Source organism: Mesorhizobium sp. Root102, assembly GCF_001425625.1.
In the GTDB taxonomy this organism is placed as follows: Bacteria; Pseudomonadota; Alphaproteobacteria; order Rhizobiales; family Rhizobiaceae; genus Mesorhizobium.
The window spans coordinates 1-56,320 of record NZ_LMCP01000021.1; the positions used below are offsets into that span (position 1 = coordinate 1).

The 56,320-nt window shown below is 64.3% G+C and carries 54 protein-coding genes and 1 pseudogene (1 of these 55 cut by a window edge); 23 read left to right on the forward strand and 32 right to left on the reverse strand.

From position 1 onward, the window contains the following. Nucleotides 1-97 precede the first annotated feature (97 nt). From hisG to hisS, 3 genes are all read right to left on the reverse strand, one after another. Nucleotides 98-799: an ATP phosphoribosyltransferase gene (gene hisG / locus ASD12_RS17990; protein WP_056588831.1), complete on the reverse strand. Its 702-nt coding sequence runs from the start codon at nt 797-799 to the stop codon at nt 98-100. Next, complete coding sequence (locus ASD12_RS17995) at nt 796-1,917, reverse strand: ATP phosphoribosyltransferase regulatory subunit (RefSeq protein WP_056588834.1); 1,122 nt, start codon at nt 1,915-1,917, stop codon at nt 796-798. Before ASD12_RS17995 ends, hisG begins: the two co-directional genes overlap by 4 nt. A gap of 243 nt (nt 1,918-2,160) precedes the next feature. Then, nucleotides 2,161-3,663: a histidine--tRNA ligase gene (gene hisS, locus ASD12_RS18000; RefSeq protein ID WP_056588838.1), complete on the reverse strand. Its 1,503-nt coding sequence runs from the start codon at nt 3,661-3,663 to the stop codon at nt 2,161-2,163. A 255-nt stretch (nt 3,664-3,918) separates the two neighbouring features. Between hisS and ASD12_RS18005 the strand changes: the two genes are divergently transcribed. Then, nucleotides 3,919-4,173 (forward strand): hypothetical protein, encoded by a 255-nt coding sequence (locus ASD12_RS18005; RefSeq protein ID WP_056588841.1) that lies wholly within the window; start codon nt 3,919-3,921, stop codon nt 4,171-4,173. 29 nt (nt 4,174-4,202) lie between these two features. Here ASD12_RS18005 and ASD12_RS18010 read toward each other — a convergent pair whose 3' ends face one another. After that, complete coding sequence (locus ASD12_RS18010) at nt 4,203-4,841, reverse strand: DNA-3-methyladenine glycosylase I (protein ID WP_056588843.1); 639 nt, start codon at nt 4,839-4,841, stop codon at nt 4,203-4,205. A 215-nt stretch (nt 4,842-5,056) separates the two neighbouring features. Here ASD12_RS18010 and ASD12_RS18015 point away from each other — a divergent pair, with 215 nt between their 5' ends. Together ASD12_RS18015 and ASD12_RS18020 are read left to right on the forward strand one after the other, a co-directional pair. Next, nucleotides 5,057-5,791 carry a L,D-transpeptidase gene (locus ASD12_RS18015; protein WP_056588846.1) on the forward strand — a complete coding sequence of 245 codons (735 nt, stop codon included), beginning with the start codon at nt 5,057-5,059 and terminating at the stop codon, nt 5,789-5,791. A gap of 269 nt (nt 5,792-6,060) precedes the next feature. After that, complete coding sequence (locus ASD12_RS18020) at nt 6,061-6,981, forward strand: bifunctional 5,10-methylenetetrahydrofolate dehydrogenase/5,10-methenyltetrahydrofolate cyclohydrolase (protein WP_056588849.1); 921 nt, start codon at nt 6,061-6,063, stop codon at nt 6,979-6,981. A gap of 15 nt (nt 6,982-6,996) precedes the next feature. Here ASD12_RS18020 and glcF read toward each other — a convergent pair whose 3' ends face one another. The 5 genes from glcF to ASD12_RS18045 form a co-directional block, all read right to left on the reverse strand. Continuing rightward, nucleotides 6,997-8,322, reverse strand: coding sequence for a glycolate oxidase subunit GlcF (gene glcF, locus ASD12_RS18025; protein WP_056588853.1), 1,326 nt, complete (start codon nt 8,320-8,322; stop codon nt 6,997-6,999). 11 nt (nt 8,323-8,333) lie between these two features. Continuing rightward, the gene (locus ASD12_RS18030; protein WP_056588856.1) at nt 8,334-9,539 is read right to left on the reverse strand and encodes an FAD-binding protein; all 1,206 of its coding nucleotides are present in this window, start codon (nt 9,537-9,539) and stop codon (nt 8,334-8,336) included. 105 nt (nt 9,540-9,644) lie between these two features. After that, a complete protein-coding gene (locus ASD12_RS18035) occupies nt 9,645-9,947 on the reverse strand; it encodes a DUF559 domain-containing protein (RefSeq protein ID WP_348271726.1) in 303 nt (100 codons plus the stop codon). Nucleotides 9,948-10,117: 170 nt separating this feature from the next. After that, a complete protein-coding gene (locus ASD12_RS18040) occupies nt 10,118-11,614 on the reverse strand; it encodes an FAD-linked oxidase C-terminal domain-containing protein (RefSeq protein WP_056588859.1) in 1,497 nt (498 codons plus the stop codon). A 146-nt stretch (nt 11,615-11,760) separates the two neighbouring features. Further along, a complete protein-coding gene (locus tag ASD12_RS18045; RefSeq protein ID WP_056588863.1) occupies nt 11,761-13,083 on the reverse strand; it encodes a DUF3422 family protein in 1,323 nt (440 codons plus the stop codon). 209 nt (nt 13,084-13,292) lie between these two features. On the opposite strand from ASD12_RS18045, the gene ASD12_RS18050 reads away from it, so the two are divergent. The 3 genes from ASD12_RS18050 to ASD12_RS18060 are packed head-to-tail and all read left to right on the forward strand — an operon-like array spanning nt 13,293 to nt 16,099. Beyond that, on the forward strand, nt 13,293-14,096 hold the full coding sequence (locus tag ASD12_RS18050; RefSeq protein WP_056588866.1) for an FCD domain-containing protein: 804 nt from the start codon (nt 13,293-13,295) through the stop codon (nt 14,094-14,096). Nucleotides 14,097-14,115: 19 nt separating this feature from the next. Further along, on the forward strand, nt 14,116-15,252 hold the full coding sequence (locus tag ASD12_RS18055) for an alpha-hydroxy acid oxidase (protein ID WP_056588869.1): 1,137 nt from the start codon (nt 14,116-14,118) through the stop codon (nt 15,250-15,252). 37 nt (nt 15,253-15,289) lie between these two features. Next, the gene (locus tag ASD12_RS18060; RefSeq protein WP_056588872.1) at nt 15,290-16,099 is read left to right on the forward strand and encodes a metallophosphoesterase; all 810 of its coding nucleotides are present in this window, start codon (nt 15,290-15,292) and stop codon (nt 16,097-16,099) included. Between the two features lie 53 nt (nt 16,100-16,152). On the opposite strand, the gene ASD12_RS35760 is transcribed toward ASD12_RS18060, so the two are convergent. Continuing rightward, nucleotides 16,153-16,284, reverse strand: coding sequence for a hypothetical protein (locus ASD12_RS35760; RefSeq protein ID WP_274533732.1), 132 nt, complete (start codon nt 16,282-16,284; stop codon nt 16,153-16,155). 293 nt (nt 16,285-16,577) lie between these two features. Continuing rightward, nucleotides 16,578-17,276 carry a type 1 glutamine amidotransferase gene (locus ASD12_RS18065; protein ID WP_056588875.1) on the reverse strand — a complete coding sequence of 233 codons (699 nt, stop codon included), beginning with the start codon at nt 17,274-17,276 and terminating at the stop codon, nt 16,578-16,580. Nucleotides 17,277-17,363: 87 nt separating this feature from the next. Here ASD12_RS18065 and ASD12_RS18070 point away from each other — a divergent pair, with 87 nt between their 5' ends. The 4 genes from ASD12_RS18070 (at nt 17,364) to ASD12_RS18085 (ending at nt 21,534) form a co-directional block, all read left to right on the forward strand. After that, the gene (locus tag ASD12_RS18070; protein ID WP_056588879.1) at nt 17,364-18,011 is read left to right on the forward strand and encodes a hypothetical protein; all 648 of its coding nucleotides are present in this window, start codon (nt 17,364-17,366) and stop codon (nt 18,009-18,011) included. Between the two features lie 31 nt (nt 18,012-18,042). After that, a complete protein-coding gene (locus tag ASD12_RS18075) occupies nt 18,043-18,777 on the forward strand; it encodes a 16S rRNA (uracil(1498)-N(3))-methyltransferase (protein ID WP_056588995.1) in 735 nt (244 codons plus the stop codon). 245 nt (nt 18,778-19,022) lie between these two features. Further along, nucleotides 19,023-20,396 carry a glutamate--cysteine ligase gene (locus ASD12_RS18080; protein WP_056588882.1) on the forward strand — a complete coding sequence of 458 codons (1,374 nt, stop codon included), beginning with the start codon at nt 19,023-19,025 and terminating at the stop codon, nt 20,394-20,396. Nucleotides 20,397-20,496: 100 nt separating this feature from the next. Further along, entirely contained in the window at nt 20,497-21,534 is a 1,038-nt protein-coding gene (locus ASD12_RS18085; protein WP_056588884.1) for a DUF937 domain-containing protein, read from the forward strand. 168 nt (nt 21,535-21,702) lie between these two features. Here the strand turns inward: ASD12_RS18085 and ASD12_RS18090 are convergent, their stop codons facing one another. Continuing rightward, nucleotides 21,703-21,993: a DUF1127 domain-containing protein gene (locus tag ASD12_RS18090; protein ID WP_056588887.1), complete on the reverse strand. Its 291-nt coding sequence runs from the start codon at nt 21,991-21,993 to the stop codon at nt 21,703-21,705. A 274-nt stretch (nt 21,994-22,267) separates the two neighbouring features. Here ASD12_RS18090 and ASD12_RS18095 point away from each other — a divergent pair, with 274 nt between their 5' ends. The 3 genes and pseudogenes from ASD12_RS18095 to ASD12_RS18105 all read left to right on the forward strand — a co-directional run bounded on the left by ASD12_RS18095 (nt 22,268) and on the right by ASD12_RS18105 (nt 25,996). Continuing rightward, on the forward strand, nt 22,268-23,224 hold the full coding sequence (locus ASD12_RS18095) for a LysR substrate-binding domain-containing protein (RefSeq protein WP_056588890.1): 957 nt from the start codon (nt 22,268-22,270) through the stop codon (nt 23,222-23,224). Nucleotides 23,225-23,307: 83 nt separating this feature from the next. Then, on the forward strand, nt 23,308-24,873 hold the full coding sequence (xseA, locus tag ASD12_RS18100; RefSeq protein ID WP_056588893.1) for an exodeoxyribonuclease VII large subunit: 1,566 nt from the start codon (nt 23,308-23,310) through the stop codon (nt 24,871-24,873). Nucleotides 24,874-24,877: 4 nt separating this feature from the next. Then, nucleotides 24,878-25,996, forward strand: a pseudogene (locus tag ASD12_RS18105) (P1 family peptidase). A gap of 71 nt (nt 25,997-26,067) precedes the next feature. Here ASD12_RS18105 and ASD12_RS18110 read toward each other — a convergent pair. The 11 genes from ASD12_RS18110 to ASD12_RS18160 all read right to left on the reverse strand — a co-directional run bounded on the left by ASD12_RS18110 (nt 26,068) and on the right by ASD12_RS18160 (nt 36,466). After that, complete coding sequence (locus tag ASD12_RS18110) at nt 26,068-26,322, reverse strand: DUF768 domain-containing protein (RefSeq protein WP_056588896.1); 255 nt, start codon at nt 26,320-26,322, stop codon at nt 26,068-26,070. Between the two features lie 469 nt (nt 26,323-26,791). Continuing rightward, nucleotides 26,792-27,790: a N(2)-acetyl-L-2,4-diaminobutanoate deacetylase DoeB gene (gene doeB, locus ASD12_RS18115; protein ID WP_056588901.1), complete on the reverse strand. Its 999-nt coding sequence runs from the start codon at nt 27,788-27,790 to the stop codon at nt 26,792-26,794. Nucleotides 27,791-27,795: 5 nt separating this feature from the next. Next, nucleotides 27,796-28,974 carry an ectoine hydrolase DoeA gene (gene doeA, locus ASD12_RS18120; protein ID WP_056588903.1) on the reverse strand — a complete coding sequence of 393 codons (1,179 nt, stop codon included), beginning with the start codon at nt 28,972-28,974 and terminating at the stop codon, nt 27,796-27,798. Nucleotides 28,975-29,012: 38 nt separating this feature from the next. Continuing rightward, complete coding sequence (gene eutC / locus ASD12_RS18125) at nt 29,013-30,005, reverse strand: ectoine utilization protein EutC (RefSeq protein WP_056588907.1); 993 nt, start codon at nt 30,003-30,005, stop codon at nt 29,013-29,015. Then, nucleotides 30,002-30,994 carry a hydroxyectoine utilization dehydratase EutB gene (gene eutB, locus ASD12_RS18130; protein ID WP_056588998.1) on the reverse strand — a complete coding sequence of 331 codons (993 nt, stop codon included), beginning with the start codon at nt 30,992-30,994 and terminating at the stop codon, nt 30,002-30,004. Before eutB ends, eutC begins: the two co-directional genes overlap by 4 nt. A gap of 5 nt (nt 30,995-30,999) precedes the next feature. Continuing rightward, the gene (eutA, locus tag ASD12_RS18135) at nt 31,000-31,779 is read right to left on the reverse strand and encodes an ectoine utilization protein EutA (protein ID WP_056588910.1); all 780 of its coding nucleotides are present in this window, start codon (nt 31,777-31,779) and stop codon (nt 31,000-31,002) included. A gap of 3 nt (nt 31,780-31,782) precedes the next feature. Further along, nucleotides 31,783-32,442 carry an ectoine/hydroxyectoine ABC transporter permease subunit EhuD gene (gene ehuD, locus ASD12_RS18140; RefSeq protein WP_056588914.1) on the reverse strand — a complete coding sequence of 220 codons (660 nt, stop codon included), beginning with the start codon at nt 32,440-32,442 and terminating at the stop codon, nt 31,783-31,785. Beyond that, entirely contained in the window at nt 32,442-33,101 is a 660-nt protein-coding gene (ehuC, locus tag ASD12_RS18145) for an ectoine/hydroxyectoine ABC transporter permease subunit EhuC (protein WP_056588919.1), read from the reverse strand. The genes ehuD and ehuC overlap by 1 nt, the downstream gene beginning before the upstream one ends. 131 nt (nt 33,102-33,232) lie before the next feature. Next, nucleotides 33,233-34,084 (reverse strand): ectoine/hydroxyectoine ABC transporter substrate-binding protein EhuB, encoded by an 852-nt coding sequence (ehuB, locus tag ASD12_RS18150; protein ID WP_056588923.1) that lies wholly within the window; start codon nt 34,082-34,084, stop codon nt 33,233-33,235. A gap of 87 nt (nt 34,085-34,171) precedes the next feature. Then, nucleotides 34,172-34,957: an ectoine/hydroxyectoine ABC transporter ATP-binding protein EhuA gene (ehuA, locus tag ASD12_RS18155; RefSeq protein WP_056588926.1), complete on the reverse strand. Its 786-nt coding sequence runs from the start codon at nt 34,955-34,957 to the stop codon at nt 34,172-34,174. Between the two features lie 123 nt (nt 34,958-35,080). Next, on the reverse strand, nt 35,081-36,466 hold the full coding sequence (locus ASD12_RS18160; protein ID WP_056588929.1) for a PLP-dependent aminotransferase family protein: 1,386 nt from the start codon (nt 36,464-36,466) through the stop codon (nt 35,081-35,083). 83 nt (nt 36,467-36,549) lie between these two features. Between ASD12_RS18160 and ASD12_RS18165 the strand changes: the two genes are divergently transcribed. The 4 genes from ASD12_RS18165 (at nt 36,550) to ASD12_RS18180 (ending at nt 41,196) form a co-directional block, all read left to right on the forward strand. Further along, nucleotides 36,550-37,041, forward strand: coding sequence for an Lrp/AsnC family transcriptional regulator (locus ASD12_RS18165; protein WP_056588932.1), 492 nt, complete (start codon nt 36,550-36,552; stop codon nt 37,039-37,041). Between the two features lie 131 nt (nt 37,042-37,172). Next, nucleotides 37,173-38,666, forward strand: coding sequence for an NAD-dependent succinate-semialdehyde dehydrogenase (locus tag ASD12_RS18170; protein ID WP_056588935.1), 1,494 nt, complete (start codon nt 37,173-37,175; stop codon nt 38,664-38,666). 37 nt (nt 38,667-38,703) lie between these two features. Continuing rightward, nucleotides 38,704-40,083 carry an aspartate aminotransferase family protein gene (locus ASD12_RS18175; protein ID WP_056588938.1) on the forward strand — a complete coding sequence of 460 codons (1,380 nt, stop codon included), beginning with the start codon at nt 38,704-38,706 and terminating at the stop codon, nt 40,081-40,083. A 42-nt stretch (nt 40,084-40,125) separates the two neighbouring features. Beyond that, a complete protein-coding gene (locus ASD12_RS18180) occupies nt 40,126-41,196 on the forward strand; it encodes an alcohol dehydrogenase family protein (RefSeq protein ID WP_056589001.1) in 1,071 nt (356 codons plus the stop codon). A gap of 16 nt (nt 41,197-41,212) precedes the next feature. Here the strand turns inward: ASD12_RS18180 and ASD12_RS18185 are convergent, their stop codons facing one another. From ASD12_RS18185 to ASD12_RS18215, 7 genes are read right to left on the reverse strand one after another with little or no spacing between them, the layout of a single operon-like run. Beyond that, nucleotides 41,213-42,259: an ornithine cyclodeaminase gene (locus ASD12_RS18185; RefSeq protein WP_056588941.1), complete on the reverse strand. Its 1,047-nt coding sequence runs from the start codon at nt 42,257-42,259 to the stop codon at nt 41,213-41,215. 6 nt (nt 42,260-42,265) lie between these two features. Further along, on the reverse strand, nt 42,266-42,919 hold the full coding sequence (locus ASD12_RS18190) for an FMN-binding negative transcriptional regulator (RefSeq protein ID WP_056588943.1): 654 nt from the start codon (nt 42,917-42,919) through the stop codon (nt 42,266-42,268). A 4-nt stretch (nt 42,920-42,923) separates the two neighbouring features. Continuing rightward, the gene (locus tag ASD12_RS18195; protein WP_056588946.1) at nt 42,924-43,805 is read right to left on the reverse strand and encodes a branched-chain amino acid ABC transporter permease; all 882 of its coding nucleotides are present in this window, start codon (nt 43,803-43,805) and stop codon (nt 42,924-42,926) included. Nucleotides 43,806-43,810: 5 nt separating this feature from the next. After that, entirely contained in the window at nt 43,811-44,515 is a 705-nt protein-coding gene (locus ASD12_RS18200; protein ID WP_056588949.1) for an ABC transporter ATP-binding protein, read from the reverse strand. Nucleotides 44,516-44,519: 4 nt separating this feature from the next. Further along, nucleotides 44,520-45,686: an ABC transporter substrate-binding protein gene (locus ASD12_RS18205; protein ID WP_056588951.1), complete on the reverse strand. Its 1,167-nt coding sequence runs from the start codon at nt 45,684-45,686 to the stop codon at nt 44,520-44,522. 54 nt (nt 45,687-45,740) lie between these two features. Next, entirely contained in the window at nt 45,741-47,588 is a 1,848-nt protein-coding gene (locus ASD12_RS18210) for a branched-chain amino acid ABC transporter ATP-binding protein/permease (protein WP_244482886.1), read from the reverse strand. A gap of 14 nt (nt 47,589-47,602) precedes the next feature. Continuing rightward, the gene (locus ASD12_RS18215) at nt 47,603-48,769 is read right to left on the reverse strand and encodes an FAD-binding oxidoreductase (protein ID WP_056588957.1); all 1,167 of its coding nucleotides are present in this window, start codon (nt 48,767-48,769) and stop codon (nt 47,603-47,605) included. A 145-nt stretch (nt 48,770-48,914) separates the two neighbouring features. Between ASD12_RS18215 and ASD12_RS18220 the strand changes: the two genes are divergently transcribed. From ASD12_RS18220 to ASD12_RS18240, 5 genes are read left to right on the forward strand one after another with little or no spacing between them, the layout of a single operon-like run. Next, the gene (locus ASD12_RS18220; RefSeq protein ID WP_056588960.1) at nt 48,915-49,853 is read left to right on the forward strand and encodes a MurR/RpiR family transcriptional regulator; all 939 of its coding nucleotides are present in this window, start codon (nt 48,915-48,917) and stop codon (nt 49,851-49,853) included. Then, nucleotides 49,850-50,497, forward strand: a complete 648-nt coding sequence (locus tag ASD12_RS18225; RefSeq protein WP_056588963.1) for an isochorismatase family cysteine hydrolase — start codon at nt 49,850-49,852, stop codon at nt 50,495-50,497. Before ASD12_RS18220 ends, ASD12_RS18225 begins: the two co-directional genes overlap by 4 nt. Then, on the forward strand, nt 50,494-51,816 hold the full coding sequence (locus ASD12_RS18230; RefSeq protein WP_056588966.1) for a glutamine synthetase: 1,323 nt from the start codon (nt 50,494-50,496) through the stop codon (nt 51,814-51,816). The genes ASD12_RS18225 and ASD12_RS18230 overlap by 4 nt, the downstream gene beginning before the upstream one ends. After that, nucleotides 51,816-52,601: an N-formylglutamate amidohydrolase gene (locus tag ASD12_RS18235; protein WP_056588970.1), complete on the forward strand. Its 786-nt coding sequence runs from the start codon at nt 51,816-51,818 to the stop codon at nt 52,599-52,601. Before ASD12_RS18230 ends, ASD12_RS18235 begins: the two co-directional genes overlap by 1 nt. After that, complete coding sequence (locus tag ASD12_RS18240; RefSeq protein WP_056588973.1) at nt 52,598-53,914, forward strand: aspartate aminotransferase family protein; 1,317 nt, start codon at nt 52,598-52,600, stop codon at nt 53,912-53,914. The genes ASD12_RS18235 and ASD12_RS18240 overlap by 4 nt, the downstream gene beginning before the upstream one ends. 308 nt (nt 53,915-54,222) lie before the next feature. Here ASD12_RS18240 and ASD12_RS18245 read toward each other — a convergent pair whose 3' ends face one another. Further along, complete coding sequence (locus ASD12_RS18245; RefSeq protein ID WP_056588977.1) at nt 54,223-55,242, reverse strand: isopenicillin N synthase family oxygenase; 1,020 nt, start codon at nt 55,240-55,242, stop codon at nt 54,223-54,225. A 451-nt stretch (nt 55,243-55,693) separates the two neighbouring features. Between ASD12_RS18245 and ASD12_RS35400 the strand changes: the two genes are divergently transcribed. Beyond that, entirely contained in the window at nt 55,694-55,975 is a 282-nt protein-coding gene (locus tag ASD12_RS35400) for a hypothetical protein (RefSeq protein WP_056588986.1), read from the forward strand. A gap of 251 nt (nt 55,976-56,226) precedes the next feature. On the opposite strand, the gene uxuA is transcribed toward ASD12_RS35400, so the two are convergent. Then, nucleotides 56,227-56,320, reverse strand: partial view of a mannonate dehydratase gene (gene uxuA, locus ASD12_RS18260; protein ID WP_056588989.1) — the end only. The gene runs 1,091 nt beyond the window's last position; 94 of the gene's 1,185 nt are visible here — the last part of the coding sequence; the start codon falls outside the window, past its right edge; the stop codon is at nt 56,227-56,229.

Consider the following 56,320-nt stretch of genomic DNA (forward strand, 5'->3'; position numbering starts at 1 on the left):
CTCGGCCCAGCCGTCATCTACAAGCGATTCGTGAGTCATCGCAGTGTAGAATCACAACCGATTCCCCACTGCAACACCTATCTTAGCGCATATGCCCTCAAGGGGGAGGGAGGGCGCTCATCTTCGCAGCAATGTCGCGCAACAGAGCCTCATCCGTTGCCGACCGCGTCTTCCTTGACGCCACGAGACAGGCCTGCGAGCGCAGGACGAGGCCATCGCCCAGCACCTTGAGATGATTGGCGCGCAGCGTTGAGCCTGATGTGGTGATGTCGACGATGACATCGGCCAGTCCCGCCGCCGGCGCCCCTTCGGTGGCGCCCAAGCTCTCGACGATACGGTAGACCTGGATGCCGTGCTTCTGGGAGAAGAATTGCTGGGTCAGCCGCCAGTATTTGGTGGCAATGCGCAGTCGCCTGCCATGGCGCTGGCGGAAATCGGCGGCGACGTCGTCGAGGTCGGCCATGGTGTCGACATCGAGCCACATGTCGGGCACGGCCACCACGACATCGGCATTGCCGAAGCCGAGACGGGCGACGATTTCGGCGCGGGTCTCCCAGTCGGCGAGGTTTTCGCGCACCAGATCCTCGCCGGTGATACCGAGATCGACCGCACCCTGGCCGATCTCGCCGGCAATCTCGGAAGCCGACAGGAACGCCACTTCGACATTGTCCAGGCCCTCGACGCGGGCGTGGTACTTGCGCTCGTCGCCGGGCAGGCTGACGGCGAGCCCTGCCTTGGCCAGCACGTCCAGCGCCTGTTCCTTGAGCCGGCCTTTCGACGGAACTGCCAGCGTGATCATGGCCCCGTCTCCCGCAACGCCTCGATGCGGTCGAGCCAGACGGAAAAGCCGACGCCGGGGATCGGCGTCTTCGCGCCGAGCAAGGTCAGCAGCCGGTCATAGCGGCCGCCACCGGCCAACGGTCGGTCGCCATTGTCAGCCGCGATTTCGAAAACCAGGCCGGTGTAGTAATCGAGCGGACGGCCGAAAGCGGCGTCGTAACGGATTTTTCCAGCCGGCAGGCCATGCGTCTCGATCGCCCTGGCGCGGGCAGCGAATTTCTCCAGCGCGGTATCAAGCGAAAGCCCGGCATCGCTGGCGAAGGAATCCAGCGCCTGGGCCGCGCCATCGAGTGGCACGTCGATCGCCAGAAAACCCTTCAACGCCGCGAAGGCCTCGTTCGACAGCCGCACACTGCGCAATTCGGCTTTCTCGATCAGCCGTCGGGCGATGTCGGACGGCGCGCGTCCGGCGGAGGCCGAAAGGCCCGCCTCTTCCATGCCACTGGTGATGTGCGCGGAAAGACCGTCTAGGTCACCGTCGAGGACAAGGGCAGCGACCGGTCCGGAGAGCTGGCTGTTGCGCGGCGGATTAGCGAGATCGGCGAGTGCCGCCTCAAGCATCGGCACCGAGCCGAAAGCGCGGGCAAGGCGCATGCGCCAGCCGCGCGGCAGGCCAAGGGCGGCCAGCACAGCCTCGAAAATCGTCTGGTCGCCAAGCGTGACCGCTAGCGCCTGGCCAGGCAGCACCAGCGACAGCAGCGCGTGGGCGTCGGCCAGCGAGCGGGCATCGGCCTCGGCGGTGTCGCGGTCGCCGAGATCCTCGATGCCGGCCTGGAAGAATTCGTTGCCGCCTTCGCGGCGCTGGCGAAACACCTCGCCGAGATAGGAATAGCGGCGGGGCGTGCCGGCCTGCGAACTTATGTGATCAAGGCAGACCGGAATGGTGAATTCCGGCCGCAGACACAGCGTCTGCCCGGTCTCGCTTTCGGTAAGGAAAATCCGGCGGCGCAAATCCTCGCCGGCCATGTCGAGAAAGGGGTCCGCAGGCTGCAGCACTGCGACCTCGACCGCATGCGTGTTGCGGGTAGCGAAGAGGTTTATGATGTCGGCTGATATGGCGGGGTAGCGGGAGGTCAATTTGGCCTCCGTATCGAACGACCCACTGGTTTGAGATCAGCGGGTCGACTTAAGGTCGGCGCTCTACGGCGCCCCCCTCTGTCCTGCCGGACATCTCCCCCACGAGGGGGGAGATTGGATGTCGCGACGGATTTCGCCAATCGCCTACGTTGCAAGAAAAGCGAGGCGGATGAAACGGCCAATCTCCCCCCTCGTGGGGGAGATGTCCGGCAGGACAGAGGGGGGCGCGACAGAACCCGGCCTCTACTTGCCACGCGCCCTCTCCTCAGCCTGCGCCGCCAGGATCTTCTTCACTTCCACGACCAGTTCGCCCTCCGCCACCGTCACCTGTGCCGGGCGCGCGGCGCGCCATTCGGCGTTGTCCGTGATCTCTGCTGACATGCGCGCGCCTTCGATCAGGTCCTTGATCTGCAGCTCGCCCTTGGCGCGCTCGTCACCGCCCTGGATGATCGCGACTGGGCAGCCGCGCCGGTCGGCATATTTGAGCTGCGCCTTCATGCCGGCGCCGCCGAGATACATTTCCGAGCGGATGCCGGCGGCGCGCAGCTCGCTCACCATCTTCTGGTAGCGGCCGAGGCTGTCGATGTCCCTGTCCATCACCAGCACGACGACTGGCGCGATCACGTCGGCGTTGTCGAGCTTGCCGAGGTTCTTCAGCGCGGTCATCAACCTGGAGACGCCAATTGAAAAACCGGTCGCCGGCACCGGCTCGCCGCGAAAGCGCGAAACCAAGCCATCATAGCGACCGCCTCCGCCAACCGAACCGAAGCGCACGATCTGACCATCCTCATTGGGAATTTCGGCCAGCAGCTCGGCCTCCAACACAGGGCCGGTGTAATATTCGAGACCACGCACGACCGAGCGGTCCATGGCAATACGGTCTTCGGCATATCCGGCCGCCCGAACCAGGGCCTCGATCGTCGCGAGTTCGCTCACGCCTTCCTGGTAGATCGCGTTCGAACTGACCATGGAATCCTGGCCGGCCTGTATAGTCTTCGCCGTCGCGAGAAGAACCGCCTCGGCCTGCCCATTGTTCAATCGGGCGCCCTTGGCGAAGTCGCCCTCGCCTTCCTGGCCGCCATCCCAGCGCCCCGGTCCAAGCAGAAGTCTCACACCTTCCAACCCGAGCTTGTCCAGCTTGTCGATCGCCCGCAGAACAGTCAGCCGGCGGCCGGCATTCTCTTCGCCGCCAAGGCCGATCGCTTCCAGGACGCCATCCAGCACCTTGCGGTTGTTGACGCGGATGACGTAGTCGCCGCGCTTGATGCCGAGCGCTTCCATGACGTCGGCCATCATCATGGCCATCTCGGCGTCGGCGGCCACGCCCGGCGTGCCGATCGTATCGGCGTCGAACTGCATGAACTGGCGGTAGCGGCCCGGGCCCGGCTTCTCGTTGCGGAACACCCAGCCGGAGCGATAGCTGCGGTAAGGCTTGGGCAGCCGCTCATAATTCTCGGCGACAAAGCGCGCCGTCGGCGCGGTCAGGTCGTAGCGAAGCGACAGCCACTGGTCATCATCATCCTGGAAAGAGAACACGCCTTCGTTCGGCCGGTCCTGGTCGGGCAGGAATTTTCCAAGCGCCTCCGTGTATTCGATCAGCGGCTGGTCGGCCGGTTCGAAGCCGTAGAGCTCATAGACCGAGCGGATCGTCGCCATCATCTTCTCGACGGCGCGGATGTCTTCGGCGCTGCGGTCGGCAAAACCGCGCGGCAGTCGCGCTTTCGTCTTTTCCGATTTGTCGGCCATGAGCTGGAGTCTTTTTTGTTGGATAAATGCGGACTTGTTTCGAGTGCGCGTGTCCTAGCCGAAGCGGCTTTGTGCGGCAAGGCCGCCGAGGTGCACCCATCTCCACTCTCTCGGCAAGATGGGCGCGGGCGCTCGCCTTCGTTTCGGTCGCCTCTGAAACAAACCGCACCGAAACGAAACAATCCCGCCATGAGCGCGGCATCGTGCCGACACAATCGCAAGACATAACCGCGCCGAAATGAGGGGGTCGCGGCCATGACCAGCACTGCAAGATTCCATGTCATCGACAGCGATGCCGGCGAATTGCCCGCACGCTTGCGCCCGGCCGACATCCATGCCCCGAAAATGGTCAGCCATGCTGCCGGCCCGTTCGAAGTGCCTGCCGACACCGGCAAGGGTCCATCCATGCGCGACGCGTTGATGACCGGCCTGCTGGTGATCTATCCGACCGTGGCCACGGTGGTGGCGATCGTCGCCGGGCTGATGCTGGCCAGCGCCAACGGCACCTGAAATTACCCGCTTCGCCGGAAGCAGGGAGGCTACTTCGGCCTTTTGAAGGCTTTCCGCTCCTTCTCGACCTCTTTGCGGCAGACGCAGCCCTCGAGGTGGTCGTTGACCAGACCCATCGCCTGCATGAAGGCGTAGACCGTAGTCGGCCCCACGAAGCTCCAGCCGCGCTTCTTCAACTCCTTCGACATCCGCACAGAGACCGCCGTGGTCGGGTTGGCGCGCAGATGGGCGAGATCGACGATCATCGGCCGCTCGTCCTTGCCGGGTTCGAACTTCCAGAACCAGGCGGCCAGCGAGCCGAATTCATCGGCCATCTCGCGGGCGCGCTTGGCGTTGTTGATGGTCGAGACGATCTTGCCGCGATGGCGGATGATGCCGGCATTGCCGAGCAGGCGATCGACATCCTTGTCGGTGAAGGCGGCGACCTTGTCGAATTCGAAATTGGCGAAGGCCTCGCGAAAATTCTCCCGTTTGCGCAGGATGGTCAGCCACGACAGGCCCGACTGAAAACCTTCGAGGCAGATCTTTTCGAACAGCCTGCGGTCGTCCGCCACAGGCCGGCCCCATTCATGATCGTGATAGTGCAGATAGTCGGGCAGATTGCCGTGCCAGAAGCAGCGCGCGACACCGTCGGGACCGGCGAGCAGGCCGGTGTTTTCCTTGTCCATAAGCCAAAATCCGTTCGTTAATGCGCTTTTGCGCTGCATTTACTGCGGCTTTACCAGATTCCTGAACCCGGCGGTAACCACACCAAAAGGTTTACTGACACTTGCGCATTTTACGCATTCCGATTCATGTTTCGGTTGCTGCTTCCACGCCAATGATCGCCGAACCGGGAGGACGTTTCCACCCGTTTTGTGTTCGACGATCAAGGTGCGTTCCGATGAAGACCGTTCTGTTTCCCGTGCTCGGCGCGGTGGCTGTGTTTGCCGCCGGCGTCATGCCGTCCACCGCCGGCGACCGCTATGCCGACAGGCCACCGGTGATGGTGAGTCCCGACCTTTCCGCCCCCTGGGTGCTGCAACTTGGCCATGCGCCCGGCATCGTGCGGCAGAACCGCCAAGTGGTGCAGCAGCAGCGCCTGCGTCCGGCGCGGCCCGACCGGGTGCAGACGGCTGCGGTGCAGCCACCGGCCAAGCGCATGGTCATGCGTCCGCAGATCAATCCGATCTACCTGCCGCAGGAAGTCGCCTATGACGGCGCGCAGAAGCCGGGCACGATCGTCATCGATACCACGCAGAATTTCCTCTATCTGGTCGAGAAGAACGGCAAGGCGCGACGCTATGGCGTCGGCACTGGCAAACCTGGCTTCGAATGGTCGGGCACGCACAAGATCACCAACAAGCGCGAGTGGCCGGACTGGCGTCCACCGGCGGAAATGATCAAACGCGAAGCCGCCAAGGGCCGCTATTTGCCGACCTATCTGGCCGGCGGCATGGAGAACCCGCTCGGTGCCCGTGCGCTCTATCTCGGCACGACCGAGTACCGCATCCACGGCACCAACCAACCGTGGACGATCGGCGGCGCGGTGTCATCGGGTTGCATCCGCATGCGCAATGAGGACGTTGTCGACCTCTATGAGCGGGTCAATGTCGGAACCACGGTCGAGGTGATATAATAGTTCTTGCGAATCACTTGGCCGGCAAAGCAGTCCGCTTTTCGAGGCCAGTCTGAGATAACGGGGGACGGGCCGTATGGGGATGCGGCCAGTCAGGAAGGGCAGCACGGGAAACCGCGCTGCCCTTTCCGTTTTGATCGGAGCCTGACGGTTAGCGACACAATGCCAGAGAGACACGTCGCGCAAGAGGCATGACGGTTCGCTTTCATGCTGCCCTTGCCGATGTTCTTTTGCTATGTCGGCGGCAACGTTCCATTAAAGAGTCCACCATGTCCCTGTCCGAAGACAGCCGCTATCTCAAGGGCGGCCCGGTTGCCCAGCGCATCATCGCCGCTGTGCGCGAAGATGCCGCGATTGCCAAAGCCGAGGGTTTTCCGCCCAAGCTGCTCTCGATCACCGTCGGCGACACCAATGCGGTGGATGTCTATGTGCGCAACCAGCGCTCCAAGGCGCAGCTGGCCGGCATTGATTTCGAGGAACGGCGCTTTCCCGCCACCGTCACCTCAGGCGAACTGGAAGCGGCGATCCACGGCCTGAACGCCGATCCGCGCGTCACCGGCATCATCATCCAGCGGCCGGTTCCCGCTCATATCCCGGTCAGAATGCTGCAGGCGGCGGTGCATCCGCTCAAGGATGTCGAAGGCATGCATCCGGCTTCGATCGGCAACATCGTCTACAACCAGCTCGACCTCGCCCCCTGCACGGCGGCCGCGTCGGTCGAGTTGCTGAAGGAGACCGGCCTCGACCTCAAGGGGCTGGAAGTCGTCATCGTCGGGCATTCCGAAATCGTCGGCAAGCCGATCGCCTTCCTGTTGATGAGCGAAGGCGCAACAGTGACGGTCTGCCACCACATGACGCGATCGGTCGCCGCTCATGCAAGGCGGGCCGACGCGCTGTTCGTCGCCGTCGGCAAGCCACGGCTGATCAAGGCCGACATGGTCAAGCCGGGTGCTGCCGTCATCGACATCGGCATCAATTCCGAGATCGGGCCTGACGGCTCCAGCCGGATCGTCGGCGACGTCGACACCGAAAGCGTGCGCGAGGTCGCCTCCTGGATCACCCCGGTGCCGGGTGGCGTCGGCCCGATCACAGTAGCCATCTTGCTGCGCAACACGATGGTGGCGCTCAGCCGGCAGCGCGCGCTTTACGAGGCGACCTACGGCACAATCGACCGGCTCGCGGCGGAGTAGCGCCGGACGGGCGCCCTATTCCGCGGCGATCAAGTCCCCTTCCAGAATACCTTCCGGCTTCGGCCCGCCATAGGCCCAGTCGAGCAGCTTGATCGTGTGCGCCACCGGCAGCTTCGCCGCCGAGGCGATCTGCGTGATGCAGCCGATGTTGCCGGTGGCAACGATCGACGCGCCCGTCGCCTCGATGTTTTTCACCTTGCGGTCGCGCAGCTTTGCCGAAATCTCGGACTGCAGGATGTTGTAGGTGCCGGCCGAACCGCAGCACAGATGCCCTTCGCGCGGCTCGCGCACGATGAAGCCGGCCTTGGCCAGCAACTCCTTCGGCTGGCGAATGATCTTCTGGCCGTGCTGCATCGAGCAAGCCGAGTGATAGGCGACCACCACGCCGGGCTTGCGCACCGGTTCGGGCAGGTCGAGACCCGAGAGATATTCGGTGATGTCCTTGGCTAGTGCCGAGACGCGCGCGGCCTTGTCGGCATAGGCCGGGTCGAGCCGCAGCATGAAACCGTAGTCCTTGATGGTGGTACCGCAGCCGGACGCGGTGATGACGATGGCGTCGAGCCCGCCCTGCTCGATGGCGTGTGTCCAGGCGTCGACATTTTGTCTGGCCGAGGCAAGGGCGGCTTCATCGCGCCCCATGTGATGGACCAGCGCGCCGCAGCAGCCTTCGCCCGGCGGCACCACGACCTCGACGCCGAGTCGCGTCAGCAGCGAAATCGTCGTGTCGTTGATGGCGGGATCGAGCACCGACTGCGCGCAGCCGGTGAGGATAGCGACACGGCCTTTTTTCGTCCCCTGCCCGGCATGGATGCCAGGTGAAGCCATCGGCGAGGCCGTCGGGATCGCGGCCGGCGCGAGCCTGAGCATTGCGCTGAGCGGTTTCAGCGCCGGAACCTTGTCGAACAGGCCAATGAACGGCTTGCCCAGCTTCGCCAGCTTGAGCGCTGCGCGAAAGCGTGCGGGATAGGGCAGCACCAAGGCCAGCATGGCGCGGGTCAGGCGGTCGAGCAGCGGCCGCTTGTAGGTCTCCTGGATATGGGCGCGGGCATGGTCGACCAGATGCATGTAGTTGACGCCCGACGGGCATGTCGTCATGCAGGCAAGGCACGACAGGCAGCGGTCGATGTGGGTGACGATCTCCTTGTCGGCGGGACGGCCGTTCTCCAGCATGTCCTTGATCAGGTAGATGCGCCCGCGCGGTGAATCGAGCTCGTTGCCGAGCGTCACATAGGTCGGACACGTCGCGGTGCAGAAGCCGCAATGCACGCATTTGCGAAGGATCTTCTCCGATTCCGCGACATGCGGATCGGCGAGCTGGGCAAGCGAAAAATTGGTCTGCATCGCGTTGGATCCTAGGCCATTCGGCCGGGATTGAGGACGTTCTTCGGGTCGAATTCCTGCTTCAGGCGCGCCGCCAATGCGGCAAGTGCGGGCGGCTGCGGCTCGAACACCGGCAAGGCGGCGCGATGGGAAGGTGCCGCGCGCACCAGCGTCGCGTGGCCGCCGCCATGTTTCCTCAACAGCCCGCGCAGCAGAGCGGCTTCCGGGTCGCCCTCTTCCATGCGCAACCACACCAGCCCGCCCTGCCAGTCATAGAAGGCGCTGACCGCCGCCTGCATGCGCAGCGTCAGGACCATCTGGTGGCCCTGTCCCGGCGTCATCGACACGCGCCAGACCGGTTTCTCGCTGTTGTCGGCGAAGGGCCTGCAATCGCGCACATCGCGCCAGATCAGCCGGGAAGCCTCACTGGCAATCTCCTCGAGCGGCCCGGCATTGCCGAGCAGCGTTTTCAGCGCGGCGATGCGGTAGGCGACGGAGGGGCCAAAGCCCTCGACACGCAGCAGCGTTGCGGCCTCGCTGCCGAGACTGCCGGCGGCGACGCGCGCGGCGATCCGCTCCGGCAGATGGGCGGCACTCGACACTTCAGCACTCGAACCGAGCGCCATGGCCATGGCGGCAGCCGCCGCATCGTCGAGCAGGCCACGAATGGCGAGCGTGACTTCGGTTTCGGCGGCGGGCAGCACCTTGAAGGTGACGTCGGTGGACACGGCCAGCGTGCCCCAGCTGTTGGCCATCAGCTTGGACATGTCATAGCCGGTGACGTTCTTGACCACGCGGCCACCTGACTTGAAGGCCTCGCCGCGGCCGGACACCACATTGATGCCCAGAATATGATCGCGCGCCGCACCCGCCTTCAACCGGCGCGGGCCGGAAAGGTTGGCGCCGAGCACACCGCCGATCGTGCCTCTGCCAGCTTCGCCGCCGAGCAGCGGGCCGTAGTCCATCGGCTCGAAGGCAAGTTGCTGGCCGTTTTCCGCCAGCAGCTTCTCGATGTCGGCCAGCGGCGTGCCGGCCTTGGCCGACAGCACCAGTTCAGCCGGTTCATAAAGCGTGACGCCGGTGAGCCTCGACAGGTCGAGCGTGTGTTCGGTTTGCAGCGGACGGCCGATGCCACGCTTGGAACCGTGGCCAAGGATTTCGAACGGCGAACCTTCCGCCACGGCCCAGGCCACGGTGGACAGGACTTCGTCTGACGTGGTTGGCGTGAAAGTGGTCATGGTCGCCCCCTGTTCCTCGCCCCCGCGAAGCGGGAGAGAGGTGGCTCGGGCGAAGCCTGAGACGGAGAGGGGGCTATCATAGGGCGTCGCCTTCGATCTTCTTGGTCACGAAAACGAACCTGAGGTCTGAGGCGATGACATCCTGGTGGAGCCGCCCTCCAGCGCAGCAAGAATGGTCTTGCAAACGCTCCGACGGCTCTTGAGTACGTCGGCGTTCCAGACCCGCACCACCGATAACCCTTCGCCTCGCATGAATTCGTCGCGTCGCCTGTCGTAGGAGTTGTCAGCATGCTGACTTCCATCTAGCTCGACGACAAGTTCTTTACTTCTGCAGGCGAAGTCTGCGAAATACGGTCCGATCGGCATCTGTCGGATGAATTTGTAGCCGCCTAGCCGTTTGGCCTTCAATTCGTTCCAAAGGGTTGCTTCCGCTTGGTTGTCGCCATGGCGAAGCGCGCGGGCACGGGTGATCTTTTCTGGCGAGCGTCGGCTTGGGACATCGGGCGTCCCCCTCTCCGTCTCGGGCTTCGCCCGAGCTTCGCGGGGGCGAGGAACTCTCGTTTTGAGACGCCATCATCTCAAAACCTCGGAATGTCCGGGAACGGCAGCTTGCCGCCGGAAATGTGCATGCGGCCGAGTTCGGCGCAGCGGCGCAACTGCGGGAAGACCTTGCCGGGGTTGAGCAGGTGGTTGGGATCGAAGGCGCATTTGACCCGCATCTGCTGGTCGAGGTCGACCTGTGTGAACATTTCCGGCATCAGGTCGCGCTTCTCCACGCCCACCCCGTGTTCGCCGGTCAAGACGCCGCCGACCTTGACGCAGAGCCGCAATATGTCGGCGCCGAAACTTTCGGCCTTGTCGAGTTCGCCCGGCACATTGGCATCGTAGAGGATCAGCGGATGCAGATTGCCGTCGCCTGCGTGGAAGACATTGGCGACGCCGAGACCGTATTTTTCCGACAGCTCGCGCATACCGGCGAGCACACGCGGCAGCTCCTTGCGCGGGATGGTGCCGTCCATGCAGTAATAATCGGGCGAGATGCGGCCGACTGCGGGAAACGCCGCCTTGCGGCCGGCCCAGAAGCTCAACCGCTCCTGCTCGGACCGCGATATGCGGCAGGTGGTCGAGCCGTTCTTGTAGGCGATGGCCTCGACAAGGCCGATCAGATGATCGACCTCGACGCCCGGCCCGTCGAGCTCGACGATCAGCAGCGCCTCGACATCGAGGGGATAGCCGGCATGGACGAAATCCTCGGCCGCGTGGATCGCAGGCCGGTCCATCATTTCCATGCCGCCCGGAATGATGCCAGCGCCGATGATGTCGGCGACGCACTGGCCGCCCTGCTCGCTGGTGGGAAAGCCGATCAGCAGCGCACGCGCCGTCTCCGGCTTCTTCAGGATACGCACGGTGACCTCGGTGACGAGGCCGAGCAGCCCTTCGGAGCCGGTCATGACGCCGAGCAGGTCATAACCTTCCGCGTCGAGGTGGCTGCCGCCCAGCCGCACCACCTCGCCGTTCATCAGCACCATCTCGATGCCGAGCACGTTGTTGGCGGTGAGGCCATATTTCAGGCAGTGGACGCCGCCGGAATTCTCCGCGACGTTGCCGCCGATCGAGCAGGCGATCTGGGAGGATGGATCGGGGGCGTAGTAAAAGCCCTCCTGCTCGACGGCGGTGGTGATGCCGAGATTGGTGACGCCCGGCTGGGCGACGACGACGCGATTGGGAAAATCGATCGCCAGGATACGGTTGAAGCGGCTCATGACCAGCAGCACCGCGTCCTCGAGCGGCAGCGCGCCGCCCGACAGCGAGGTGCCGGAGCCCCGCGGCACAACCCGGATATTGCGGTCGTTGCAGTATTTCAGCACGCGCGAAACCTGCGCCACCGTTTGCGGCAGCACGACGACCAGCGGCAGCTGCCGATAGGCGGTCAGGCCATCGCTCTCGAAAGCACGCATGGAATTGGCGGCGTCGACGACGCCCTCGCCCGGCACGATGATGCGCATGTCGGCGACGATCTCGTCGCGCCGCCGCATCGTGGCGTCGTCTGGTTTCGGCATGGCTAGGCCGGACATCAACAGCCTCATTTCGCTTGACTGGTCAAAATCTTTTACCAGTGAAGCGCGTTGGTTGCAAATCCTGCCTTGGTCGGGAATCCAGCCTCATGGTCGAGACAGGCTTCCGCAGCGGCAATCTGCCGCTGCCTCGCCTGGCTGTTCTGCTATTCGCCCGCCAGCTTGCCGGGTTCGGAATGCATCCGCCGCACGCGGCGCACGCCCCACCAGACCAGCAGGATGGCGACCGGCACCGAAGCGGCGGTAATGATCTCTGGCGCGAAGGCATGGCCGAAGATCGAGGCACCCTTGGCGACATAGCCGATGAGGCCCACGACGTAGTAGGAGACGGCGGCGACCGAGAGGCCTTCGACGGTTTGCTGCAGGCGCAGTTGCAAGCGGGCGCGGTTGTTCATCGAGGCGAGCAGGTCGCGGTTCTGCTTCTCGACCTCGACATCGACCCAGGTGCGCAGCAGCGTCGTGGCGCGAGTCAGTTTTCGCGAAAGGTTGGCTTGCCGCTCCTCGACCGAGCGGCAGGTGCGCATGGCTGGTGCTACACGTCGCTGCAGGAACCCACCCCAGGTGTCGTAGCCGGGCACGGCTTCTTCCTCGAGCGCTTCCAGCCGCTCGACGACGATGCCGTCATAGGCGCGGCTGGCGCCAAAGCGGTAGAGACTCGACGCCGCGTCGGCTTCCAGTTCCGCGGCAAGTTCGGTCAGGTCGGCCAGCAAGGTCTGACTGTCTCGCGTCTCGGCGACCTTCATCTCCCGTGTGGTCTGCGCCAGCCGGTCCTCGATGCGGCGGGCGCGGCCGGACAAGTTCAGCGCCAGCGGCAGGCCAAGCATGGCCAGCGTGCGATAGGTCTCGATGTCGATCAGCCGCTGTGACAACGCGCCAGTGCGCGCCGGGGTCAGGCCGCGATCGAGCACCAGCATGCGGGTCATGCCGTCGCCATCCTGGCGGAAGTCGGTGACGATGGCGGCGTTGCCGCGCTCGACCAGCGAGTAGCACAGGCTGGTCGGATCAAAGCCGGCGATCAGTCTTTCGCTGACCTGCGTCCATTTGCGGATTTCGAGCCGGATGCCGGAAATCACGGTGCCTGGAGGTGAGAAACCGTTGCCGAAGGGCGAATCTTCCTGCGTCCTGCCGCTTTCGGAGAGCGGCCCTTCCCACAGATAGGTCGAGAACTCGGTATGCCGCTCCCAGCGCAGCGAGCCCTTGCCCCATTTCATGGCGTGGTGGCGAGCCTGGCGGTCGGGTGCGGCGATGCCGAGGCGTCGCGATAGTTCGGAAAGCACGGCCATGTCGACGCCGGAGCCGCCCTCGGTCATGAAGGCGAGTTGCACCAGGACGCGTGGCTTTTCGATCAGCGGATGCGGCCGGGCATGGACCTCACCGAGCGCGCCGGGCCGGCCCTCATGTGCGGGAAACCCCATGACGCTGCCCTTGGCGCGCGGCTGGAATTCGAGATTGGACGGGTCGTCTGACACGGCTTGTCCCCCGGGCTTCTTTGAACCCTCTTGCACTCGCGTCCCTCTAGAGCCAATGGCCAGATGACGCAAACAGCAAAGTTTAGCTGAGGATGATATGGCGCCAAGCGGCAAATTCCACATGCTTCGGCCAATTGGATAAATAATTTGACCAGTTGGCGACGCAGGCTTTATCCTGCGCGACACCGGTTCACCTTCCAGGCATTCTGTTGAGCGACATTTTTTCCAGGATCGAGCATTCGCGAACCGCCGACGAGGTGATGCAGCAGATCGAGAGCCTCATCCTCGAAGGCGTGCTGCGCACCGGCGACCGGCTGCCGGGCGAGCGCGAGCTTGCACGGCAGTTCGACGTGTCGCGGCCGATCCTGCGCGACGCACTGAAAGCGCTGGAAGGGCGCGGCCTTCTGACGACAAGGCCCGGCGGCGGCACGCATGTCGCCGATGTCATCGGCCAGCTGTTCACCAAGCCGGTGACGGACCTGATCTCGATGCACCGCAAGGCTGTGACCGACTATCTGGAATACCGCCGCGAGATCGAAGGGGTGGCGGCTGAATACGCGGCGCGGCGCGCCACGCCAGACGACATGGCGCTGCTCGACAAGATCATGGCACGCATGGACGATGCGCACCGGACCGGCGACTTCGACGACGAGGCCGAAATCGACGTCGAGTTCCACCACGCGATCTGCGAATGCGCGCACAATATCATCCTTTTGCACACGCTGCGCTCCTGCTATCGGCTGTTGTCGGAAGGCGTGTTCCAGAACCGGCTGATGGTGTTCACCGTGCCCGGCGCGCGCGAGGCGCTGCTTGCGCAGCACCGGGCGATCCATGCAGCGGTGAAGGCCGGCGACCCCGCCGCTGCCCGGCAAGCGGCGATGGACCACATCACCTATGTTGAACGGTCAATGGCGGAGGCCGAGCGCAGCGGTGACTGGCAGCGCGTCTCGCGGTTGCGGCTGAAGCAGCGCGTCGACGCCACCGATACCGAACCTGCACGCAAACGCTCCTAGTCATCGAAACGGGAAGCCCATGAGCCAAATCCTGACCATCGCCGACCTCAAGGACCTCGCGCGCCGGCGTGTGCCGAAGATGTTCTTCGACTATGCCGATTCCGGCGCCTGGACCGAGAGCACCTACCGGGCCAACGAGGAGGATTTCGGCAAGATCAAGTTCCGCCAGCGCGTGCTGGTCGACATGAGCAACCGCTCGCTGGAATCGACTATGATTGGTGAAAAGGTGGCAATGCCCGTGGCGCTGGCGCCGACCGGCCTGACCGGCATGCAGCACGCCGATGGCGAGATGCTGGCGGCGCAGGCGGCGGAGGAATTCGGCGTGCCGTTCACCCTGTCGACGATGAGCATCTGCTCGATCGAGGATGTCGCCTCCGTCACCAAGAAGCCGTTCTGGTTCCAGCTTTATGTGCTGCGCGACAAGGATTTCGTGATCAATCTGATCGACCGGGCAAAGGCGGCGAAATGCTCGGCGCTGGTGCTGACGCTCGATCTGCAGATTCTCGGCCAGCGCCACAAGGATGTCCGCAACGGCTTGTCGGCGCCGCCCAAGATGACACTAGCCAACATTGCCAACATCGCCATGCGCCCACGCTGGTTGATGGGCATTGCCGGCACGAAGCGCCGCACCTTCCGCAACATTGTCGGTCATGCCAAGGGTGTCGGCGACGTCTCATCTCTGGGTTCATGGACGAACGAGCAGTTCGATCCGCATCTGTCGTGGAAGGATGTCGCCTGGATCAAGGAGCGCTGGGGCGGCAAGCTGATCCTGAAAGGCATTCTCGACAAGGAGGACGCGCTGATGGCGGCCAAGACCGGCGCCGACGCGATCGTCGTTTCCAACCATGGCGGGCGCCAGCTCGACGGCGCATCGTCGTCGATCATGGCACTGGAGGAGATTGCCGATGCAGTCGGCGACAGGATCGAGGTGCATATGGATGGCGGCATCCGTTCGGGACAGGACGTTCTGAAGGCGCTCTGCCTCGGCGCCAAGGGCACCTATATCGGCCGGCCATTTCTTTACGGGCTGGGTGCACTTGGCAAGGAAGGAGTTACCAAGGCATTGGAAATCATCCGCAAGGAGATGGACATCACGCTGGCGCTGTGCGGAAAGCGTCTGGTCACCGACATGGGCAAGGACCAGCTCCGGCGCTAGAGTTCCGTGACAGCCAGACCACGGAGACGACAAGACGTTGACGGAGCCCGGCATCCATTTTCTCGACGCGCATGGGCCGGACGGCATGCGTCTTTATGCGATTGGCGACGTCCACGGCCGGCTCGACCTGCTGGCCGCCATGCATCAGCGCATCAAGGCCGAGATCGAGCAGGTGGCGCCTGCCGACTGGCGCATCATCCATCTTGGCGACTATGTCGACCGCGGGCCGGACTCAAAGGGCGTCATCGACTTCCTGATCGAAGCGCGACAGCGCGACCCGCGTCACCTGACGCTGGCCGGCAACCACGACATCGGCTTTCTCGATTTTCTCAAGACCCCCGACCCGGAGGGGCTTTTCATCCGGTTTGGCGGCATCCAGACGGCGCAGTCCTATGGCGTGGCGATCAGTGAAGGCACCAACGCGTGGTTCGGCAAGGCCGAGTCCGCCGTGCGCAAAGGACATCAGGCACTGGTCGAGGCCGTGCCGCAAAGCCACATCGACTTCCTGCGGTCGCTGCCGTTTTCGGTGACGCTGGGCGACTTTTTCTTCTGCCATGCCGGCATCCGGCCAGGCATCGCGCTGGAAAGGCAAAACCCGCAGGATCTGGTCTGGATCCGCGACATCTTCCACAACCATCCCGGCCTCTATCCGAAGATCGTGGTGCACGGCCACACGCCGGTGCCGGAGGCAGAGGTGATGGCCAACCGCGTCAATGTCGACACGCTCGCCTGGCAATCAGGCATGCTGACCGCGCTTGTCGTCGACGGCGCGGACAAACGCATCCTGACAATGACGATCAAGAAACCTGCGACGATCAAGAAGCCCGGGACTATAAAAGAGGCTTGAGCGCGGCGTGTCCGAGGACCAAAGACGCTCGGGCTTGTGGCGCAGCCCCGGCTTTAGCGAAGCGAGGCGGTGACGCCGTAGCCGTCGACGGCGTTGTGGTTGTTGGCTGCGTCGGCGGCATAAATGCCGAGGCCGCACAGCACGATCGCGGATACCATGGCAAAGGACAGAAGCGCTGCTTTCACGGACGTCATCTCTTGTTGAGCTTTCTGCATCTGTGCACGAGGCGGTTACCAATGCGTTGAAACGGAGAATTCGCTTCAAAGTTTCGACGATTTCGCGCTTCTAGGCATATTCTGTATCAACGGTGTGTCGCGCGGGTCACACAAAAGGTTCATCGCGGTTGCACAAGAGATGCAGAGCGCGCGCCTTCTACGCCGGCGGGCGGACACAAGCCAACGATGAAAAGTGTTTTCCCCGGCGGTTTTACCGCCGCGTGCTAATTATGTCACGCGGCAGGGCACTGGGGGATGGATGCTCAGATCGTCGCTACCCAGGCACGGGCGATAGCGAGGCCCGCGGCATCCGCGTCAGGCCCGTTGCGGGCCATTTCGCCATCGAGCTTGCCGGCCCAGTCAGGATGGCGCGCGGCAATGGTCGGGGCAAAGGACGTGCTCCAATCCTCGACCATCGGCCGGTCGGCCTCGAAATGGAACTGGAAACCGTAGACGGCGCGGCCGACGCGGAACGCCTGGTTCTCGGCGATATCGTTGCCGGCGAGCCGCACGGCGTTCTCGGGCAAAACGAATGTGTCGTCGTGCCACTGGAAGATCGGAAATTTCTCCGGCAGTGCGCCCAGTACCGGATCGGCCTTGGCGTCCGGCGTCAGCGACACGCCGTGCCAGCCGAATTCATTGGCGCCGCCAATGCGGTTCTCGCCACCGAAGGCACGGGCGACAAGCTGGCTGCCGAGGCAGATGCCGAGCACGGCGCGGTCCTTGCCGGCGAAATCGCGGGTCAGTTCGAGCAGCGCCGGGAAATAGGGGTACTCATCGTCGGCCAGCGCATTCTGGCCACCGCCGAGCACCACCATGGCATCATGCCCGGTCGCGTCATCCGGTAGGGGATCGCCCTTGTAAGGGAGACGCAGATCGAGATCGGCACCCGCCTCTGCAAGTGCTGCACCGACCTGACCAAGGCCGGTATTGTCGTAGTTCTGGACCACCAGCACCCGCATGAAAAACCCTGCTGACATGAAAATGATGCGACGAGCGATATCATGCCATCCGCATTGCAGCCAAGATGCGCGTTCGGAGAGAAAGCTATGCCACTGCAAAACCGGGTCGATCCGTTCGGCGCCCTCCACGCTGTGCCCGAGCGCGGCCTGTTCACCGGCAATCGCGGCATCATCCACGATCCCAAGACGAAGACGTTGCTGAAAAAGCGCTGGGCGCTTCAGGCGTGGATCATCTGCGTCTGCCAATTCCGCAATGTGCGGCGCGAACCGATGGGCCGCAACCGGAAGGGCGGTAAGGCCGGCTGGACCGAGCTGTTCTTCCTCGACGAAGTGACGGCACTGGCGGCCGGGCATCGCCCCTGCTTCTTTTGCCAGCGCGAACGGGCCAGGGATTTCGTCGGCCGCTTCGGCGAAGCCTTCGGCGTTGCCGAGCCGCGCGCGCCGATGGTCGACAAGCGGCTGCACAAGGAGCGGCTGGCTTCGGGCGCCAAGCCGCCGATGGTGGCATTTGAAGAGCTTTCCGGCTTGCCGGACGGCGCGATGGTTGCGGATGGCGGCAGCGCTTATGCCTTGCGCGGCGGCAGAGCATTGCGCTGGTCCTTTGCTGGATATGGGCAACCCCACGATTTCGGCCTGCTCGAAGGCAAGACGCTATCGCTGCTGACGCCGACCACGACGCTCGCGGTGTTGCGGCATGGCTTTCGGCCAGTGTGGCATCCGACCGCCGAGGCTTGACGCCGGCGGCCGGCTCGCTCATTCCTCGGCGATGCGCGCCAATTACAAGATGCAACGTCTGTTCGTGCCCGACGATCTGCGGCCAGACATCGAGTTCGACGCCGGCCAACAGCAGAGTCACTATCTCCTACATGTGCTGCGGCTTGCCGAAGGCGCCGAAATCCTGGTGTTCAATGGCCGCGACGGCGAGTGGTCGGCGGCCATCTCGGCGAAAACAAAAAGGGCGGTGCGGCTGAAGGTGTCGACGCAGCAACGGCCGCAGCCGCTGCCACCCGATCTCGTCTACTGCTTTGCACCGCTGAAGCAGGGCCGGCTCGACTATCTCGTGCAGAAGGCGGTGGAGATGGGCGCGGGCGTCCTGCAGCCTGTCATCACCCAGCACACGCAAGTGGCCAAGCTGTCGATCGATCGCCTGCGCGCCAATGTCGTCGAAGCCGCCGAACAATGCGGCATCCTTGCGGTGCCGGAGGTGCGCGAAGCGGAAAAAATCGACCGTCTGCTGACCGGCTGGGACAAGGAGCGGCGGCTGATCTTCTGCGACGAGGACGCCTCGACCAACAATCCGCTGACCGCGCTGCAGGCGGTCAAGGAAAAGAAACTTGGGCTGCTGGTCGGGCCGGAGGGCGGCTTTTCCGACGACGAGCGCAAGATGCTGCGCGCCTTGCCCTTCGTCACCGCCATTCCGCTCGGCCCGCGTATCCTGCGCGCCGATACGGCGGCGGTAGCCGCGCTCGCGGTGATGCAGGCGACAGTCGGAGACTGGTAAGGCCTCGCCCCTTGCAAGGAATGGGCAGCGCTGCCACGTTCAATTCCTCTTGACCTCTGGCTCAGGATTTTTCGCTTGATCGGCTGCTGACATTTCGTCCATTTACCGCCGGCGGTCGTCCGGCCGCTCTACAGTGCCGCGCGTCCTTTCGGACGCGCAAAGGACGCTGTAGCACTTTGACTGGCCCATGATCCTTTCCGAAAATCGAAAGTCGATTTTCGGGGTCATGTGCGGAGGGCTCAATCATGGCGCGTGATACAACCGATTTTCGGCCGATCGAAGACTTCGACGAACTCGTCGAGCACCTGGCCGAGGGCAACAAACCGCGCGACAAGTGGCGCATCGGCACCGAGCACGAGAAATTCCCCTTCTACGTCGACGGCAATGCGCCTGTGCCCTATGGCGGCGAGCGCGGCATCCGCGCCATCCTCGAAGGCATGCAGTCAAAGCTCGGCTGGGATCCCATCGTCGACGATGGCCGCATCATCGGCCTGGTCGAACCGACCGGCCAGGGAGCGATTTCGCTGGAACCCGGCGGCCAGTTCGAGCTTTCCGGCGCACCGCTGGAGACGATCCATCAGACCTGCCGCGAGGGCAATGCGCATCTGGCGCAGGTGCGCGAGATCGCCGAACCGATGGGCATCCGCTTTCTTGGCCTCGGCGGCAGCCCGAAATGGTCGCTGGCCGAGACGCCGAAAATGCCGAAATCGCGCTACGAGATCATGACGCGCTACATGCCCAAGGTCGGCACCAAGGGTCTCGACATGATGTACCGCACCTGCACGATCCAGGTGAATCTCGACTTCGAGAGCGAGGCCGACATGCGCCGCAAGATGCAGGTGTCGCTGAAGCTGCAGCCGCTGTCGACGGCATTGTTCGCCAATTCGCCTTTCACCGAGAGCCACCCGAACGGCTTGCAGAGCTGGCGCGGCGACATCTGGCGCGACACCGACAACCAGCGCTCGGGCCTGCTCGAATTCTGCTTCTCGCCCGATTTCGGTTTCGCCGACTATGTCGAATGGGCGCTCGACGTGCCGATGTATTTCGTCATCCGCGACGGCCACTATCACGACATGACGCACATCACCTTCCGCCAGTTCATGGCCGGGGCCGCGCGCAATGAAGTGCCCGACGGGCTGCCTACAATGGGCGACTGGGCGAACCATCTGTCGACGTTGTTCCCGGATGTGCGGTTGAAGCGCTTCCTCGAGATGCGCGGCGCCGACGGCGGGCCATGGCGGCGCATCTGCGCGCTGCCGGCCTTCTGGGTCGGGTTGCTCTATGATGAGGCCGCACTCAATGCCGCCGAGGCGCTGACCTCGAGCTGGACGTATGAAGAAACGCTGGCGATGCGCAACGCCGTGCCGGAACAAGGCATTTCCGCGCCGTTCCGCAACACCACGCTGCGCGAGATCGCGCGCGACGTGATGGTCATTTCGCGCATGGGGCTGAAGAACCGCGGCCGCAAGAACCGCGACGGCTACGACGAGACCTCGTTCCTCAACACTTTGGACGAAGTCGTCGCGCGCGGCACAACCAGCGCCGAGGAGATGCTGTCCGCCTATCACACGCGCTGGGGTGGCTCGATCGAGCCGGTTTTCATGGAATACGCCTATTGACCCTCGGATTTGACGCAACCGATTGATCGGCAAAAGTCGCTTCAATCGGAAGTGGAAACAAACTAGGCTTCTTCGGCGAGGATTTCCGGAGGAGACGCCGATGCCTACCTTGTTCGACATGCTGACGCAGGCCCAGAACGGCAACGGCATGCAGGCCCTTGCCCAACAATATGGACTATCGATGCAGCAGACGCAGGCGGCGGTTGCCGCGCTGCTGCCTGCCTTTTCACAAGGGCTGCAACGCAACACTGCCGATCCCTACGGGCTCGGCGCCTTCATGACCGCGATGGCCAGCGGCCAGCACGCCAAGTATTTCGAGGACGCAACCCGGGCCTTCTCGCCGCAAGGCGTCGATGAGGGCAACGGCATTCTCGGACATTTGTTCGGCTCGAAGGATCTGTCGCGCGCGGTGGCCAGCCAGGCGGCGCAAGCGAGCGGCGTCAATCAGCAGATCCTGCAGCAGATGCTGCCGGCGATCGCCTCGATGGTCATGGGCGGGCTGTTCAAGCAGACGACAAATCAGATGCAGGCCGCTGGCGGTTTCGGCGGCGGCGGCAACAATCCGCTCGGTGAGATCATCGAGCAGATGATGCGGCAAGGAGGCGGCATTCAGGCCCCTGCGCCGCAGCAACGCCACGCGCCCCAGCCCCAGAACCCGATGGACAACCCGCTCGGCAAGGTTTTGCAGGACATGTTCGGCGGCGGGACGCCACAGCCGCAAAGCCAGCCGCAGCCGGCACCCAATCCCTATGGCGACAACCCGCTCGGCAAGGTGCTGCAGGACATGTTCGGCGGTGGCGCGCCTCAGCCGCAGCCGCAAGGCCGAGCACAACCGCAACCTCAGCAGACACAAAGCCCCTATGGCGACAATCCGCTGGGAAAAATCTTCGAGGAGATGCTGCGGCAAGGCGGCGGTGGCGGCTTCGGCATCCCGGGCGGCCAGGCAGCGCCCCAGCCTCAGGCACCACAGCAACGGCAGGCGCCGCAGCCACAGACCAATCCGAGCGGCAGGCCGAAAAACCCCTTTGACGACCTGTTCGGCAAGATGTTCGAGACCGGCGCCCAGCAGCGTGACGACTACCAGAAGGGCGTGGAAACGATCTTCGACCAGTTCAAGCGGGATATGGACCGGCGGTAGGCGACATCAAGCGCCATCCCCGGCCAAGAAAAGAAAAGCCCGGTCCTGGGAGGACCGGGCAGAGTGCAGGCGGGCCGGCGGGGATCCGGCAGGGAGTGGGGCCTGCATACTTTTCAGTCGCGTCGAACCTCGAAAAGGTTCACGGCAACCCAAACAACAAGCGACAGATCAGGCCACCTTGCGGGCGATGTCCTCGATCGTCTCGACGCGATCGCTGGCGATTTCGCGCAACATCGCCGTCGGGTCGCGACCAAACGGCACGTCGATGGCGACATGCAGGTCGGCGCGCGTCAGGCCGATATCGGCAAGTTCGGCATCCGACATCTCGCCAAGGCGGTAGAAGGCGCGGCGGTTTTTCCAGGCGCGGTAGATGTTGGAGACGGCGTTTGCCACGCGCGTCGCAACGGCCGGACGCGAGGTGATGCGCGAGGTCTCGGTGGCGAAATCAAACGTGGTCATTGTCGGTCTCCTTCAGACTGCCGCATGACCCCGAACCGGAGGTTCGGAAAAGGATCATGCGCAAATCAAAGTTGCTACAGCGTCCTTTGCGCGTCCAAAGGACGCGCGGCGCTGTAGGGCGGGCGAGACCAGGCAATCGGCGCTGGCAACAGCGGCGGTTCCAGTCCCAATTGACATGCTTTCGTGTGGACAATGCGAATTTGCCATGATGCGATTGATTAATCCAACGAATGTTTCTAATCTTTAGCATCAACACTAGTGATGGATTGGACCGATGAAAGCGCCGCTCGATCTCGATCAGTTGCAGACCTTCATCTCGATTGCCGATACCGGCAGCTTCACACGGGCGGCCGAAGAGGTGCACCGGACCCAGTCGGCAGTGTCGATGCAGATGCGCCGGCTGGAAGAGCGGATCGGCAAGCCGCTGTTCGAAAAGGACGGGCGTACCAACAGACTGACCGAGGAAGGCGACAAGCTGCTCTCCTACGCGCGGCGACTGCTCTACCTCAACCGCGAAACGCTGGCTGCTTTCGACGACCGGCGGCTCGAAGGCACGATCCGCATCGGCACGCCCGACGACTATGCCGACCGTTTCCTGCCGGAGATCATGGCGCGGTTCACGCGCTCCAATCCGCGCGTCGAACTGACCGTCATCTGCGAGCCGACGCCGGGGCTGGTCGAGCATATCAAGCGCGGCAATCTCGACCTCGCGCTGGTGACGCACAACGACGTACGCGGCCAGTCGGAGGTGGTGCGGCGCGAGCCGCTGCTGTGGGTCACCTCGGCCAACCACGCGACACACGAGCAGGAAACACTGCCCATGGCCTTTGGCCGGCCGAACTGCATCTGGCGGCGCGCCGCCGTCGATGTGCTCGACCAGCAGAACCGCGACTATCGCATCCTGTTTACCAGCTTCTCGGCAACCGTCATCACCGCCGCCGTGCTTTCTGGCCTGGCGATCTCGGTGCTGCCGGAATGCGCGCTGCGGCCCGGCATGCGGGTGCTGGGTGAAGCCGACGGCTTCGGCGCCCTGCCCGACTGCCGCATCGGCATCATGCGCGGCCAGACGTCGCGGCCGGAGATCGTCGATGCGCTCGCCCGCCATATATCGGAAAGCCTGGACAATATTTCGGTGCCGATCAGCGAAGACACTGGGACATTCGACTTCGCAGCCCTCGCCTTCACCAAGCTGCGGCGAACCAAGCCGAACCAGATCCTGCCCGGCTGGTAGGCAGGGTCAGATATGCGGGTTATGAACGCCTGGCCCGACACGGCCACCTTGACGCGGGCGCCCAACCATCCCCCAATCGGCCGATGAGCGACGCAGCATCCGAATCACGCACCAACGCCGCCGAATACACGGTGAGCGAGATTTCCGGCGCACTGAAGCGCACGGTCGAGGACGTCTTCGGCAATGTGCGGGTGCGCGGCGAAATATCAGGCTATCGCGGGCCGCATTCCTCCGGTCATGCCTATTTCGCGCTGAAGGACGACCGCGCGCGGCTCGACGCCGTAGTGTGGAAAGGCACGATGAGCCGGCTGAAGTTCCGCCCCGAGGAGGGGATGGAAGTGATCGCCACCGGCAAGCTCACCACCTATCCCGGCAAGTCCAACTATCAGATCGTCATCGACAATCTGGAGCCGGCAGGCGCCGGCGCGCTGATGGCGTTGCTGGAAGAGCGCAAGCGGCGGCTGCAGGCTGAGGGCCTGTTCGACGCCGGCCGCAAGCGATTGCTGCCGTTCATGCCGCGCGTCATCGGCGTCGTCACCTCGCCGACGGGGTCCGTCATCCGCGACATCATCCACCGCATCAAGGACCGGTTTCCGCTGCATATACTGGTCTGGCCGGTGCGTGTGCAGGGCGAGACGTCAGGCGCGGAAGTGGCTGGCGCGGTCAACGGCTTCAATGCGCTGGCATGGGATGGCGCCATCCAGCGCCCCGATCTGCTGATCGTGGCGCGCGGTGGCGGCAGCCTCGAAGACCTCTGGGGCTTCAACGACGAGGCCCTCGCCCGCGCCGTCGCCGCCTCCGGCATTCCGGTGATCTCGGCTGTCGGCCACGAGACGGACTGGACGCTGATCGACCTCGTCGCGGATGTGCGGGCGCCGACACCGACGGGTGCGGCCGAAATTGCCGTGCCGGTGAAGGCCGACCTCGAAGCGATGCTTGCCAGTCTCGGCGCGCGGCTCAAGGCGGCGGTCCTGCGCAATTTCGAGCGCAAGCGGCAGGCTGCCCGTGCGGCTGCCCGCGCACTGCCCTCGCCCGATCAATTGCTGGCACTGCCGCGCCGACGCCTCGATGAGGCGACATCCAGGCTCGGTCGGGCGCTGTCCGTCAGTGTCGACCGCAAGCGGGCGCGGCTGCAAGGCCAAAGGCTGACGCCGGCCACGCTGTCGCGGCGCATCAATGAAGCGCGCACGCTGACCGGCCGCGACCTCGCGCGAGCGCAGGCGGCGTTTTTTGCCATAGTGCGCGAACGACGCGCGCGATTCTCCCGCACCGCGACGCGGCTGTCACCGGCACCGATCGTACGGCGCCAGAAACTGCTGGGGGACACGCTGGCGGCGCTGGCGCGGCGGCAGGATCGGGTGATCTCGGTGCGGTTGGAGCGCCTGCGCGGACAATTGAACCAGGCCGACAGACTGCTTGCCACCCTGTCGCACAAGGCCGTTCTGGCACGCGGCTTTGCCCTGGTGAAGGATGCCGACGGGATGGTAATCAAGCAGGCGGCCGATGTGGCATCGGGCATGGTGCTTTCGCTGGAATTCGCCGATGGCACCGCCGATGCGGTAGCAACCAGCGGTGCGGCGAGGCCAAAGCCGGTTGCCAAGCCGGCAGCCAAGGCCAAAGAGCCAGGCAATCAGGGATCCCTGTTCTGACACCATGACCGACAATCCGAACCATCTGGCAACGCCCTTAGGCAAACCGCGCGCGCGAAGTTTTGGCATCGGCTTCGACGGGAGCCCCGGGTCGTTCAACGCGATCACCGATGTGCCCGGGGTTGCGGTCGGTTATGCGACGCTGATTTCCGGCGATGGCGCGCTCGTCGTCGGCCAGGGTCCGGTGCGCACCGGCGTTACCGCCATCCTGCCCAGGCGGCGCGCCGATCTTGCCACGCCGGTCTTCGCCGGCATCTTCAGCCAGAACGGCAATGGTGAACTGACCGGCTCGCACATCGTCGAGGAAACCGGCGCTTTCAACTTCCCCATCACCATCACCAACACGCATTCCTGCGGTGTCTCCCGCGACGGCACGCTGCGCTGGATGCAGAGCGTGCTGCCGGCGGCACTCGACAGCGGCTGGGGGCTGCCGGTGGCGGCGGAGACCTATGACGGCTTCCTCAACGACATCAACGGCCACCATTTGACGTCAGAGCATGTCGCCCAGGCCCTTGACCGTGCTGCCAGCGGACCGATCGAGGAAGGCAGCGTCGGCGGCGGCACCGGCATGATCACCTTCGGCTTCAAGGCCGGGTCCGGCACCGCATCGCGCATCGTTGAATGGCACGGCCGCACTTAGACGGTCGGTGCCTTCGTGCAGTCGAATTTCGGCAAGCGGCACAATTTTACCGTCCGCGGTATGCGCGCCGGGCCGGAACTCGTCGAACCGGCGGTCCGCGAAGGCACGCCGCGCGCTGAAAAGGGTTCGATCATCGCCGTCATCGCCACCGATGCCCCGTTCCTGCCGCATCAGATGAAGCGACTGGCCCGCCGGGTGCCGCTTGGCGTCGCCATGACCGGCGGTTTTGGCTACCACAGTTCAGGCGACATTTTTATCGCCTTCTCGACCGCCAATGCGAGCGCGGCGCTTTCGCCATCCGGCCGCATCGCCAGCGCCGATTTTATTCCGGACACTGACATCGATCCGTTTTTCGATGCGGTGATCCAGACCGTGGAGGAAGCGATCCTCAACGCATTGGTCGCCAATGACGACATGACCGGGCGCGACGGAAACTTCGTGCCGGCGCTGCCGAAGGCGTGGCTGAAAGAAAAATTTGGCTGAAAGCCATCGCTGAAACGAAAAACGCGGGCCAAGCAAGCCCGCGTGTTTCGGATGGAGTCGCTTTTATGCGGTCATTCCGCGGCTTTGCTGGATGCCTGCTGCTGCTCGTCGGCCTCGGCCGCTTCCTCGAGCCGAGAGGCGATGAGTTCCTTGATATCGCCGACTTCTTCCTGGATGTCCTCCAGCGGGATGCCGACCTCCGCCGCCTTGGCAGCGCATTCCTTGGCCAAAGTCTCAGCCTGCTTGTCGATCCTGGCCTGGGATGACTGGCAATGGACCTTTTCGCCAATCCATCCCCGCAAAAACTCGATCGCGTGTTCACTCATACTGCTGTTCCCTGGCGGCAAAGCCGGTTGGTAATCACAAACGTCGACATCCCACAAAGGATGCATGCCCCCATTCGAGCCGAGTCGCGGTCAGCCGGCAAGCCGATGCCGTCCAAGGTCCACAGAGCCATAGGAAATCGAGGGGTCAAGAGCATTTTCTGATTCTGGGGGGTCGGTACCGTTGGCTGGGCCACGCCCAGCTCTGCGCCACTGTTTCTACTTGCTTTTTCCGGTTTCCGAGCCGATTTTCGTCACAATAGATGGCGCAACACACAACAAATTTACAGTTGCTTCGCGGCGCAAACCCTCAGGCGCGCGGGTCGAAGCCGCCGGTATATAGTGTCATCCTCATGCGATGTCGACTCCGCTCGCTATCCTGCTTCTTTCCGCCGCGCCGGAAGCTCCGCGCAGGGCGCAGAGCAAGTGATGATGGAGTTGACCGTGCGGAGCACGGCCTTGGCGGAACCGCTCAGGCGTGCACCGCCACTACCGCCGCGCAGTCCCCGGCCTTGACCAGGCCGGGGAAATGCCGCGCCGCCAGTATGCCCGACATTTTTGCCCGAACCTCCTGTGGAGCGACGCCGGTGCGGCCGGTGGAATGAATGCGGGCCAGCACTGCGCCTTCTTCGACGGGCTCACTGAGATCGACCATGGTTTCGATCATACCGTCATCCTCGGCGAACGAGAAACAATCGCCGGACGGCATGTCGAGCCACTGGGTTCGAGTCTTCTCGACTGCACCATCGACAATGCCGGCATGACGCAGCACATTGAGAATCCCGCGACGCGCGATCCGCACGGTTTGCGCGCGCGACGTGCCGCCGCCGCCAAGCTCGGTGCTGACGAAGACCTTGCCCATCTCTTCGGCAGCGGTGTCGTACATGCCGACGGCGTCGATCTCGATCATGCGCATCGAGAACGGCGCGGCGAAGGCCGCCACCGCGTCGAAGGCTTTCCGTTCCAGCGCCTTGTCGGGCAGCGTGTGCGCGGCGCAGAACGGCACGAAGTCCAGCGTCCTGCCGCCGGAATGGAAGTCGAACACGATGTCCGCGCGGGGAAGTAGCTCACGCTGGAAATAATCAGCGATCTTTTCGGTCACCGTTCCGTCCGGCCGACCGGGAAAGCTGCGGTTCATGTTGCCCTTGTCGATCGGCGAGGTGCGTGTGCCGGCGCGGAAGGCCGGATAGTTCATCGCCGGCACGATGATGACCGTGCCGCCGACATCTTTCGGGTCGAGCGTGCGGGCAAGATCGTAAAGCGCCAGCGGCCCCTCATATTCGTCGCCATGGTTGCCGCCGGAAAGCAGCGCCGTCGACCCCTTGCCGTTGCGGATGACACAGACCGGGATCATCACCGAGCCCCACGCCGAGTCGTCACGGCTGTAGGGCAGACGCAGGAAGCCGTGCTGGACGCCATCCTTGTCGAAATCGACGGTCGGTGCGATTGGCGATGGGCGGAGGCTAGACATCGGGCTCAATTCTTCACCACCAGTTTGCGCGGCACATTGGCCAGGCACTCTACAGCGGTTTCGGTGATCAGGATGGACTCGGTGATTTCCAGTCCCATCGTCTCCAGCCACAGGCCGGTCATGAAATGGAAGGTCATGCCGGGCCTGAGCTCGGTGCGGTCGCCGGGGCGCAGGCTCATCGTGCGCTCGCCCCAGTCCGGCGGATAGGAAAGACCGATCGAGTAACCGGTGCGGTTGTCCTTGACGATGCCGTATTTCTTCAGCACGGCGAAGAAAGCGTTGGCGATGTCCTCGCAGGCGTTACCGGGTTTCGCCGCGGCCAGGCCCGCTTCCATGCCTTCCAGCGTCGCCTTCTCGGCATCGAGGAACTCCGGCGTCGGCTTGCCTAGGAAGACCGTCCGAGACAGCGGGCAGTGGTAGCGGTTATAGCAGCCGGCGATCTCGAAGAAGGTGCCCTCGCCGCGCTGCATCGGTCTGTCGTCCCAGGTGAGATGCGGCGCCGAAGCGTCGGCGCCCGACGGCAGCAGCGGCACAATCGCCGGATAGTCGCCGCCAATGCCGTCGACGCCGCGCGTGCCGGCATCATAGATTTCGGCGACGAGATCGCATTTGCGCATACCGACTTCGATCTTGTCGACGATGCGCTGGTGCATGGCTTCGACGATGCGGGCGGCCTTGCGCATATAGTCGATCTCGGTAGGGCTCTTGACCGCGCGCTGCCAGTTGACCAGCGCGGTGGCGTCGACGAAGCGGGCATTGGGCAGATGCTTCTGCAGCGATGCGAAGGCGGCGGCCGAGAACCAGTAATTGTCCATCTCGACGCCGATGGTCAGCTTGCCCCAGCCGCGATCGGCAAGCACGCTGGACAGAAAGTCCATCGGGTGGCGCTCGGTCGACTGCACATAGTGGTCGGCATAGCCGACGATGTTATCGTGTGCGAGATAGGCGGTGCGCTTGGCGCCGTTGGCGTCCTGGCCGCGCCCGTACCAGACCGGTTCGCCAGATGGCGGCACGATGACGGCCTGATGCACATAGAACGACCAGCCGTCATAGCCGGTCAGCCAGGCCATGTTGGAAGGATCGCTGACAACAAGAAGGTCGACCCCCTTCGCTTCCATGGTTTTGCGCGTTTTGGCGAGGCGTTCCGCAAATTCGCCGCGCGAGAATTTCAGGTTCGGTTGCATTGTTCTTGGTCCTCGTTTGTTGGGCCTCGCGGCCGGTATCAGCTTTCGAAAATGGTTCCCGCCTTCACCGCCCGCGCGCGGTCTCGAGCGAGCGTGGCAATCGCCGTGTCCTGGACGCCGGTGCCGGTGAGATCGGCGATGGTAATGTCGCTGGCCGAGCGCCGGCCATGTTTTGCGCCGGCGATGATCTGGCCGAGTTCGGTCACATCCGCATCTCCAGCCATCACACCGGCGGCGATGGCATGGTGCAGTTCGCCCAGGCGCCGCGTCTGGCGGGCGCTGTCGGCGACATAGAGATCGGCCATGCGCAGGATTGCCGGTGCGATCTCGTTCTTGTGCTCGGCGTCGGAGCCCATCGCGGTGATGTGCTGACCTGCGGAAACAAACCCCGCCTTGATCAGCGGCTCGGTCGCCGGCGTGGTGGTGACGATGATGTCGGCGCCGGCAACCGTGTTTGCGGCATCGGATTGGGCGCGCACGACGATGCCGAGCTTTTCACGCAAGGCGGCGGCGGTCACCTGCGCCTTGACCGCATCGCGCGCCCAGATACGCGCCTCGGTGATCGGCCGCACCAGCATGAGTGCTTCGAGCTGCAAGCCGGCCTGCACGCCAGCGCCGAAGATCGCAGCGACAGACGAGTCCTGCCGCGACAGATGTCTCGCCGCGACCGCACCTGCGGCGGCTGTGCGGACATCGGTAAGATAGCCATTGTCGAGCAGCAGCGCCTCGACCAGACCAGTTTTGGCCGACAGCAGCACCATCATGCCGTTGACGCTGGGCAGGCCGAGCTTCGGATTGTCGAAGAAGCCGGGGCTGATCTTGATGGCGAAGCCGTCGATGCCGGGCACATAGGCGGTCTTCACATCGACCTCGCCGCGATGCTCGGGAATGTCGAGCCGCAGGATCGGCGGCATCGCTACCGGCAGAGTTGCGAGCGCGCGGAACGCGTTCTCGACGCAGGCAACGGCATCGGGATCGAGCGTCACGATCGTGCGCAATTCTCTCTCGGTGAGGATCGTCATCCGGCTCATGCGGCACGCTCCTTAAGCGACGGCGCCTCGCCGCAGACGAGTGTGCGGTGCGCGTCCATATCGATGTTGCGGCCGGAAAGCAGAACAACCACTGGACCGCTCGCTTTGACCTTGCCGGCGAGCAGAGCGGCGATGCCGACCGCGCCGGCGCCCTCGACGATCTCACGCTCCCGCGCATAGGTGTGACGGATGCCGGCGGCGATCTCGTCTTCACTGAGCAGGACGACATCGTCGAGCAGGTTGCGGCACATGGCAAAGGTCAGCCGGTTGTCGAGGCCGATGCCGCCGCCGAGCGAATCCGCCAGCGTCGGCAATTCCTCCACCAGCACCGGGTGGCCGGCATCGAGGCTCGCCTTCATCGCCGCACCGCGCGCCATCGAGACGCCGATGACTTTTGTCCGAGGGCTGACGCCTTTAATGGCTGCGGCAACGCCGGAGGCGAGCCCGCCCCCAGAGAGCTGGACCAGAACGAGAGCAGCGTCCGGGACCTGCTCGATCATCTCAAGCCCGAGCGTGCCTTGCCCGGCGATGATGGCGGGATGGTCGAAGGGCGGCAGCGTGACCAGCCCCTCCTGCTTCACCAGCCGATCGACCTCCTGCTGGGCATCGTCCTGGCTGTTGCCGACAATGCGGATCTCCGCGCCAAGCCGGCGGATTTCTTCGAGCTTGTTTTCTGGCACCAGCCGCGACATGCAGATCACCGCGCGCATGCCTTCGAGCCTCGCCGCATGCGCCAGCGCCCGGCCATGATTGCCGGTCGAGGCCGCGACTACGCCGCGCGCTTTCTCCTCGGCACTCAACGAAGCCACGGCATTCGAGGCGCCGCGCAATTTGAAGCTGCCGGTGGTCTGCCGGTGCTCGAGCTTGAGATGAACCAGTGCGCCCAGCCTTTCGGAAAGGCTCTGGGATAGCGCGGTCGGCGTGCGCTCGACCTTGCCGGCAATGCGCTCTCGCGCGGCGCGAATGTGCTCAAGGGTGACATGTTTCATGATCATCAATCGCGCGGCAAGGGCAGCGTCATCAGACGGCCGAATTCGGGATGGGCCGTCTCGTCGCCGCAAAGCCGCAAACAATTCCAGGCGCTCGCCTGGTTGCTGGTGACCACGGGACGGTCGATCGCCTTTTCCATGCCGGTGACCGCGAGCGCACCGCGCAGCGCCGTGCAGGACACGAACAGCGCATCAGCACTTGCGTCGGTCACGTCACGCGCCAGTTCGACAAGCGATGCCGGTGAGATGCGCGCCATCTCGCGGTCGTCCTCGAAGCCGAGACAGGTGAAGCTGGCGATGTCGAAGCCGCGCGCCGCGAAATAGGCGGCCATCGGCCTGGATGTCTCGACGGTGTAGGGGGTGAGGATGCTGATCTTGCTTGCGCCCAGCGCACGCAGTCCGCGCACGCCCGCCATCGGCGGGGTAACGACTGAAACACCGGGCTTGGCGGCCTGGATCGCCGTCTCGATCTCGGCATCGCCGATCACCACCGACGCCGAAGTGCAGGAATAGCAGATGGCATCGAGTGGCTCGTCCGGAAGGATCAGGGCCGCGCCCGCCGTCAGCGCCGGCTGCATCTTGCGCAGGTTTTCCGGCGTCGTCGGGTTGGCGTAGGGAATGCGCGCGACATAGACGCCGATCCGCTCGCTCGCCACCATGCGGCGGAAATCCGGTTCGCTGGTGTGGTCGGTGGCCAGGATGATCAGGCCGACGCGCCGCTCCAGCGGGCGCGCGTCCAGCGCCGGCCGTTTCGGATAGACCTTGATCTCGGGCGAGGGTTTCATCGGCTACCTCTCGATCTTGCCGTAGCGACGTTCCAGCCAGCGCAACAGCACGACCGAAAACAGACTGATGACGAGGAAGAAGGCGCCGACCAGCGTGATCGGCTCGATATAGCGATAATAGGTGTTGGCGACGCTTTTGGCCTGGTTCATCAGCTCCAGCACGGTGATCGCCGACAGCAGCGGCGTTTCCTTGAACATGGCGATGAAATAATTGGCCAGGGCCGGGATCATCGGCGGAATGGCCTGCGGAATGATGATGTGGGTCCAGGTCTGTCTTGCGCTGAGATTGCAGGCCTTGGCGGCCTCCCATTGGCCGCGCGGCACATTGTCGATGCCGGCGCGGTAGACTTCCGCCGTGTACGTGCCGTAGTGCAGCCCGAGCCCGATGACACCGGCGACCAGCGGCGGCAACAGGATGCCGATGTCGGGCAGCACGTAGAAGATGAAATAGAGCTGCACCAGCAACGGCGTGCCGCGGATGAACTCGGCGAGAAAGCCGACTGTGCGCGACAACGCCTTGTTGGGCGAGCGGCGCGCCAGCGCGATGCCCAGCCCGACGATCGCCGCCAGCACCGAGCCGAGCAGTGTCGCCAGGATGGTGATCTTCACGCCCTGGATCAGCGTTGGCATGATTTCCCAGACGAAATTCCAATCCCATTCCATCAGGCACGCACCCCATCGAGGCCGCGTGCCATGCGGCGTTCCAAGGAGCGCACGCCCCACGAGATGAGCAGCGCAAGGATGAAATAGATGATCAGGATTGTGGTGAACGGCACCAAGGTGTTGCCGGTCTGCGCACGCACCACCTGCGCCTGGAAGGTCAGATCGGTGAGCGAGATCAGCGACACCACGGCGGTCGCCTTGAGCAGTTCGATGGCGTTGTTGCCGAAGGTCGGCAGCATCACCAGCAGCGCCTGCGGCAGTATGACGTGGCGCATGCCTTGCCAGCGGCCCAGATTGAGCGCGGTGCAGGCCTCGTATTGCTCGCGGCCGATCGACTGGATGGCGCCGCGCACCACTTCGGCGGCGTAGGCGCCTACATTGAGGCCGAGCGCCAGCACGCCGGCCTGCAACGGCGTCAGCGAAACGCCGATGAAGGGCAGCACGAAATAGGCCCAAAACAACTGCACGAAGATCGAGGTGCCGCGGAAGAATTCGATATAGGCGGTGGCCAGCGCGCGCAGCACGAAGAAGCGCGAGAGCCGCCCCATTCCGGCGAGAAAGGCCATGAACAGGGCAAGCACCGACCCCATCAGCGTCAGCTCGATGGTGACAAGCGCTCCCTGCAATATCAGGCCGAAATAGCCGGACCACTGGGTCATTGAGGTTCCACGTTGGGTTTAGCCGGCAGGCAGATGAGGGGCGGCACGAACCAACGAAAGCATGGCGCCGCCCCTCATCCGTCACTTCGTGACACCTTCTCCCCGTGACCGGGGAGAAGGGAAAAGCGCGCCTACTTCGCCGCGCAGAGCTTGTCGCGCGTCGTCGACATCGCGGCTGCCGCCGAGAAGCCGTAGGGCTCGATGATCTTGGCGAACTCGCCCGATGTCTTCAGCTTGGCCAGTTCGACGTCGAAGGCATCGCGCAGCGCCTCGTCGCCCTTCTTGAAGGCGGCGCCGTCGCAATAGACCGGCGCGCCCTGCACCGGCGCGATGACTTCGAGGTTTGGATCGGCGGCCTTCTTGACCAGATCATTGATCGACAGAACCGGCAGCGAATAGGCATCGATGCGACCGTCCTGCAGCATCTTCACGCCGCTCTGGCCGTCCGGCACGACAATGACACGCTCGCGCGGCACGCCGGCGTTGAGCGCCAGCTTCTCCTCCGTGCCGCCGCCGGGCGCACCGATCGTGGCGGTCGCGTCCTTGGCGACGTCCTCATAGCTCTTGAAGCCTTTCGGATTGCCCTTCTTCACCAGCATCGCCTCTGCGTCGCATAGCACCGGCTCGGAATAGACAACGGCGGCGCAGCGCTCCGGTTTCATGAACAGGCCGGCGGTGACGACATCGAAGCGGCCGGCCTGCAGACCGGGGATCATGGCGCCATATTCAGAGATCGAGGCAACGATGTCGGCGACGCCGAGGCGCTTGAATATCTCGCGCGCCACATCGGGCGCGGCACCCGAAACCTTGCCGTCGGCGGCGACCGCCGTATAGGGCGGCTCGTTGGCGATGGCGACGCGGGCAAAGCCTTGTGCCTTGAGTTGCTCGAGTTTGCTGTCGTCAGCCGAACCTGCGCTCGAGGCGGCCAGCACCGCCGTCAGTGCAAGACCGGCAACGCCGGCCAGAATGCTAGGTTTGTTCATTGTTCCCAACTCCTTGTTTCTTGTCTTGCTTTTGTTACGGGCGGCCTCACCGCCCCTGACGGCGGCCTTGCCGCCTCGGCATTACGGTCAGACGCGATGTCCGGCCGCGATGATCTTCTTCAGGAAGCCTTGCGTACGCTCCTGCTTGGGATGACGGAAAATCTCGTCAGGTTTGCCTTCCTCGACGATTTTGCCACGATCGAAGAACAGCACCCGGTCGGCGAAGTCGTGGGCAAAACCCATCTCGTGGGTGACCAGAAGCATGGTCATGTCGGTCTCGGCGGCGAGCTTGCGCATGACGTTCATCACCTCCTCGACCAGTTCCGGATCGAGCGCCGATGTCACCTCGTCGAACAGCATGATCTTCGGCGATAGCGCGAGCGCCCGGGCGATCGCCACGCGTTGCTTCTGCCCACCGGACAGCTGTGCCGGCATATTTTTGGCCTTGTCGGCCATGCCGACCATCTCGAGCAGTTCCATCGCCCGTTTTTCGGCGGCGGCACGCGCCGTACCCTTGGTCAACATCGGCGCCAGGGTCACATTGTCCATGACAGATTTGTGTGGAAACAGGTTGAACAGTTGGAAGACCATGCCGATCTTCTGTCGCATTCTTGTCAGGTGCCGCTCGTCGGCGGGCAGCAGCTGACCATTGCGCTCCATGTGGTAAAGCTGCTCGCCATCGATCTGGATATGACCGCCATCGATGCGCTCCAGCGTCATCAGGATGCGCAGGATCGTCGTCTTGCCCGAGCCCGATGGGCCGATCAGCGCCAGCTTCTCGCCAGGCATGACCTGCATCGACAAGCCGTCCAGCACTTTGAAAGTGCCGAAGCTTTTGGAAATGGCGTCGATCTTGATGATGGGCGTGGGCACTTCAGTTCCCCGTCCTGGAGAGGTCTATGCTCTAACGATGCGGAACGCGCCAAATCATGTCAATTGGGAAAATAATATCATGACAATTATTCTGATTCCGCACAGTTTCCGCGCAAACCGGGCCTAGATAGCGAGCAGCAGATGTTCCGGATCGCCGAGCAAAAGCTTGGTGACAACGCCGAGGCCGGCGCGCAGTTCCCCTTCGGTGGTCGAGCCCAACGAGATGCGCACCGCTGGATGCCAGGGCGCATCCGAGATGCGGAAGGATGTGCCGGGTGCAATCGCCACGCCCTGCAGGCGAGCCTGGGCGACAAAGCTCTCCTCGGAGCGGTCGGCCGGCAGTTGCAGCCAGACATGCAGCCCGTCGCGCCGGGCGCGATAGTCCACACCCGCCAGTACTTGCGCCGCGATATCCTGCCGCCGCCGCAATGCCGCGCGTTGCCAGTGGACAAGCTCCATCGCCGTGCCGTCGGTCACCCATTTGGTGGCGATCTCGGCCACCAGCGGCGTCGCCATCCAGTTCGAGACCAGATGCCGGTTGGCGACGGCCGCGACATAACGGTCGGGCGCCGCGAGATAGCCGATGCGCAGGCCGGGCACCGTGATCTTGGTGAAGGAGGTGACGTAGAGCGTGCGCTCCGGCGCAAACGCGGCAACCGGCGGCGGCCGGTCTTCGACCAGGGGACCCAGCACATCGTTCTCGATGATGGCGATGTCGTGCTTGCGCGCCACAGCCGCGATCTGCTCCCGCCGCGCCGCATCCATCAGCGTCGCCGTTGGGTTGATCACCGAGGGCTGCACGAACACGGCGCGGATGTCGGAAAGCCGGCAGGCCTCGTCCAGTGCTTCCGGGATCAGGCCATTGCAGTCGATCGGCAGCCCCTCGAGGTTGAAGCCGAGATAGCGTGCAAGCGGCACCAGCGTGTGGTGGCCGATCGCCTCGGTGGCGACCGTCGAGCCGGGCGGCGCGACGCTCATCAGCGCCACCGTCATGCCGGCGGTGGCGCCGTTGGTCAGGCTGATGTTCTGCGCGGAGATGTCGAGCCCGCACAGTTTCAGCCATTCGACCGCCACCGCGCGATGGCGTGGAAACACCATGTTGGGGCGGAACGAAAGTGCTGAACTCGACGGAAGGTTCTCGGCCAGCCAGCCCAGCGCCTGCTTCAGCCGCTCCAGATGCATCGGCTCGCAGACCGGTTTCAGGATCGACAGATCGATGACTTCGCCGAGCCGCTCTGGCAGATAGGGTGGTTCCGGCTCGCGGCGCTGCGTCTGGACGAAGCTGCCACGACCGATCTCGCCAGAAATCAGGCCTCGCCGGATCAGCTCCTCATAGGCGCGGCCGACCGTTTGCACCGAAAGCTTGAGGTCGTCGGCCAGCCGGCGGTGGGTCGGCAGCCGTGCGCCATTGGCAAGACGCCCGTCATGGATGGCGCGCGCGAACTGGTCGGCCAGCGATTGATAGGCCGGCCGCCGGATGAGCGCGGGATCGGGTTGCCACAATGTCATGACTTATTAGAGATCGAAATCAGTGCAATTGACAATCGAAATAATGCGCCGTCATGGTGCGGTGGACGAAAAAGTGGACGCCGATGAACGCTGCGAGACTCGACCCGATCGACCTGAAAATCCTCGACGCCATCCAGCGCGACGGACGCATCACCAAGTTGGCGCTGGCAGAACAGGTCGGCCTGTCGCCGACCCCGTGCTGGATGCGGCTGCGCAAGCTGGAAAAGGCCGGCATCGTCGCGGGCTACCACGCCAGGATCGCCATGCGTGTCGTGGCACCCGTCGCCACCGTGCTGATGGAGGTGACGCTGGCCAACCACCGCCAGGCCGATTTCGAGCGCTTCGAGCGCGTCATTCGCGACATTCCCGAGATCGTCGCCTGCTGGTCGGTGGGAGGCGGCGTCGACTATGTGCTGAAGGTGATGACACGCGACATCGACGCCTATCAGCGGCTGGTCGACGGCTTGCTGGACCGCGAAATCGGCATCGACCGCTACTTCACCTACATCGTCATCAAGACGGTGAAGGACGAGATCGCGCTGCCCATAGCCGACCTGCTGCCGGCGTCGGCTTAAGGACCGGAGAGATCGTCTGCCGAGGCGACGCAATAGAGAGAGTCTCTCTACTCCGAGGCATCCAAACAGCCTCTCTGTCTGCATCGGGCGGATAATCTTCCCGCATCAGTCCGAACCGGGAGGCCTCGACCATGTCCGCGCATTTCGCCCGCTCGCATCGCCATGAAGCGCTCGACGGCCTCGCCGACCGCCGGCTGCTGCGCGAACTTGCCTATGTCGACGGCCACTGGACAGCGAGCGAGGCTGCCGAAAGTTTCGAGGTAACCGATCCGGCCACCGGCACGACTGTCGCTTTCGTCGCCGCGCTCGATGGCCGGCAGACGACAAAGGCGATCGATGCCGCCGCGCGCGCCTTTCCGGCCTGGCGGGCGCTGTTGCCGCAGGAGCGCTCGAAAACCTTAAGAAAATGGTTCGAGTTGATCGTCGGCGCCAAGGATGATCTGGCCCTGCTGATGACACTGGAACAGGGCAAGCCGCTGCAGGAATCGCTGGGCGAGATCGACTACGCCGCCTCCTTCGTCGAATGGTATGCCGAAGAAGCAAAACGCCTGAACGCAGAGAGCATCACCAGCCATCTGGCAGGCGCCGAAATGATGGTGCGGCGCGAGCCGCTCGGTGTCGTCGGTGTCGTCACGCCTTGGAATTTTCCGTCGGCGATGCTGACCCGCAAGGCAGCCGCCGCCCTTGCCGCCGGCTGCACCATCGTTGCGCATCCGTCCTCGGAAACACCGCTATCGGCGCTGGCGCTGGCCGAACTCGGCGAACGCGCCGGCCTGCCCGCTGGCGTCTTCAACATCATCACCGGCAAGGCTTCGACCATCGTCGGCCGGCTGTGCGAAGATCCGCGCGTTCGCGCCATGAGCTTTACCGGCTCGACCGAGATCGGCAGGCTGATCGCCGCGCAAAGTGCGCCGACAATGAAACGGCTGGTGATGGAGCTTGGCGGCCACGCGCCGCTGATCGTCTTTGCCGATGCCGATCTGGAGAGAGCCGTGAGCATCGCTATCGACGCCAAATTCGCCACATCGGGCCAGGACTGCCTCGCCGCCAACCGCATCTATGTCCAGCGTCCAATCTACGAGCGCTTCTGCGCCGCTTTCGCCCAGCGCATCGAGGCGTTGCGCAGCGGCAATGGCCTTGCCGGTGACACCGACATCGGGCCGCTGATGCATGAGCGCGCAGTGAAGAAGGTCGAGGAACAGGTCGCCGATGCGCTCGCCCTTGGCGCGCGCTGCCTCACCGGCGGCGGGCGGCATCAGGCTGGTCCCCTGTTCTACCAGCCGACGCTGCTGGCCGATGTCAGTGACGAAGCGCTGATCATGCGCGAGGAGACCTTTGGTCCGGTCGCCGCCGTAACGCCGTTCGACAGCGAGGACGAGGTGATCGCTCGCGCCAATGCCACCGAATATGGCCTCGTCGCCTATGTCGTGACCGAGAACGGCGCCCGCCAGCAACGTATGGGCCGTGCGCTCGACTACGGCATGGTCGCCATCAACCGCGTCAAGATCACAGGCGCGCCGATACCGTTTGGCGGCGTCAAGCAATCCGGCATCGGCCGCGAAGGCTCGCGCCATGGGCTCGAAGCCTTCACCGATCTCAAATATCTTTGCCTCGATGTAGCCTAAGCTGCGCCGAAATCGTCCCTTTGTCAGGAGTCAAAAAATGCTCGACCAGTCCAACGAACTCGCCGCCTGGGATCGCGATCATTTCTTCCATCCCTCGACCCATATGGGCACGCATGCGCGCGGTGAATCGCCGACCCGCATCATGGCCGGCGGTGAAGGCGTCACCGTCTGGGACAACAATGGCAAGAAGAGCCTCGATGCCTTCGCCGGCCTCTATTGCGTCAATGTCGGCTATGGCCGCCAGAAGATCGCCGATGCCATCGCCGCCCAGGCGAAGAACCTCGCCTACTACCATGCCTATGTAGGCCACGGCACCGAGGCCTCGATCACGCTGGCCAAGATGATCATCGACCGCGCGCCGAAGGGCATGTCGAGGGTCTATTTCGGCCTGTCGGGTTCGGATGCCAACGAAACCAACATCAAGCTGATCTGGTACTACAACAATGTGCTCGGACGGCCGGAGAAGAAGAAGATCATCTCGCGCTGGCGCGGCTATCACGGCTCGGGCGTGATGACGGGATCACTGACCGGGCTCGACCTGTTCCACAACGCCTTCGACCTGCCGCGCGCGCCGATCCTGCACACCGAGGCGCCCTATTACTTCCGCCGCGCCGACCGCTCGATGAGCGAGGAGCAGTTTTCGCAGCATTGCGCCGACAAGCTCGAGGAGATGATCCTGGCCGAAGGCCCGGAAACGGTCGCCGCCTTCATCGGCGAGCCGATCCTCGGCACCGGCGGCATCGTGCCGCCGCCGGCCGGCTATTGGGAGAAGATCCAGGCGGTGCTGAAGAAATATGACGTGCTGCTGGTCGCCGATGAAGTGGTGACGGGCTTCGGCCGGCTGGGCACCATGTTCGGCTCCGACCATTACGGCATCAAGCCGGACCTGATCACCATCGCCAAGGGCCTGACCTCGGCCTATGCGCCGCTGTCGGGCGTCATCGTCGCCGACAAGATGTGGCAGGTGCTGGTTGAGGGCTCCGACAAGCTCGGCTCGCTCGGCCATGGCTGGACCTATTCGGCGCATCCGATCTGCGTTGCTGCTGGCGTCGCCAATCTCGAACTAATCGACGAGATGGACCTAGTGACGAATGCCCGCGAGACCGGCGCCTATTTCCGCGCCGAGCTGGCCAAGGCGGTCGGCGATCACAGACACGTCGGTGATGTGCGCGGCGACGGCATGCTGGCGGCGGTCGAGTTCGTCGCCGACAAGGACGACCGGGTGTTCTTCGACGCTTCGCAGAAGATCGGACCACAGGTGGCGACGGCACTTGCCGCCAGCGGCGTCATCGGCCGCGCCATGCCGCAGGGAGACATCCTCGGCTTTGCCCCGCCGCTCTGCCTGACGCGCGAAGAAGCCGACACCGTGGTGGCCAAGACGGCGGACGCGGTGAAGAGCGTGTTTGCCAATCTCTGAAATCGACCTGTGAACGCCGTGACCGAAACCCTCCCCGCCACCATGGCCGCCGTGCTGCTCACCGGGCACGGCGGACCGGAAAAACTCGTCTACCGCAGCGATGTGAAAGTGCCCGCGCCTGCTCCTGATGAAGTGCTGGTCAAGGTCAGCGCTTGCGGCATGAACAACACCGATGTCTGGGTGCGCCAGGGCGCCTATGGAACGGAGGAGGATGCTGCCGCGGTGTCGACCTGGCGGCGCCAGGGCAACACGCTTGTTTTCCCGCGCATCCAGGGCACCGACACAGTCGGCACCGTCGCCGCGGTCGGCGAAGGCGTTTCGCCTGACCGTATCGGCGAACGGGTGATGGTCGATTTCTCGATCTACAACCGCGACGACGATTCGCTCGCCGACATCGACTATATGGGCCACGGCCGCGACGGCGGCTACGCCGAATACCAGGCCGTTCCGGCCGAGAACGCTCATGTCGTCGATACCGAACTGACCGACGTCGAACTCGCCACCTTCTGCTGCGCCTACCTCACTGGCGAACAGATGCTGGAGCGCGCCGCGCTCAAGGCCGGCGAGCGCGTGCTGGTCACCGGCGCCTCGGGCGGTGTCGGTTCCGGCATCGTGCAGCTGGCTCGGGCGCGCGGCGCCATTCCCTATGCCGTCGTCGGCAAGGGCAAGGAACAGGCAGTGCTCGACATCGGCGCCGAGGCTGTCATCACCCGTGGCGTTGCCGACCTCCCGCAAGCCGTGAACGAGGCGACCGGCGGCCAGCCGATCGATGTGGTGGCCGACCTCGTCGGCGGCGCCGTCTTCAACGACCTGTTGCGCATCCTGCGACCCGAAGGCCGCTATACCACCGCCGGGGCAATCGCCGGCCCGGTCGTGCAGCTCGATCTCAGGACCATGTATCTGAAGCAATTGCAGCTGCATGGCTCGAGCCAGGGCACGCGCGCCGATTTCCGCCGCATCGTTGGATACATCGAGGCGAAGAAAATCCGGCCGCTGGTCGGCGGCGTCTACAAGCTCTCCGATTTCCACCATGCGCAGGCGGATTTCATCGCCAAGGATTTCGTCGGCAAGCTTGTGGTGGTGCCGGATGCAATGTGGGGTTCGGCTATCTGAACAACCCGACTGTGCCTCAACCCTGCTGGGCCGCTCTCAGCAGCATGCCGAACAGGTCGCGCGGCTCGTCGGGGTCGGCCAGCATGTCGAGTTCCTGGTAGAGGCCGGTCGAGCGCAGCTGATCCCTGACATAGCGCAGCGCCGAGAAATCCTCGATGGCGAAGCCGACCGAATCGAACAGCGTGATCTGGCTGGGATCGCGCCGGCCTTGCACTGCGCCTGACATCACCTGCCACAGCTCGGTCACCTTGTGATCTGGCGCAAGCTGCTGGATCTCGCCCTCGATACGGGTCTGTGGCGGATATTCGACGAAGATGTCGGAGCGCAGCAGGATGTCGTGGTGCAGTTCGGTCTTGCCGGGACAGTCGCCGCCGACCGCGTTGATGTGGACGCCGGAGCCGACCATGTTGTCGGTGAGGATGGTGGCGTACTGCTTGTCGGCGGTGACGGTGGTGATGATGTCGGCTCCCTCGACCGCCTCCTGCGCGGTGCCGCAGGCGACCATGTCGAAGCCGAGCCCGGCGAGATTGCGGATGCATTTTTCGGTGGCCGTGCGGTCAATGTCATAAAGCCTCAGCCTGTCGACGCCGAGCATCGCCTTGAAGGCCACCGCCTGGAATTCGGCCTGGGCGCCGTTACCGATCAGCGCCATGCAGCTGGAGCCGGTCGGCGCCAGGTACTTGGCAGCCAGAGCCGACATCGCCGCCGTGCGCAGCGCGGTCAGGATGGTCATTTCGGATAGCAGCACAGGATAGCCATTGTGGACATCGGCGAGCATGCCGAAGGCGGTCACCGTCTGGCGGCCCTCGCGCATGTTCTTGGGGTGGCCGTTGACATATTTGAAGCCGTAGACCTCGCCGTCGCTGGTCGGCATCAGCTCGATGACGCCCTCGGCGCTGTGCGAGGCGACGCGCGGCGTCTTGTCGAACAGTTCCCAACGGCGGAAGTCGTCCTCGATGTAGCCGGCAAGTTCGACGAGGAAGCGCTCGACGCCGACCTTCAGCACCAGCTTCATCATGTGGTCGACGCTGACGAAGGGGACGATGTTGAGATTGGGAATCATTTTTTCTTATCCTTGCCGCATGCAGGTGGTCAGTCCTTGGCGATGCGCGTTGTGTGCCTTCATCATCGTTGCCAGCGCTGGATCGTTTTGCTCCAGCGCCCTGATGGCTCCGCTTGTGTCGTAGAGGCGCTCATCCTGCCCCATCTTGAACTTGGCTTCTAGCCGTTCGATCGGCAGGTCGAAGCCGAGGATATGCGGTATGCGCCGCTCCATGCCGCCGGGTCCCAGTTCGCGCATCCGCCAGCGGTCGTCGCGATCTTTTTCGAGCATGTCGACAAGCTGAAGCAGATGTCTTGCGGTGGCGTGATCGTCGAGCGTAACCGGCCTGCCATGGCAATGCACGACGGCGAAATTCCAGGTCGGCGCGCTGTCGCGCACTGGGTTGCGCGGATACCAGGACGGCGAGATGTAGCCATGCGGGCCGTGAAAGATGGCGACCGTCTCCCTGCCCTCGGCAATCAGCGCGCTGTGCGGATTGGCCCTGGCGAGATGCGAGACCAACGTTCCGTTTTCACCGCGCATGGGATCAAGCACGAAGGGCAGATGCGATACGGCGAGGCCCTGCGGTCCTGACGTCACCGCCGTCGCAAAGGCCGCGGCTTCGATCAGGCCGAACACCTCGTCGCGCGACAGCGGCGCAAATTCAGGCTTGCTGTACATCAGGTCAGCTTCGCTGGGCGCGAACCGCCGGGATCAGGCCTTGCGGGCGAACCAGCAGCACGGCGATGACACCCGACAGCACGATGGCGTCGCGATAGGGCGCGATCGCACCGGGCAGTGTCGCCTGCAACAGCACCTCGATGATGCCGAGCAGGAAGCCGCCGGCGACCGCACCCGGCAAGCTGCCCAGCCCGCCGACGACGGCCGCGATGAAGGCCTTCAGCACGGGCGTGAAACCCATCAGCGGATCGACCGAGGCACGCTGCGCCACCCACAGCATGGCCGCCAGCCCGGCGAGCAGGCCGGAAAGCAGGAAGGCGGTGGCGATGATGCGGCTGGCCGGAATGCCCATCAGGCGCACGACGTCGAAATCTTCCGCCGCGGCGCGCATCGCCGTACCGGTCACCGAGCGGCGCAGGAAGACTTCGAGCGCAATCAGCGCCAGCGCCGAGACAACGATGGAGATGCTGGGACCAACGCCGATGGTGAAATCGCCGAAGGAGAAGGCGCCGGTCATCCAGCCGGCCATGGCGACAGCCTGCGGCCGCGCCGAAATGCCGTTCTGGAAGACGACCTTCAACAGGCTGGAAACGGCGAAGCTGGTTAGCAACAGACTGGTGACGCTGGCGCCGCGCATCGGCCGGAAGGCGATGCGCTCCATGGCGACAGCGGCGAGCGCGCCGCAGGAAACGGCGACAAGCACCGCCACCGGGAAGGGAAAGCCGAGCACCAGCGAGGCCAGCAGCGCATAGCCCGACAGCGTCATCAGCTCGCCATGGGCGAAGTTGATGAGGCCGACGATGGAAAAGACGATGGCCAGCCCGAGCGCCAGCAAGGCATAGACGCCGCCGAGGCTCACTGCATTGATGATCTGCTGCGCGATCATGCTTCTTAAGCTCCCAAATAGGCTTGGCGGACGAGGTCCGAGGAGGCGAGTTCTTTCGCCGTGCCCGACAGCACCACCTCGCCATTGGCGAGCACGACGGCGCGGTCGGCGATTTCGAGCGCGAGCGCCACATTCTGTTCGACCAGAAGGATGGTCAGGCCCTTGCGGCGCAGTTCGGCGATCAGGTCGAAGACGGTGTCGATCAGTTGCGGCGCAAGGCCGAGCGAGGGCTCGTCGAGCAGGATCATGCGCGGCTTGCCCATCAGCGCGCGGGCGATGGCCAGCATCTGCTGTTCGCCGCCCGACAGATTGCCGCCCTTGACACGGTAATAGCGGCGCAGGATCGGGAACAGCTCCAGCATCTCCTCCTCGCGCAGCCGCGCCTCGGCCGCCGGCTGATGCACCGCGCCGCCGAGACGCAGATTGTCGGCCACCGTCAGGCTGGCGAAGATGCGGCGGCCTTCGGGAACCAGCGCGACGCCTTTGCGGGCGATCGCCTCCGGCGCCAGCCCGGTGATGTCGACACCATCGAAGATCACCTTGCCGGACGCCGCCGGCACCAGCCCGGCGACGGCGCCGAGCGTCGAGCTCTTGCCGGCGCCGTTGGCACCGACCAGCGCGATGATCTCGCCGCTGTCGACGGTGAGGTCGACGCGGCGCACCGCCTCGACTTCGCCGTACCGGATTTTCAGGGCTTCGACGCTCAGCATGACATCACGGCGCGGGAACGTCGGCGGCGTCGGGGATCAGGGTCTGGACATGCTTGCCCTCGCCGCCCTCGTAGCGCATCAGCGCCACTGGCCGCAGCGGCATGCGGTCGGTACCGGCATAGGTGATCTTGCCGGTGATGCCATCGAAATCCTTCAAGCCGGCGATGGCGTCACGGATCGCCTTGGGGTCGTCGGAACCGGCCGTCTTGACCGCCTGGTCGAGGATCAGTCCGATCTCGTAGCCATTGACCTCATAGGTCGATTCCGGTGCGTGGCCGGCATATTTGGTGAAGGCGGCATTGAAGGCTTCGAGCTTGCTGCCCGGCTCGGCATAGCCGGCCGAGGTGTAGACGACGCCATCGACCAATTTGCCGAGCGCCTTGATGGTCGGCGTGCCTATGGCATCGGCGCCATAGACCGGGATGGTGACGCCGGCGCCACGCAACTGCTGCATGAAGGCTGGGAAGTCGGGCTCATAGGCCGCCGTCATGATCAGGTCCGGCTTGTCGGCCAGGCCCTTGATGTTGGTGATCTCGGCAGAAAAATCCGGCTGGCCCATGCTGAAGGTGCCGCGGCCGACAATAGCGCCGCCCTTTTTCTCGAACACCTTGCCGAAATATTCCGGCAGGTTGGCGGTGTAGGTGGAGTCCGGCGAGGTCAACAGGAACACCTTCTTCTTGCCTTCGGAAACGGCGAAGTCGGCGACCGCCGTCGCCTGCACATTGTCGGCCGGATAGGTGCCGAACATGACGTCGCCGACCGCGCCGGTCAGCACCGGGGCGGAGCCGCACAGCGTCAGGGTCGGAATGCCGAGCGGCTGGGTGAGCTGGCCGGCGGAAATCGAGGGATCGGCATCGCAGGGCGTGATCATGATCTTGGCGCCGGCATCGATCAGCTCCTGCGCGACAGTGGCGGTCTGTGCGGTGTCTGAGCGCGTATCCTTGATCAGCAGCTTGACGGTGTATTTGCCGCCGAGCCCGCCCTTGGCGTTGAGTTCGTCGAGCGACATGCGTAGGCCGGCAAGTGCCGGCTGGTCGTAAGGGGCAAGGCCGCCGGTCTGCGCGGTCGCGGCACCGATGATGATCTCCTCGGCACTGGCCGTCGAAATGGCGGCGATGCCGAACACGGCCGCGCACAGGGCGGCGCGATGGAGTCGATAGAGGCTTGGCATGTCGGTTCTCCTTCTGGATTTCTTATGGTTGGTTGGATTGCTTGTCGTTGCGGTCTATGCGGTCTGGTCTGCGGTCGCTTGATCTGCGGTCTTGGCGCGGGCCGTGCGGCTGCCGAGATAGGCGGCGATCACGGCAGGGTTCTTCTGGACGTCGCCGGGCGTGCCGTCGGCGATGACGCGGCCATGATCGATGACGACGATGCGCTCGCACAAATTCATCACCAGCCGCATGTCATGCTCGATCAGCACCACGCCGATGCGGCGCTCGGTGCGAACCGCCGACAGGATGGAAACCAGTTCGGCGGTCTCAACGGCGTTCATGCCGGCGGCCGGCTCGTCCAGCAGCAGGAAGCGCGGCTTCAACGCCAGGGCGCGCGCCACTTCGAGCCGGCGGCGCTGGCCATAGGCAAGCCTGGCGGCCGGCTGATCGGCAAATTTCTCCAGCCCCATTCGCGCGAGCTCGCCCATGGCCGCCGCCTCGGCATGGCCAAGATCAGGTTCCACCTGGCGTGCGGCGACGACGACATTCTCCAGCACGGTCATGTGCGGGAAAACGCGGATGTTCTGGAAGGTGCGGGCAACGCCGGAGCGGGCAAAGCGGAAGGCCGAGGCCTGCCGCACCGCACCACCCACCGACACGGTGCCGGCACTTGGCTGGACATCGCCGGCCAACATGTTGAGCAGCGTCGTCTTGCCGGCGCCATTGGGGCCGATGATGCCGGTGATGCTGTCGGTCTGAAAATTCAGGCTGACGTCATCGACAGCAACAACGCCGGCATAACGGCGCGACAGATGGTCGGCGGTGAGCCGGTCACTCTCGACATGCTGCGGAGGTGCCGCCGAAGCCGTCACGGCCTGACGTCCGGACCGGCGCAGGAGGTTCAGTTCACGCTCGCCGAAAAGACCGGTCGGGCGTCGCCAGATGACCAGGATCATGGCGATGGCCAGCACGCCCTGGGTCAAGCCGAACAGGACAGGCAGATGCAGGCCGAGCACCTCGCCGCCGCCTTCGAAGCGGCGCACCACTTCGACCAAAACGATGGTGACGATGACGCCGGCGAAGGCGCCGAGCGACGAGGTCATGCCGCCGACGATCAGCATGGCGAGCATGGTGAAGCCGAGGTCGAAATAGAAATCGCGTGGCGAGAAGGCGCCAAGGAATTGCGCCATCAAGGCACCGGCGGCCATGGCGGCAACGACACCCGCCACCCAGGCGGCCAGACGCGCCGTGCGCTGGTCGACGCCGACGGCGGCCGCACCACGCTCATCATTGGCGGCGGCGCGGGTGGCAAGGCCGAAAGAGGTTTCGCGGAACAGCCTCGCCGCCACCAGCGCCACCGAAGCGACGGCGGCGGCCGTCCACAGCCCGACTTCGCGCGGCACGCCGTAAAAGGGTTGGCTGCCGCGGGTGATCTCGCGCCCGGCGACCAGCAGCGTGTAAACAATGATCAGCATGGCCAGCGTGGCGATCGAGGCGCTCGATCCGGAAAGCCTGAGCAGCGGCGTGCCGGTCAACAGGCCGATGATGACAGCCAGGACCAGGACGACGGCCAGCGCCGCGAAGAAAGAGAGTTGGTGGCCGGCGAGGAACTGCGGCAGGTCGCGCAGTGCGGTTTTCTGCAACGCGGTCGGCATGGTGAGAATGCCGGTGGCGTAGGCGCCGAGACCGACAAAGGCCGCCTGGCCGAACGAGACGATGCCGCTGTTGCCGGAGAAGATCTGCAGGCCAAGCACCGCCGTCAGCATGATCGCGGCATAGGTGACCACACGTTGCATGGCGGCGCCGCCGAAGACAAAGGCGGCAAGCGCCACCAGCAGCAGCACCGCCACCATGCACAAGGCATCGGCCGTGGCGTTGCGAAACGCGGCCGGCATGAAGCCGCGTGACTTGCTCTCGCTCATCGTCACCGACGCCATCACGCGGCCTTGAAGCGGCTGGGCGAAAACGGCGCCAGGATCGGCTGCGCGCCCTCGGTGACCAGCCTGGCGACGGCCTCGCCGACGGCCGGACCGGTCTTGAAACCGTGGCCGGAGGACCCCGCCGAAACGACCAGCCCTTCGACATCAGGCATGGCCCCGATGACAGGCAGGTCGTCGGGGCTCATGTCATAGAGCCCGGCATAGCCGGGCCGGATGCCGAGTTCGGCCATGGCCGGCACACGGGTGGCGAAGGTCTCCAGGATCTCGACCGATTCCGATTCCTCGACACCTTCCATATAGTTGTCGGGATTTTCGACAAAGCGGGGACGGCCGGCGTGTTCGTGGCGCAGGCCGGTGCCGCCGCCGGCCCAGGTGCCGGCCAGGATAACGCCGTCATTGTCGGGCCGCGCATAGTTGCAGGAGATGTCGTCGCACCAGGCGAATGGCATGACCTTGCGAGCCCTGCCGGCTGCGTCGAGAACGGCCATCGGATGGCGCTCGACATGCAGCGGCAGATCAAGGCCGACCGTCGCCAGCAGCCGGCGCGTCCATGGCCCGGCGGCCAGAACGACGGTGTCGGCCTCCAGCGCCGTTCCATCGGTCAATGTGACGCCGGTGATCCGATCGCCCTGCCGCTGAAGGCTTTCGACAAGGGTGTTCTGCATGATCCTCGCACCGTTGGCGCGGGCGGCACGAGCGATGGCGTTGGTGGCGCCGAAGGCATCGGCATAACCAAATTCCGGCTCCCACAATGCCAGCGCTACATTGTCCAGGGCAAAGCCGGGCGCGGCGTCGGCAAAGGCTTGTGGAGACAATGTCTCGATGCGCGCGCCCTGGCCGCGAATGCGTTTGGCTGCCGCCGTCCAGCTTGCCTTGTTGTCGTTGCCGCAGACCCACATCATGCCGACCTCGGTGACAAAGGAACCTTCGCCCGCGATTTCCGGCAACGACACGAGGATCTCGCGGCCACGGATGGAAAGCTGCGACAGCTCCGGCATCAGGTAGAAGGCGTGCAGCAGCGCCGACGATTTGCCCGACGGGCCGCCGGCCGGGTGGGTCTGCTCGACCAGCGTGACCTTCACACCGGCCTTGGCCAGATGATAGGCGGCGCTCGATCCGACAATACCCGCACCGACGACGATGACGTCGCTTCCGTTTCGCATGGCTGTTCCCCACAGTCTCTTGGCCGCTTTCCGACAAGGTAGGGCCAGCGATCACACGATGTCAATATCTCTTCACTGTTGACCAATATTTAAATCTCTGTAATAAACTCGACAAAACAAGAGAACACGGATTTCGGGGAGGCCCATGGCGATACGCGATGTTCTGATGCGCGGGGATCTCACGCTGACGCCGTCGGAGGAGAAGATCGTCCGGCTGCTGTTGACGGACTATCCGACCTCCGGCCTTGGCACCGCTTCGTCGCTGGCGCGGCGCGCCGGCGTCAGCGATCCGACCGTGGTGCGGCTGGTGATGAAGCTCGGCTATGAGGGGTTTCCGGATTTCCAGGCAAAGCTTCTGGCCGAGGTCGAGGCAAGACTGCATTCGCCGCTGCTGATGATGGAGGCCAAGCGGCAGAGCGGTTCGAACGACAGTGCCGTGCTGGCCTATCTCGATAGCGTTACCACGGCCTTGCAGAAAGCCACCGCCGCGACCCCGGTCCAGACATACGAGCGGGCGGCCCGTCTGCTGATGGAGGCCAAGGGCGAGGTCGTGCTGGTTGGCGGCCGGTTCAGCCGCCACATAGCCGGCATGCTTGCCGGCTATCTCGTGCAGTTTCGTCCCAAGGTTCGCGATCTCGGTGTGCTCTCGCCACAGACTTTCGACACACTGGCCGACCTCGACCGGCGCGACGTGCTCGTCGTCTTCGACTACCGCCGCTACCAGCTCGATGTGATGGCCTATGCAAAACAGGCGGCGGCGCTCGATGTGCGCATTGTCCTGTTCACTGACCAGTGGCTGTCGCCGATCGCCGATCTCGCCGAAGTCACGATCGTCAGCCCGCTCGAAGTGGCCTCGCCCTACGATACGCTGGCGCCGGCGATCGCCCAGATGGAAGCCCTCACCGCTCATATTGTTTCGACGCTGGACGACGACGCTCGTGCTCGCATCGAGCGGCTTGAGAAGGTGCGGCATGCCAATGCCGTAACGCTCGACAGCAACCCGCAAGAGAACGGCGCGGGTCATACACCCGGACCACGCAAGACACCGGGACCCAAATCAGCAAAGCAGGACGACAAAGCATGACCCAGGCCCTACCCAGACGAAACGAAGCCTTCCGTGCCGGCGAAACGGCGCTGCTGCTCGTCGATATGCAGCGCATCTGGCTGGAGCCGGGCGCCGATCCGTCGCATCCGGAGCGTGGGCCGGATCACTATTTCTACCGGCAGACATCGTCGCAGACGATCCCCAACCAGGAGCGCCTGCTGGCGGCCGCGCGGGCCAACGGCGTCGAGGTTCTGCACACCATCATCCAGAGCCTGACCGAAGACGGCCGCGACCGCTCGCTCGACCACAAGCTGACACCGATCCATGTCGCGCCCAGCCTCGCCGAGGGCCTGCCGGTGGCGTCGCTGGCGCCGGTCGGCGACGAGATCATGCTGCCGAAGACGTCGTCGGGCATCTTCAACTCGACCAATGTCGACTATCTCCTGAAGAACCTTGGCATTCGCTATCTCGTCGTCGTCGGCGTGCTGACCGATCAATGCGTCGACATGACGGTGCGCGACGGCGCCGACCGCGGCTACCTCGTCACCTGTGTATCGGACGCCTGCGCCACCATCACGCAGGAACGCCACGACATGGCGCTCAAGGCCTTTGGCGGATATTGCTGGGTCACCGACACCGACACCGTCGTCGACCGCTTCAACGCTTTGGGAAAAACGGCATGACATCGAGTGTCGAGCCTCTGGTTGCCGTCGTCACCACGGATCTCTCCGCCGTTACGCGGGGCCGCTTCGTTGCCGAAAGCAAGCTGCAGAAAACCGCCGCGACCGGCGTCGGCTGGCTCCAGGCCAATCTGTCGCTGACGCCGTTCAACTCCATCGTCGATCCCAACCCCTGGGGCTCGTCGGGCGACCTGCGGCTGATCCCCGATCTCAAGGCGCGTTTTCGCACGACACGCACCGGATCGGCGACGCCGTTCGACATGGTCGCCGGCGACATCGTCGACCTCGATGGCAGCCCGTGGCTCGGATGCACGCGCACGATGCTGAAAAATGCGCTGGTCGAGCTGAAGGACGCGACCGGCCTGTCGGTCATCGCCGCCTTCGAGCATGAATTCCATGTCGCCGACGGCGGCTTCGCACCGGCACATTCGATGTCTTTCGCCGCACTGCGCCGCGCCGACCCGTTTGCGCCCAATCTGATGGCAGCGCTGGAGGAGGCAGGCGTCGCGCCCGAAGTGGTCATCGCCGAATTCGGCGACGAGCAGTTCGAGGTGACGCACGAGCCGGCGGACGCGCTGACGGCAGCCGACCGCGCCGTCGCCATCCGTGAAATCACGCGCGAATTGGCGCGCAATGCCGGCTGGCGTGCGAGCTTCGCGCCCAAGACTGCGCCCAATGCCGTCGGCAACGGCGTCCACATCCATTTCAGCTTCGTTGACGAGGCCGGCAAGCCGGTGACTTACGATCCGGCGCAACCCGGCGGCCTTTCCGCCAAGGCCGGCGCCTTCTGCGCCGGCGTGTTGCGTCATCTGCCTGGTATCACCGCCATGACGGCGTCGAGCGTGTCGTCTTACTACCGGCTGAAGCCGCACAGCTGGAGCTCGTCCTACACCTGGCTTGCCGACCGAGACCGCGAGGCGTCGTTGCGCATCTGCCCGACGGTGACGATAGGCGGACGCGATCCGGCGCGGCAATACAACATCGAATACCGGGCCGCCGACGCCACCGGCAATCCCTATCTGTCGCTGGCGGCGGTCGTCCGCGCCGGACTGGAAGGGCTGAAGGCGGAGCTGCCGTCGCCGCCGCTGGTCACCGGCGACCCGACACTGATGAGCGAGGCGGAGCGGGCAAAGCTCGGTCTCGTGCGCCTGCCCGAAACCCTGCCGGCAGCGCTGGACGCGCTTGTGGCCGACAGCACTGTGACGGGGTGGTTCGCGCCTGTCTTCATCGAAACCTTCGTTGGCCTCAAGCGACACGAGGCAGAGCGCCTTGCCGGTCTCGATCCGGCTTCCATCTGCGATCTTTACCGGACGCTCTATTGATGACTGCACAGACTGAAAAAGAACTACCCGCTCAAAGAGATTGGCCCGACGCCGTCGAGGTTCTCAACGAGCAAGGCCATTCCGATATCGTGCTGTTGTGCGAGCATGCGTCCAACCACATGCCGGCCGAGTATCGGCAGCTCGGCCTCGATGCCAGCCATCTGCAGCGCCATATCGCCTGGGATATCGGCGCCGCCGAGGTGACCCGCCTGCTGTCGTCGAAGCTCGATGCTCCGGCCTTCCTCAGCGGTTATTCGCGGCTGTTGATCGACCTCAACCGGCCGCTTCATACCCAAGGCAGCATTCCGGTTCTGTCGGAAGACACCGACATTCCCGGCAATGTCGGCATCGATGCGACGGAGCGAAACCGGCGTGCCGAGATCATGTTTTCGCCGTTTCATGACCGGGTGGCCGCGTATCTCGACCGCCGGGCGCAAGCAGGCCGGCAGACGCGGATCGTGACGATCCATTCCTTCACGCCGGTCTTCCTCGGTGTCAGCAGGCCCTGGCATGCCGGCGTGCTGCATGACCATGCAAGCGATCTCGCCGAAGCGATCCTTTCGGGCCTGCGCACCGACGCGGCGCTCAATGTCGCGGCCAACGTGCCCTATGTGATCAGCCGCGACGCCGACTACGCCGTGCCTATCCATGGCGACGATCGCGGTATCCCCGCTGTCCTCATCGAGATCCGACAGGATCTGCTGTCGACACGGTCCGGCATCGAGGAATGGGCGGACCGGCTGACGGCGGCACTGCCGGCACTCGAGACGGAAACCGTGTCATGAGCAATCTCAGCCTGCGCGAACGAGACGCCGCGACCATCGCCCAGATCGGCAAGCTGCGTTTCTCGCCGCTCAGCGTCATCGGCGGCCGGGGCAACCGGCTGATCGAGGAAGGCGGCCGCTCCTTGCTCGACCTGTCGGGATCGGCCGGTCCGGCGGTGCTCGGCTACGGCCATCCGGCTGTTGTCGAGGCGGTCGAGGCATCGATCCGCAACATGGCGGGCGCCAGCTTGCTGCTCTACCCGAACGAGCCCGCCGTATCGCTGGCCGAGCGACTGCTGGCAATCACGCCCGGAGAAGGCGAACGGCGCGTCTGGTTCGGCCATTCCGGGTCGGATGCCAATGACTGCGCGGTGCGCGTGCTGGAGGCGGCCACCGGCCGTTCGCGCTTCATATCTTTCATCGGTTCCTATCACGGCAACCTCTCGGGCTCTATGGGCATTAGCGGCCACACCGCCATGACCCACACGCTGCCGCGGCCGGGCGTGCTTCTGCTGCCCTACCCCGATCCGTTCCGGCCGAATTTCAGCGGCGAGGACGTGCTTGCGCTGCTCGACTACCAGTTCGAGACCACCTGTCCGCCACATCAGGTCGCGGCGGTGTTCATCGAGCCGCTGATGTCGGATGGCGGGCTGATCGTGCCGCCATCCGGCTTCCTCAAGGCGTTGCAGGAGCGTTGCCGCAAGCACGGCATCAAAATTGTCGTCGACGAGGTCAAGGTCGGGCTCGCCCGCAGCGGCCTGATGCACTGCTTCCAGCATGAAGGATTGACGCCCGACCTCGTCGTCTTCGGCAAAGGCATCGGCGGCGGCTTGCCACTGTCGGCGGTGATCGGTCCAAAGCAGATCATGGATCATGCACCGGCCTTCGCGCTGCAGACGACCGCCGGCAACCCGGTGGCGACATCGGCCGGCAACGCGGTGCTGAAGACGATCGAGAGGGCAGGCCTGGTCGAGCGCTCGGCGCGGATCGGCACGCTGTTTTCCGACGCGCTGCGGGCACTCGGCGCCAAGCACGAGATCATCGGTGACGTGCGCGGGCGCGGTCTCGCCATCGGCGTCGACCTGGTCAAGGACCGGGCGACGCGCGAACCCGTTCCAGCCACGACCACGGCCAAGATCATCTATCGCGGCTACGAACTGGGCGCGGCCTTCACCTATGTCGGGCTGAAGGCGAATGTGCTGGAGTTCATGCCGCCGCTGACGCTGACGGAAGACGAGGTGACCGAGGGCGTGGCCATCGTCGACCAGGCGATCGCCGACGTGAATGCTGGCAAGGTCTCGGATGCGGACGTTGCCTCCTTCATGATGTGGTGACCGGGAAACTGGCCACGCAAATGCTGGCGCAAACGAAGACGCGGACTCTCGGGAAGGTATTCTGTTCTGCCGCGCCGGGCTTTTGCATGTCAGTTTTGCGCCCGAGACCCGGGACAAAAAATGGCCGGGCTCGAATGCGGCCCGGCCAAAAGAAGGTTAAAACCTTCAGAGGGGAACACCGTCCAGCGGAATGGGAGGAAACCGCCGAACGATTTTACCTGTTTGAGCTTATTTCAAAGCCTTGGCGACGAATGACATTCCAAAAAACATACAAAATGGCAAAAATTCGTGCGCCGTACTGTGGAGCCTCACGAGCCCGCAGCTCCGGTCTCGAGAAGATCGGCATAGTGGCGGCGTGCCACGTCGGGATGTGAACGCAGTCGGCTTTTGAGCACATTGGTGCCGACATCGCGAAACAACGGGTTGTCGGGATCGCTTGCCGGTCCGCGCGCCTGGGCCGCCAATTCCTCGGAAAGGCCGAGAAGCGGGATGGTCGCGTCGAGCCGCGCGCTGAAGAAGAAGGGAACCGAAATCCGCTCGACGCCGGCAGGCGGCGTCACGACGCGGTGGACAGTCGCGCGCAGATATCCATTCGATGCCAGTTCGAGCAGTTCACCGATGTTGACGACCAGCGTTCCGGGGAGCGGGTCCACATTGACCCAGCTTCCGTCGTACTCAACCTGCAGCCCCTTGTTGTCGTCCTGCAGCAGCAGGGTCAGGAAGCCGCCGTCCTTGTGCGCGCCGACGCCCTGGTCGCCTTCGGTCACGTCACGGCCGGGATAACGCACGATCTTCATGCGATGGTTGGGCGAGTCCCGGTAGATCGCGTCGAAGGCATCCTCCGGCTGGTCAAGCGACAGCGCGAAGGCCTTCAGCAATCGGATCGCCACCGCCGTCGCCTTGGTCTGCCATGCCAGCAGCGCCGGCTTGAGCTCCGGCAGTGCAGACGGCCACTGGTTCGGCCCTTGCAGCCGTGTCCACGGTGCAATTCCGGGTCCCTGCGCGATGGGCTGGCGCTCGACGCCAATGTCGAGTTGCTCACGCCAGTCGGCCGTGCCCTTGGTCAACTCACCGCCGGCACGGGTGTAGCCACGAAACTGCTGGGATTTGACCATTTCGATCGCCAGCTTGTCGGCCTCCGGCAATGCGAAGAACCGGCGCGAGGCATCGAGCACGTCGTCGATCTCCGAGGCGGAAATTCCGTGGCCGCTGAGGTAGAAGAAGCCGACGTCCCGGGCCGCCGTGCGCAGGTCCAGGAGAAAGGTACGATATTCGGACGCACCTTGTTCGAGACGGCTCAGGTCAAGCACCGGCACAATTCTGGGCATGGTCAGGTTCCTCCTTTTCTCCGCCTTGCCTGGGAGAAATAGAAGCGGGCACCGGCAAGAGCTTCGAGCACGAATGGCGTCTCCAAAATGACACGCGAGGCGTGCCGATCAAAGCAAAAGACAGTCCAATCTGGGTCGAATGGAAGAACGTCAGCGCTGCATATTATGACCTGTCGGCAAATAACGTTCCCAACAGGTATTTTGTCCGCAATGCATCTCGTGGGCCGCCTTTCGAGCGCGACTTGGCCATGGGCCACACGGACCGCGATTGGTTCGCGGCCTGTCAGCCAGTTCGGGTTGGGCCTAGGTTGGATCGCATTGATTCAATTAGCAATCAGAGAGGCCGACGCGGTGCATCCAAAGAATGCGGCACGCGCCGCGCTTGTCGTCGTCTCGACACCGGACCAGGCGCTGCCTGGTGTCGGGGTCGCCCCATTGGCGCGGCTTCAGCATGGCTGAGCTCACGATCGGCTTTGCTCATGCCGCCTACCGGCTGGGTGACGAGTTCCTGACACGCGGGCAACCCATGCCCAGCTTCGAGGTCCGCAACAGTGCCGAACTGGAGCAGCGCGTCGCCGAGGCCGATGTCCTCGTCGTCTCCGGCTTGTGGCGCAACGAGCTGGCGGAGCGCGCACCCAAGCTGCGGCTGATCCAGTCGATCAGTGCCGGCACCGATCAGTTCTCGCGGGCGGTGCTGCGCGAACGCGGCGTCAAGCTCGCCAGCCGGCCCTGATCGAGGCGCTGCGCAGCGGCGAGCCGCTGCCGGCGAGCTCGCCGATCTGGCGCCTGCCCAATGTTCTTGTGACCCCGCACAGCGCGGGCGAGACCAGCCACTACGAGACGCGCATCGTCGACATGCTGCTCGAAAACATCGCCCGCGTGGCGGCCGGAGCAGCATTGCTGAACGAGGTCGTATAAGCACGGGGGCGCTAAAACCCCGGCGTGATGGGCGACAAATGCGCCCATCCGAACTGTCAGGACGGCTCAAGCCAGGCCGAACCGCTCGACGGCGCGCATGATGCCACGCAGCTCGGCGAGGCCTTTCAGCCGGCCGATCAGCGAATAGCCGGGATTGATC

Bases quoted from the DNA above. Each gene is read 5' to 3' on its own strand.
- doeB (WP_056588901.1), bottom strand. From the start codon at position 27,790: ATGTCTAGCCTCCGCCCATCGCCAATCGCACCGACCGTCGATTTCGAC.
- ehuD (WP_056588914.1), bottom strand. From the start codon at position 32,442: ATGGAATGGGATTGGAATTTCGTCTGGGAAATCATGCCAACGCTGATC.
- ASD12_RS18245 (WP_056588977.1), bottom strand. From the start codon at position 55,242: ATGCCCAGAATTGTGCCGGTGCTTGACCTGAGCCGTCTCGAACAAGGT.
- ASD12_RS18200 (WP_056588949.1), bottom strand. From the start codon at position 44,515: ATGCTGAGCGTCGAAGCCCTGAAAATCCGGTACGGCGAAGTCGAGGCG.
- ASD12_RS18005 (WP_056588841.1), top strand. From the start codon at position 3,919: ATGACCAGCACTGCAAGATTCCATGTCATCGACAGCGATGCCGGCGAA.
- ASD12_RS18180 (WP_056589001.1), top strand. From the start codon at position 40,126: ATGGCCGCCGTGCTGCTCACCGGGCACGGCGGACCGGAAAAACTCGTC.
- ASD12_RS18220 (WP_056588960.1), top strand. From the start codon at position 48,915: ATGGCGATACGCGATGTTCTGATGCGCGGGGATCTCACGCTGACGCCG.
- ASD12_RS18030 (WP_056588856.1), bottom strand. From the start codon at position 9,539: ATGACCACTTTCACGCCAACCACGTCAGACGAAGTCCTGTCCACCGTG.
- eutA (WP_056588910.1), bottom strand. From the start codon at position 31,779: ATGAAACCCTCGCCCGAGATCAAGGTCTATCCGAAACGGCCGGCGCTG.
- ASD12_RS18205 (WP_056588951.1), bottom strand. From the start codon at position 45,686: ATGCCAAGCCTCTATCGACTCCATCGCGCCGCCCTGTGCGCGGCCGTG.
- ASD12_RS18190 (WP_056588943.1), bottom strand. From the start codon at position 42,919: ATGTACAGCAAGCCTGAATTTGCGCCGCTGTCGCGCGACGAGGTGTTC.
- ASD12_RS18225 (WP_056588963.1), top strand. From the start codon at position 49,850: ATGACCCAGGCCCTACCCAGACGAAACGAAGCCTTCCGTGCCGGCGAA.
- hisS (WP_056588838.1), bottom strand. From the start codon at position 3,663: ATGGCCGACAAATCGGAAAAGACGAAAGCGCGACTGCCGCGCGGTTTT.
- ASD12_RS18160 (WP_056588929.1), bottom strand. From the start codon at position 36,466: ATGACATTGTGGCAACCCGATCCCGCGCTCATCCGGCGGCCGGCCTAT.
- doeA (WP_056588903.1), bottom strand. From the start codon at position 28,974: ATGCAACCGAACCTGAAATTCTCGCGCGGCGAATTTGCGGAACGCCTC.
- ASD12_RS18055 (WP_056588869.1), top strand. From the start codon at position 14,116: ATGAGCCAAATCCTGACCATCGCCGACCTCAAGGACCTCGCGCGCCGG.
- ASD12_RS18210 (WP_244482886.1), bottom strand. From the start codon at position 47,588: ATGAGCGAGAGCAAGTCACGCGGCTTCATGCCGGCCGCGTTTCGCAAC.
- ehuC (WP_056588919.1), bottom strand. From the start codon at position 33,101: ATGACCCAGTGGTCCGGCTATTTCGGCCTGATATTGCAGGGAGCGCTT.
- ASD12_RS18175 (WP_056588938.1), top strand. From the start codon at position 38,704: ATGCTCGACCAGTCCAACGAACTCGCCGCCTGGGATCGCGATCATTTC.
- ASD12_RS18020 (WP_056588849.1), top strand. From the start codon at position 6,061: ATGTCCCTGTCCGAAGACAGCCGCTATCTCAAGGGCGGCCCGGTTGCC.
- ASD12_RS18015 (WP_056588846.1), top strand. From the start codon at position 5,057: ATGAAGACCGTTCTGTTTCCCGTGCTCGGCGCGGTGGCTGTGTTTGCC.
- ASD12_RS18070 (WP_056588879.1), top strand. From the start codon at position 17,364: ATGCCACTGCAAAACCGGGTCGATCCGTTCGGCGCCCTCCACGCTGTG.
- ASD12_RS18235 (WP_056588970.1), top strand. From the start codon at position 51,816: ATGACTGCACAGACTGAAAAAGAACTACCCGCTCAAAGAGATTGGCCC.
- ASD12_RS18215 (WP_056588957.1), bottom strand. From the start codon at position 48,769: ATGCGAAACGGAAGCGACGTCATCGTCGTCGGTGCGGGTATTGTCGGA.
- eutB (WP_056588998.1), bottom strand. From the start codon at position 30,994: ATGAAACATGTCACCCTTGAGCACATTCGCGCCGCGCGAGAGCGCATT.
- ASD12_RS18065 (WP_056588875.1), bottom strand. From the start codon at position 17,276: ATGCGGGTGCTGGTGGTCCAGAACTACGACAATACCGGCCTTGGTCAG.
- ASD12_RS18080 (WP_056588882.1), top strand. From the start codon at position 19,023: ATGGCGCGTGATACAACCGATTTTCGGCCGATCGAAGACTTCGACGAA.
- ASD12_RS18010 (WP_056588843.1), bottom strand. From the start codon at position 4,841: ATGGACAAGGAAAACACCGGCCTGCTCGCCGGTCCCGACGGTGTCGCG.
- ehuB (WP_056588923.1), bottom strand. From the start codon at position 34,084: ATGAACAAACCTAGCATTCTGGCCGGCGTTGCCGGTCTTGCACTGACG.
- ASD12_RS18185 (WP_056588941.1), bottom strand. From the start codon at position 42,259: ATGATTCCCAATCTCAACATCGTCCCCTTCGTCAGCGTCGACCACATG.
- ASD12_RS18095 (WP_056588890.1), top strand. From the start codon at position 22,268: ATGAAAGCGCCGCTCGATCTCGATCAGTTGCAGACCTTCATCTCGATT.
- glcF (WP_056588853.1), bottom strand. From the start codon at position 8,322: ATGCAGACCAATTTTTCGCTTGCCCAGCTCGCCGATCCGCATGTCGCG.
- ASD12_RS18165 (WP_056588932.1), top strand. From the start codon at position 36,550: ATGAACGCTGCGAGACTCGACCCGATCGACCTGAAAATCCTCGACGCC.
- ASD12_RS18075 (WP_056588995.1), top strand. From the start codon at position 18,043: ATGCGCGCCAATTACAAGATGCAACGTCTGTTCGTGCCCGACGATCTG.
- eutC (WP_056588907.1), bottom strand. From the start codon at position 30,005: ATGAGCCGGATGACGATCCTCACCGAGAGAGAATTGCGCACGATCGTG.
- ASD12_RS35400 (WP_056588986.1), top strand. From the start codon at position 55,694: ATGGCTGAGCTCACGATCGGCTTTGCTCATGCCGCCTACCGGCTGGGT.
- hisG (WP_056588831.1), bottom strand. From the start codon at position 799: ATGATCACGCTGGCAGTTCCGTCGAAAGGCCGGCTCAAGGAACAGGCG.
- ASD12_RS18090 (WP_056588887.1), bottom strand. From the start codon at position 21,993: ATGACCACGTTTGATTTCGCCACCGAGACCTCGCGCATCACCTCGCGT.
- ASD12_RS18110 (WP_056588896.1), bottom strand. From the start codon at position 26,322: ATGAGTGAACACGCGATCGAGTTTTTGCGGGGATGGATTGGCGAAAAG.
- ASD12_RS18230 (WP_056588966.1), top strand. From the start codon at position 50,494: ATGACATCGAGTGTCGAGCCTCTGGTTGCCGTCGTCACCACGGATCTC.
- ASD12_RS18240 (WP_056588973.1), top strand. From the start codon at position 52,598: ATGAGCAATCTCAGCCTGCGCGAACGAGACGCCGCGACCATCGCCCAG.
- xseA (WP_056588893.1), top strand. From the start codon at position 23,308: ATGAGCGACGCAGCATCCGAATCACGCACCAACGCCGCCGAATACACG.
- ASD12_RS18195 (WP_056588946.1), bottom strand. From the start codon at position 43,805: ATGATCGCGCAGCAGATCATCAATGCAGTGAGCCTCGGCGGCGTCTAT.
- ASD12_RS18170 (WP_056588935.1), top strand. From the start codon at position 37,173: ATGTCCGCGCATTTCGCCCGCTCGCATCGCCATGAAGCGCTCGACGGC.
- ASD12_RS18040 (WP_056588859.1), bottom strand. From the start codon at position 11,614: ATGTCCGGCCTAGCCATGCCGAAACCAGACGACGCCACGATGCGGCGG.
- ASD12_RS18085 (WP_056588884.1), top strand. From the start codon at position 20,497: ATGCCTACCTTGTTCGACATGCTGACGCAGGCCCAGAACGGCAACGGC.